We start from the raw sequence: 57,671 nt of genomic DNA, 5'->3' as shown, positions 1-57,671 counted from the left end.
GGGTTCGATGCGGTAGCCAGCCGGGTCGTAGCCGGGATCGGGCAGCGCGTCGATCATGAGCTCGGGAACGGCTTCGCCGCCCGCGTCGATGCCCAGCTTGTCGTAGAGCTCCGGGCCGTACAGGCTCGCCGGCACACCTGCCGCCAGGAGCCCCGCCTCGGCCGGGTGGGCGGCCCGGTCACCGAACTCGGGCGCCCCACCGACATGATCGAGGTGCGCGTGGGTGAGCACGACCAGCGGGTCCCGCTCGAACATGCCCGGAATCGCGTGCCGCAGGGCAACGACACCGAGACCGGCGTCGATCACGATGTCCCGGTCGGTGCCCCGCAGCCACCAGAAGTTCGCCGAGAGCAGCTCGTTGACGTGCGGTTCCGTGACCCGGATGACGTCGCGGTCCACGTCGGCCCGCGTATACCAGTCGACCATGTCCGAGAGTGTGCCAGCGCGGCGACGCCCCTCGACCCCTCGTGGTGCGGCGGCCGGCCGGAGCGCCGATCTGCCGGTGCGTTCGAGTACGGCGTGAAAGACTGTGGGCGCCCTCGGCCGTCGACACCAGTCCGCGAGCCCCCTCCACGTTCGGCCGTGACAAGCACCGCGCGTGGAAGGGACAGGGATGCACCCCACCTGGCTCCTGGCGCTCTCCTGGGCCTCACTCGCGGCCGGCGTCGTCAGCTTCACGATCGTCCTCGCCGACACCTATCTGCGCGGGCACCGTCAACCGGCCAAGGTCATGGAGATCGTCTGGCTGGTGACCGTCCTCTACGTCGGTCCGGCAGCCGTCCGTCTCTACTGGCGCTGGGGAAGACCCGAGGCGCTCTCGCGACGGCGGCCGGAGGGTCAGCCTCGACGACCCCGCCGGGGCCACATCGTCACCCAGCTGTGCCGTTGTGGCGCGCACTGCGCCCTCGGTTTCATCGTCGCCGAGGTCGCCCTGTACGTCGTCGGCTTCGACGCGGCCCACCACGCGCTCTGGGTCGCTTACGTCGGCGACTATCTGATGGCGGTGGCGATCGCCGTGCTCTTTCGGGTCTTCGACGAGCCTCGTCGCGGCGTCGCACAGATCGGGCCGGCACTGGCGACCGTCGTCAAGATCGAACTGCTGACCATCACCGTGTTCGAGGTGGTGCTGTTCGGGTGGCTGACGCTCGCGCACCACATGGTCTTTCCGGAGCCACCCCTGCGGCCCGACAGCACCACGTTCTGGTTTGCCGGCCAGATCGGGCTTATCGCCGGCTTCGTCGCGGCCGTGCCTGTCGCCGCCTGGCAGATCGGCCGAGGACTGAGAGCCCGAGAGGCGGGCGGCGCTGATGTCGCCGGCGGATGAACGGGGAGATCCACTCCCTGCCACTTCCAACGTATATCGCACCCGGGGGCTTGCCGCAAGACCCGGGTCCGGGCGCAGAATCAGCGGCCGGACCAGCGCAAACGAGGCAACGGGGGCGAGACGTGAGTGTGTTGTCGATGAACGAGGGCCACAGCGACCGGGCGTTGTTGTGCGATCTTCGAGATGTCGACGGGTCGCAGGTGCCAAACGTCGGCGGCAAGGCCGCGCACCTGGGCGACCTCACCCGAATCGACGGGGTCCGGGTGCCGCCCGGGTTCTGCCTGACGACCGCCGCCTTCCGGCGGGTCATGGCGCGGGTGCCGTCGATCGACGATCGGCTCGACCAACTGTCGCGACTGAGCCGGGATGACCGGGAGGCGATCAGCACGCTCAGCGCGCAGATCCGCCGGAGCATCGAGGAGACCGCGATCCCGGGTGACCTGACAGCCGCGATCACCGGAGCGCTCGCCCGCTTCGGGGAGCAGGCCGCCTACGCCGTGCGGTCCAGCGCGACGGCTGAGGACACGCCCACAGCCTCCTTCGCGGGCCAGCAGGACACCTACCTGAACGTGGTGGGGTCGGAGGCGATCCTGCGGCACGTCAGCCTCTGCTGGGCGTCGCTGTTCACCGAACGGGCCGTCAGCTACCGCCTGCGCAACGGGATCGACCACCGTGCCGTCCAGATGGCTGTCGTCGTACAGACAATGGTTGTTTCGGAGGCCGCCGGCATCCTGTTCACGGCCGACCCGGTCACGGGCAACCGGAAGGTCTCGACCGTGGACGCCAGCTTCGGCCTCGGCGAGGCTCTGGTCTCCGGCCTGGTGAACCCGGACGTCTTCACCGTGCGCGACGGGGAGGACGGGGAGGTCGTCGCCGGGGCGGTCGCCGCCAAGCAGCTTGCCGTCACCGCCCTGCCGGGTGGCGGCACCCGGGAGGTGACGATCGACCCGCAGCGGCAGGAGCAGCCGGCGCTGACGCAGGCGCAGGTGGTGCGGCTGGTCCGGCTGGGTCGACGGATCGAGGCGCACTTCGGCCGCCCGCAGGACATCGAATGGTGCCTGGTCGACGACGACTTCCACATTGTGCAGAGCCGCCCGATCACCACGCTCTTCCCCATTCCCGCCGCGGCTGACCAGGAGAACCACGTCTACCTGTCGGTCGGTCACCAGCAGATGATGACCGACGCCATGAGGCCACTGGGGCTGTCGATCTGGACGTTGACGGCCATCGCCTCGATGCGGGAGGCCGGCGGGAGGTTGTTCGTCGACGCCACCCGGCTACTGGCCGCACCCGCGAGCCGCGCCAGCTTCCTGGAGATGGCGGGCCGGACGGATCCGCTGACGAAGGACGCGCTGGAGAGCCTCCTCGACCGCGAGGGCTTCATCCCGACGCCGCCAGACGGCGGCGGTCCCGGCACGCCGGCAACCCGCGGTCCCGGCACGCCGACAACCGGCGGTACGGGCACGCCACTGGCCGGCGGTGCGCCGGCTCCGATCGAGAACGACCCGGCCATCGTGGCCGAGTTGATCGCGCGCAGCGAGGCGTCCATCGCCGCTCTGCGGCGCGACATCGCGACGGTGACCGGCCCGGCGTTGTTCGACTTCCTGCTGGCGGCCTTCGAGGAGCACAAGCGGGCCATCAGTGACCCGCTGAGCATGCAGGCGATCATGGCTGGCATGGAGGCCACCTGGTGGCTCAACGACCGGCTGCACGAGTGGCTGGGCGAACGCAACGCCGCGGACACCCTCACCCTCTCCGCCCCCGGCAACATCACGGCGGAGATGGGGCTGGCACTACTCGACGTCGCCGACGTGATCCGCCCGTATCCGGAGGTGGTGGCGTTCCTGGAGGGCGTCGAGGACGACGGCTTCCTCGACGAACTGCCGAAGGTCGCCGGCGGGGCTGAGGCGCACGCCGCCATCGAGGGGTACCTCGACCGGTACGGCATGCGGTGCGTCGGCGAAATCGACATCACCAGGCCACGGTGGAGCGAACGCCCCAGCACCCTCGTACCCGTGATCCTCGACAACGTCCGGCTCTTCGAGCCGGGCGCGGCCCGGCGACGCTTCGCGCAGGGACGGCAGCAGGCGCAGCAGAAGGCGCAGGAGGTGCTGTCGCGCCTGCGGGCCCTGCCCGACGGGCAGCGCAAGGCCGAGGAGACCGAGCGGATGATCGACCGGGTACGGACCTTCGTCGGCTATCGGGAGTACCCGAAGTACGGCATCGTCAGCCGCTACTTCATCTACAAGCAGGCCCTGCTGGCAGAGGCCGACCGCCTGGTGCGTGCCGGCGTGCTCGCCGAGACCGACGACGTCTTCTACCTGACGTTCGAGGAGTTCCACGAGGTGGCGCGCTCGCACCAGGTGGACCACGAGCTGATCCGGCAGCGCAGGGACGCGTTCCGCTGGCACCAGGCGCTCACGCCACCCCGGGTGCTGACCTCGGACGGGGAGGCCATCACCGGGGCGTACCGGCGCGACGACGTGCCGGTCGGCGCGCTGGTCGGTGTGCCGGTGTCCGCCGGAACTGTCGACGGACGCGCCCGCGTCATCCTGGACATCGCACAGGCCGATCTCGAAGCCGGTGACATCCTCGTCACCGCCCACACCGACCCCAGCTGGACGCCCCTGTTCGTCGGCATCGCCGGCCTGGTGACGGAGGTCGGCGGGGCGATGACGCACGGCGCGGTGATCGCCCGGGAGTACGGCCTGCCGGCGGTCGTCAGCGTGCTCGACGCCACCCGGCTGATTCAGGATGGGCAGCGGATCCGCGTGCACGGCAGCGACGGGTACGTCGAGATCCTGTCCTAGGTGGTGGCGTTGTCGTATTCCGTCTGGTGGCGGCGGATCTCGGCGTGGTGGTCGGCGGACCAGGCCGCCAGGGCCAGCACGGTGGAGAGCAGTGACCTGCCCAGGTCGGTGAGGGCGTATTCGACGCGGGGCGGCACCTCGGGGTACGAGGTCCGGGTGACGAGGCCGGTGCGCTGGAGGTGCTTCAAGGTCAGCGTGAGCATGCGCTGCGAGATGCCGGGGATGGCGTCGCGCAGGTTCGAGTAGCGGACCGGGCCGTCGGCGAGCGTGCCGATGATCAGCACGCTCCACTTGTCGCCGACGAGGTCCAGGACCTCGCGGATGAAGTCGGCGTCCTCGTCGTTCCAGTGCGCGCAGGGCCCCGGAGCGGCCCGGACGTTCGCCCGGACGTTGGTGCGCCTGCGTCGAAGGTCCTCGGAACCCATTCCGCCACCTCTCCCAGCCTCTTGGTACGCACATGAATGTACCTTTTGTGGCCCTCCAATTCTCATGCATGATGGCACTACGAACAAGGAGTGAGAATTGAGGAGGCACATCATGAAGATCGAGTTCTGGTCCGACATCGTCTGCCCGTACTGCGGGCTGATGGACCACCGACTCCACCAGGCCCTGGACCGGCTCCCGTACGGCGATCAGGTGCGGGTGATCCACCGGTCGTTCCAGCTGCACCCCGACCTGCCCCGCACGGGTGTCAGCCAACGGGAGCTGATCACGATGGCCGGGGCGCCCGCGACGACCGTCGAGCGGGTCCTGCGGCCCATCGAGCGGGCCGCCGAGGCGGAGGGCCTGACGCCGTACCACGCGGTGGACCGCACGCTCGGGCCGACAGATTTTGCCCACGAACTGCTCGCCTACGCGACCGACCAGGGTCGTGGCAACGAGGTCTGGACGGCGATGTTCCGCGCGCACTTCGGACAGGCCCGCAAGCTGTGGACCGCCGAGGATGTGCTCGATTTCGCCGCCGAAATGGGCCTGGACCGCGCCGGTTCCACCGAGGCCCTGCGAAGCCGCCGCTACCGGGCCCGGGTGGCGGCCGACCAGCGTGAGGCGCAGCGCCTCGGAGCACGGGGCGCGCCGTTCCTGGTGTTCGACGGCCGCTTCGCCGTGCCCGGGGCGATCGGCCTCGACGACCTGATCGCGGTCATCGACAAGGCGTGGGCCGAGAGCCACCCGACGCCACAGCCGCTCCCGATCGTCGGTGCCGCCGAGGGCGTGTGCAGCCCGGACGGGTGCGCGGTGCCCGACCGCACCACGTGAGCTCAGGTCTACCCTCCGGATGAAGCCGCCGTGCCACGATCGGCGGCGTCCTCCACCGGTCACGGCCAAAGAGGGAATCATGCGGTTCGAAGTCCTGGGGCCACTGCGAGCCGTCGACAGCTCCGGATCGGTGGTGCCCGTCGGCAGGCATCAGCACGAGGTCGTCCTCGCCTGCCTCCTGGCCGCCGGCGGGCAGACGGTCGCCGACAGCACGCTGATGGAGGCCCTGTGGGGTCGCGACCCGAGCGACAGCAAGCAGGTGGCACTGCGGGTCCTCGTCCACCACCTGCGCCGCACCCTGGGCACCGGATCGATCATTCGCGCGACCGGCGGCTACCGGATCAGCCTGGCCGGCCACCAGGTTGACGCCGACGAGTTCGTCGCGCTGGTCGACGCGGCCGCCCGCGACGAGGCGCAGGGCCGGCTCGCCGAGGCCCAGGGCCGCTACCGGGTGGCGCTGCGACTGTGGCGGGGTACGGACGCCTACCAGGGCACCGCCGACACCGATCAGGTGCGGGCGGTCTCCCACCACCTGGGCGAGCAGCGTCTGACCGCGTACGAGAGCTGCGTCGACATCGAACTCAGCCTTGGCCGGCACCGGGAACTGTGCGCCGAACTGGCGGCCGTGGCCACGGAGAACGCGCTGCGCGAGCGCCTCCAGGCGCAACTGATGCTGGCGCTCGTGCGCAGTGACCGTCGGGCGGAGGCGTTGCTCGTCTACGAGCGGACCAGGCGCATCCTCGCCGACGAGCTTGGGGCGGACCCGGGCACCCGCCTCCAGCAGCTGCACACCGCAATCCTGCGCGGCCCCGCCCCCGCGGTCGCACCCTCCGCCCCTTCCACCGTGGCGCGGCCGGCGCAGTTGCCCGCGCCACCCAGCGATTTCGTCGGGCGCGACGACGAGCTCGCGGCCCTCGACGCCCTGCTCGCGCTATCCGGACCCGGTCAACGTCCCAGTGGCGCGGTGGTCGTGACCGGGTCCGGTGGCATGGGCAAGACAGCCCTGGTCACGCACTGGGCGGACCAGCACCGACAGCGTTTCCCCGACGGGCAGCTCTATCTGGATCTCGACGATGACGTCCCGGCGACGGTGGCGCTGGCCAGGGCCCTGATCGATCTCGGCGTCGCCGCCGACGACGTGCCACAGCAGGCCGAGACACGCGCCGCGCAGCTGCGATCGCTGCTGTCGCGCAGCGCGGTGCTGGTGGTCCTGGACAACGTGAGCAGCGCCCAGCAGGCCCGTCCGTTCTTCCCTGGCACCGGCGACAGCCGCCTGGTGATCATCAGCCGGAATCGGTTGGACGGGCTCATCGCCCGCGAGGGCGCTCACCTGCTCGTCCTCAACCCGCTCCCCGTCGACTCGGCCACCCGTCTGCTCGGCGCGATCGCCGGGATGCCCGGCGGCGCGGACGACGACATTCGTACCCTCGTGACGTTGTGCCACGGGATGCCGTTGGCGATTCGGATCGTGGGCGCCCACCTGCGGCTGGGGGCCCGACCGGGCACCCTCGTCGTCGCCCTGCACGACGAGCGCACCCGCCTGGCCCGGCTCAGCACCACCGACGGCGATGTGAGCGTGCGCGCGGTGATCGCGGTGTCGTACCGGCGGCTGGCCGCGCCGGCACGTCGGCTGTTGCGCCGTCTCGGCCTGTCGGATGCCCACACGATCCCGCCCGGCGCCGCTGCCGCACTGGCCGGCATCGGCGCCGGCACCGTCCTGACGGACCTGGTCGACCGGCTCGCCGAGGTCAATGTTGTCACGATCGAGCCGGACAGCCGGATCAGCCTCCACCAGCTGACCCACCTGTTCGCCCACGAGCAGGGCCAGCTCGAAGACACCTCGGCCGACCGGCGGGCCGCCGAACGCCACCTGCTCCGCTGGTACGGGCACGTGGCCCGCCACGCGCAGCAGCGCATCAGGCCGACGGCCGACAGCGCCGACGTCCCGGACCCGGAGCATCTCTTCCTGCCTGACCTGCCCGGCACGCTCGCGGCGGTGGAGTGGGTCGACACCGAGGCGGACACGATCATCAGGTTGATCGCCCAGCACGGCGGGACCCACAGTGATCTCGTCTGGCCTCTTGCCGTCAACATCCGTGGCTGGTTGCAACGCCGCGCACCCCGCGACATCTGGATCGGCGTGGCCGAGCACGGCATCCGGGCCGCCGCCCTGGCCGGCAGCAGGACCGGCGAGGCCACCCTGCACGGGAGCCTGGGCGTGGCACACAGCCTGCTGCTGCAACGGGCCGAGGCCCGCGCGGCGTTCCAGCGCGCCAGCGCGCTCTTCGCCCAGGGCGGCGACCACGCCGGCAGGGCCGACGTGGAGGCGAGCCTGGGCGCGATGCTCGCCGACAGCGGGGCGCTTGACGAGGCGCTCCCACCACTGCTGCGGGCACGACACCTAGCGACCCAACTGGACGACCCCGACCTCACCTTCAAGGTCGAACTCAACCTCGGCTACCTGCATCGGCGGGCCGACCGTCACCAGGAGGCCCGGGACGCCTACACGGCGGCGTTGTCGGCCGCCCAACGGTCCAGCAACCGGGACTGGTTGTCGGCGAGCGTGCACACCAATCTCGGCCGGCTGCATCTCCTTCAGGGCGACCTCGATCAGGCCGGGCAGCACTACGACGAAGCGGTCCGGCTCGCGCGGAACACGGGTGACCGGATGCGGGAAGCCTGGGCGCTGCACGGATGCTCCGACGTCTTCGCGGCCCGACGGAACCTGCCGGCCGCCGTCGCGGCCCTGCACGAGGCGGTCACGATCCTCGAAACCCTGGGCGATCGTCGACTCCCCGAGATGCGTGCCCGGCTGTCCGAGCTGCTCTCGGACAGCCCCGCCGGGCAGCCGCTGCCGCAGACGTAGCCCACCCGTCGTCTCGACGGTGCTCGGCACTCCGCGTGGTGGCCCTCGATCCGCCAACCGCACGGTGGCGTCTCCACCTCGCCGCCAACATCGAGCCAACACGCCGTTGGGAGACTGCGCCCTGTTAGTCAGCCAGCGTCCGTACGAAACAGACGGGGGTTACCGGCGCGGTCGCACCGGTAACGGCGTAGGGCTCTGGTCGTGCTACCTACCGCCCGATTCGTGCGCGAAGTGGAAGGGATCCTGTCTTGTCTCTGTCGAAGAAGGTCGTCGGGGTGGGCGCGGCCCTGAGCACGGCCGCGGCGCTCGCCGTGGCTACCCCGGCCAGCGCGGCCTCCAACTACATCTACAACGCCACCAACCTCGGCCTGGGGGTCATCCACGTCCAGGACGGCAACTACACGCACGGCAACTACGACGTGATCCTCCCTGCGGGCCGCAAGACGACCGATTTCTGGCCGACCGCCGCCGGCTACTACATCGGCCCCGGCTACTGCGGGTACGAGTGGACCCTCACCGGCGGCAGCTGGCTCCTGACCAACGACAACGTGGCTCCCGGGAAGCACTTCATCCCCACCACCCGGACGATCCAGGTGCGCGTGGAGCGCTGCTGACCCCGGGCCCCGCCGCGTTCGCCGCGAAGATTCACTCGGGTTTCAGGAAGTTGGGGTGTCCCCGGCACCGGGACACCCCGACTTCCGTAAAGGCGAGTGGATCACGCGCGGCGGGGCCGTTCAGCCCTTGGCCTGGCTGCGACGGGGCCTCCGACGGGGCTTGTCGTGGCCGCCGGCAAGCCGGGTGAAGGTGAGCATGTTCGCCAGCGCCACGGCGATGATCGCGACGCCGACCTGGATCGCGAGCACGACCCAGTCCCAGCGCAGCACCCATACCCGTACGCCGGCTCCGTCGTCGATGTTGAGCGCCCTGGCGACCACTGTGCCCAGCACCGCCGAGCCGACGCCGATGACGAACGTGGCGAAGAAGCCGATCCGTTGCCTCCCCGGCAGGATGAGTCGGCCGAGCAGGCCGACGAGCGCGCCGATGAGCACCGCGCCGAGATAACCAGTTACCAGCATTGCCGTCTCCCCTCCAGCAGTGCCCAGATACATGCCCGAACCTCACGTTCCCGGAAACCCCGCCAGGGTCGCGGTCCGGTTCAGGGCTTGCGGGCTGCTGGTCGCTCGCGCGGAGCCAGCGCGCACAGCACGCCAGTGATCACCGCAGCGGGCATGTCACCCTGTTCCACTACGGTGGCGGAGCTTTCCCACCCGAACGTAAGGACGCAGATGGCCCACCCCTACACGCCCGGACCGAAGCAGTTCGTCTTCAGCGTCGGTGATGGCAACGACCAACACGTCTCGGTGGGCGACCCGCAGGAGGCGTACGAGGCGTTCTCCGCGTTTTTCCGGGGCCGAGAAGCTGACACCTACACCATCAGGGACGAGCCGGCGCGGCAGAGTGTGGTGCTCCTCCCCCACCTGGGGGTGATCTCCCGGATCACGGACGCGGACCACCCCCGGTCGGAACACCTCCAGGTCGACAGGCCCAACCGCTACCTGCCGAGCGCGATGCTGTTCTTCGAGAAGGGCTACGCCGGCCTCGACCACTTCGGCCAGTGGTTCTCGGACCTCGCCGACCTCGACGCGTCACCGGAGACCCGCGGTGCCGCCCGCGCCGCCGCGATCACGACGGAAGCAGCGGCGATCACCGAGGTGGGCCGGATCTGGGCCGATTCGGGCTACGTCGACCCGAGCGACACCTACTACATCTTCTTCGACTCGCATGATGTCGACGACGACCGCGCCGAGCGAGCCGCACTGCTCCAGTTGATCGCGTTCCTCGGTCTCGAACGAGTCGACGCCCCGGCCGAGGCCGCCGGGGGCGAAGTCTGGGTACGCACCGACCCACGCCTGGTGGTCGAATGTGCACGGTGGGCGTGAGCAGGTGACAGACACCGTCTCCGCGCGCAGCGGCCGGTCCCGGTCGGGTGATCATGAGGTTGACGGGCGCTTTGATCTCCATCCCACCCGCCAACCTCATGATCACCGGGGCGGGAGGAGGAAGGAGGGTCAGAGGAGGGACCTGGCGGCCAATCAGGGGGGCCGTCGTCAGCACGGGTAGGGACTGCGCGCTTGAACGTTCTGCAGCCAGGCCGGACGCACCCCCCATGAGTCCGACGACGCGCTTCCCCATTCGCACGCTGGTCCCGCAAGGCTATCGATTTCCAGAGGGGAGCTGTCAGGATCAGCCGCGAACAGTTCCAGATCCTCGGCGTAGCGGACGAGCAGCTGCGTCCAGGATGAAGCCAGCACGTCCCACGTGGCGCATTCGACATCAACCCGAACCACCTGGCCGGGCGTTCCCCCTGGTGCCGGATCGAAGTCGAGCAGCCACCGCACGTCGCCATTCATGTCGCCTACGACCACTGCGCCCGGCGAACCGATGATCGGTCGCACCGGTCCGTTCAGGCAGAGATGTTCGCCTTGGTCGACCAGGTATGCCCAGACCTGAGGATCGTCCCATTCCGGCTCCGGTTGATAGCCGTCGCGCCACATCCGGGTCATCTCGATGACCTCGTCGGTGTCGTAGAGGTAATCCAGCGGTACCGGGCTGGGCTGGAGCTGACCCGAGCCGTACCCCGGCATCGTTCCATTGTGGATGCGAAGGCTGGCGCGGAAATCCTGCGGCAGCGGCACGGCCAACGCGGCCTCCAACGCATCGATTTCCTGTGCCGAGGCTGGCGCCTTGAGCTGCCGTAGGGAATCCGGCAGAACGCGACTCAGGCCAGCCTCGATCCGCGCCCACGCCTCGGCAACGGCTCCAGTGTCTGTCACGACGCAGACTCTAGACATCGCACCGCAGGCGCGCCTGCCTCATCTGCCGCTGGCCCTGAGCGCCCTGCGGGCCCCGGCGCCGCACCCCTGCCCCCGCCCCAACCCCCGCCCCGTTGATCATGAGGTTGACGGGTAATTTGATCTTCAAACGGCCCGCCTACCTCATGATCACGTGGGTGGGCCGGGTTGGCGAGGAGGCGCTTGGCCGCAGACAGGGTCGCGGTTGGAGGCGCGTAGCGCCTGGGCTATCGAGATGGTCGCTGTCGCCGCGAGCAGCGGGTCGCAGAACCTAGGACCGGCAGACCTAGGGTGAAACCGGCCGCTTTTCGGCGGCATCGCACGTTGCTGTACTTGTGACATGACCTTCGGATTTCAGTTCGACCACGTCGGCATCACTACCACTACAGCGCACCTCGACCAGACCATCGCGTGGTATCGCGACCACCTCGACTTCTTGGTGATCCAGCAATTCGAAGTCGGCGAATCGGTGTTCACCTTCATCGGCACCGACAACATCACGATCGAGATCATCTCGGCTGGCGCCGCCAAGAACCCGGCCCCGGCCGCCGAAAGCCTACCGGCCAGCCACGACGTCGAGCGTCTGCACCACGTCTGCCTCCGGGTTCCCGACCTGGACGCGGCCATCACCGAACTCGACCGGCGCGGTGTGGCCCTGTTCGCTGGCCCCATGACGGTCGAGAAGAGCGGTCAGCGTTTCGCCTTCATCCGGGACAACATCGGCACCATCATCGAGATCACCGAGGCGGTGCCGGTGGCCGGCTGAGCGCATCGGCGACCACGTCTCGCAGCCGCTGCAGGGCCGCCTCGGCGTCGGTACCCGGGTCGGCCCAGTAAAGGTAGAGCCAGACGTCGTCGGGCAGTTGCGCGGCCACCTGCCGCAGCGCCAGCGAACCGATCAGCGGATGACGGTACACCTTGACACTGGACGCCGGGGTCGCGACGTCGTGCTCGTCCCACAGCGCGCGGAACTCGGGACTCGCCGCGTTCAGATTCTCGACCAGGCGGTGGAGACGGCGGTCCTCCGGGAACCGGGTGACGGCGGCCCGGAGGACACCGACGGTCTCGCGGGCGGAATGCTCCCACGTCACCATCACCTCACGAGCACCCGCATCGGCGAACAGCCAGTACGCGTAGTAGCGGCGCTCAAGCGGGAACGTCTCGAAGTCCGTCGTCAGTTCTCGATGCAGTGCGTTCGCGCCGATCACCTCGCTACCGCGCCCCACCACGATCGCCGGAACAGCGACGGCGCGCAGCAGCCCGGTGATATTCGGATGATTGTCCGGAACACGGTCGGCCTCGTGTTTCGAACGGCCCCGAACCAGCAGATACAGCTGTGCCCGTTGCGCCGGCGAAAGGCGCAACGCCGTGGCCAGAGAGTCGAGAACCGAATCGGACGGCGAGACGTTACGGCCCTGCTCCAGGCGCATGTAGTAGTCGACGCTCACACCGGCCAGGGCCGCCACCTCTTCGCGCCGCAGCCCGGGCACCCGGCGTCCGGAGCCGTCGATCAAACCGGCTTGCGCCGGGCTTACCTGTGCCCGTCGTGAGCGAAGGAAGTCACGCAGAGCGGTGTTTCGTTCCACCAGACGATCTTGTCAGACACGCATGAGTCAGGAGACGTTGAATTGCCCACCGAGCCCCTCCTCGTGCGGTGGGCGCCGGACCGCCCTCACCGGTCAACGGCTGAAACGGTGGCCGCCCGCTCAACGAACCTCGACACGCTGGACCAGCACAGGTGACCTCGCTGGATCAACGGGTGAGGCCAACGAGCGTCGCCAGTCGCGCCACGCCGGCGGGTGCCGGGTGGCCCCGGGCAACATCAGCGATCACGGTACGCGCCAACGGCCGGCACCGAACCTCAGCCGGCGCGACACAGTCCGCGTCCACGAGGGCGCGGGCGGCCCCGCGCAGGTCCCCCACCTGGAGGTACACCCGCGCGACGTCGACCAGATAGGCGCTCCGATACTCGGCCGGCAGTCGCCGCCACCCCTCCCGCCGCACGATCGTCGAATGCCTTTGTAGCGCCGCGTCGGCGTCACCCCGCTGGGCCGCCACCAGCACCCGCGCCAGCTCGACGACGACCGGCCCGAAGCTGGTGTGGTGCGTGTCGTCGTACCCTCGAAGGTTTGTGGCGACCCCCACGGCCCGGTCGATCAGCTCATCGGCGCGGCGGTGCTCACCGCAGCCGACGGCAGCAAGCGCAGCCTGCACCAGCAGCACCCCACCCACAGCCCTCCCCCAGCGATCGCCCTGACCCTCGTGATCAAGAGGTTTACGGGAAGTTTGATCTCCAAAAGTGACGCAAACTTCTTGATCACCGGAGTGGGTTGACTGTGGAAGGACGCGGTTGGCGGCGGGGAGCAGCGCGGCCAGGGCCAGGTGGTCGCGGCCCTGCGCGCGGAGCGCCTGGGCTATCGAGATGGTCGCGGTCGCCGCGAGCAGCGGGTCGTCGCTGGCGGTGGACATCGCGCGGTCGGCGGCCAGCCAGGCCAGGTCGGCCTCGCCGAGCTTCACCAGCAACGAGGAGGTGATCCGGTACGTCTGCACCAACAGCTCCGGCGACCGCGCGCCCTGGGCGGCGTCGAGCAGACCCGGCAACACCCGCACCAACTGCCCGTAGTGCGCGTGCTGGTAGGTCAACCAGGCGTGCCCGACCTGCCGTCTCAGCTCGTCGGTCCGCGGTGCAGCCTGCGGGATGTCGTAGCGGGCGAGGGCGGCCCGGATGTCGTCCACCCCGTCCGGCGTGCCCGCCGGGGTGCTCGGCGGCTGGCCGAGCAGCACCTCCGGGTCGACCCGCAGGACGTGGGCCACCTCCTGAATCACCGAGTACCGGTCCAGGGCGCGGGCACCCCGCTCGATCTTGTCCACCCAACTCTTCGACCTGCGCAACCGGTCGGCAAGCATTTGCTGCGTCATTGACCGCCGCACCCGCCAGCTCGCCACCCGGCGGCCGATAGGGATGTCATCGTTGGTCACGCCGCCACCGCCGGTCCGGGACCGCACGGGTCGTGTCCTCCACGGGTACGCGCTCCGCCTCAGCCTGAGCCAGAAGGCGCTGCTTGGCGGCCTCCCGCTCGGCCGCCTCACTGTTGTGCTCCGGAGCGTTGTCGTCCTGACCGCTCATCCCCGCCTCCTCCGATGGAGGCCCAGCAGCTCAGGATCGACCGTTGCCGCGTCGGGCCATCAGGACGTGCTCACGTCCCAAACCGGACAGTAGGGCGAATTGGTGATGCGGTGATTACTGGCAGTTATGCGGCCAGGTTAATGCCGATGCGGCCCGCGAGTAGGCGCAACTCGTCGGGGATGGCTCGGCGCTGGACGCGCTGGGCCAGGGTGACGACGGCATCGCGGGCGAGAGGGTTGATGGCGAACGGGATGGGCGCTGCCCGCTCAGCCTGCACGAACGCGGCGAGAGCTTCGGCGTCCCGACGACCGCCGTCCGCCATGGCACGACCGAGGTCGAGCCAGTAGGACTGCTGGCGGATCGACGCTGCGAGGACCTGCGGTCGGACCCTCCGGGAGAGTTCGATGACCCGGCCGGACTCGCCCTGCTCGGCGGCGATGGACATCTCCCACAGCCCGACATTGGTTGGTCCGAACCCACAGCCGTTGAAGCCCGCGCCGTCGACCGGATCCCCGAGGGTGGCCGCCTCGCGGGCCGCCTCGGCGAGGTGATCGCGGGTGACATCCAAGCGGCCGCTCACGGCCGAGGTCAGCGCAGCGGAGAGGTGGAGTTGCCCGAGCATCTGTCGGACTCGTTCGTCGGCAGCGTCGGCTTGAAGGTCGGCCAGGGACCGGTCCGCAGCGCGGGCCGCCACGGTGGCGGACTCGATCGGCAAGCTCTGCGCGTAGGCGAATCGGGAGGCTGCGATCCATGCCGGATCCTCGGCGTGCTCGGCAACCGTCCCCGAGAGCCGGGCAGCGTTGAGGGCCAAGTGGCGGTACCCGAGGTTCCGCAGGCAGGTGGCGGCCTGGTAGGCGACCTGAACGAGCACGGTGCCGCCCACGGCGGCGGCTTCGATCAGCAGGATGGGGAGCAGACGAGCCATGGCTGGGTAGTTGCAGGACGTGCGGAGCTGTTCGGCGCGCGAAATCTCCGCAGTCAGCCGGTCCGATGTGTAGGTCGACGGGCGGCGCTCGCCGTCCTCGATCTCGATCAGGGCTGACCAGATGGCGGGCACGCACTCGGCAGCGCTCTCACGGGCCGGATCGCCGGACTCGGTACCCTGGCCGAGCAGGTCTGCCACCGTGACCTGGAGTGCGGCGGCAAGAGCGACCAGAGTCGAACGGCGGTCGATGGTCTTTCGACCCGACTCGACCTGCGAGATGTAGGACTGGGTGACACCGGCGAGCCCGGCGAGGACGGCCTGCGTCATGCCGCCCCGACGCATCCGCCAGTACCGGATCCTGGCACCGATGGTGTCCGGCTTCCTCACCATGCTTTCGCCAACCCCCAGGTAGAGAACCAGGACACCGGCCGCGGCCTGCTGCCCCGCGCACGTTGGACGATACTCCGAGAAGCGGACAAGTGACGGCAGTCATTGCAGGGACTGACTTGGCTCGACTTGCGCATCGTTATCTGTCGAAGATCCGGCAGCACCGCCCTGTTGCCAGTTAAGTGAATTCCTGTGAGGGGGTGACCCTTCGAACCACGCCTCCTGCCGCTCGTTGCCATATATCGATTCATACTGCACGTGAATCCTGATCCGCTGGGTCACCGCCGCCCAAAATTCGGCATCTCTCGCCGGGTCGTACTCCTCCACCGCAAGGATGATCAGTTCCTGGCCGACCGGGATGGGCTTACCTGGGCGAAGGGACGAGAAATTTGGCCAGACCGCGAACGTGTCGCGCAGTGGATCGACCACCTGCTTCTCCCACGGCCCTAGTTCCTCGCCGTCGAGGTACAGCGTGGTCACCCGGATGATGGCCGGACCGAGGCCGGCATTTCGGATTCGAATGCCGGCCATGCCGCTGTTCATCCGAAAGCAGTCCAGGCTCAACAATGGACGAACCGATTGGAAGTTGTGTCTCCGGCTTGCTCTCGCCTCCGTGATCGAAACCGCGAGTGAAGCGACGGCGATCACCGTTGCGCAGATGGCAGTAACCGAGTTCGCGTCCACGGCTCTCCTCGTCACAGGGTGCGTCGAGCATGCCAGCGGTCAGCTGGCACCGTCGTCCACGCTACGTCGCTCGGCCAAGCTGAGACGATCGCGCTGCCAGTTCGCGGTCGGCCGGCTATCGGCTCCGGAGTCCGGTACGGCCTGCATACCCGTCACACGATTCGACTTGACTACTGGCGGCTATGTGACCAGGTTGATGCCGATGCGGCCGGCGAGAAGGCGCAACTCGTCGGAGATGGCGCGGCGCTGGGCGCGCTGGGCCAGGGTCACCACGGCATCGCGGGCGAGCGGGTTGATGGCGAACGGGATCGGTGCTGCCCGCTCAGCCTGCACGAACGCGGCGAGAGCTTCGGCGTCCCGACGGCCACCGTCCGCCAGCGCTCGTCCGATGTCGAGCCAGTAGGACAGTTGGCGATTCGATGCCTTGAGTACCTGCGGTCGGATCGTCCGGGACAGCTCAATCACCTTGCCGGACTCGCCCTGCTCTGCCGCGATGGACATCTTCCAAAGTCCGACGTTGGTCGGCCCGAAGCAGCAACCGTTGAAGCCGCCGCCGTCGGCTGGATCTCCCAGGCTCTCGGCCTCGCGAGCGGCCTCCGCAAGATGATCCCGGGCCGCATCGGAACGTCCATCCACGGTCGAGGCCAGCGCAGCCATGAGGTGGAGCTGGCCGAGCATCTGGCGCACCCGGATGTCGGAGGCATCTCCCTGTAGCTCCACTAGTGATCGGTCAGCGGATGCGGCCGCCAAGCGCGCGGACTCGATCGGCAGGCTCTGCGCGTACACGAACCGAGATGCGCCGAGCCACGCTCGATCTTCGACGTCCTCAGCAGCGGACACGGAAACCCGAGCGGCATTGAGGGCCAGGTGGCGGTAGCCGAGGTGTCGAATGCAGGTAGAGGCCAGGTAGGCAACCTGAGCGAGCGTCGTCCCGCCCACGGCGGCGGCTTCGAGCAGCAGGCCCGGAAGCTTCCGGGCCATAGCCGGGTAGTTGCACGAATTGCGGAGCCGATCTGCATGGGCGATCTCGGCGGCCAGCCGTTCCGTTGTGTAGGTCGACGGACGGCGCTCACCGTCCTCGATCTCGATCAGGGCCGACCAGATCGCCGGCACGCACTCGGCGGCGCTCTCACGGGCCGGGTCGCCGGATTCGGTGCCTTGGCCGAGCAGGTCAGCCACCGTGACCTGGAGCGCGGCAGCGAGAGCAACCAGAGTGGAACGCCGGTCAATGGTCTTCCGACCCGACTCGACCTGCGACACGTACGACTGGGTGACACCAGCAAGTCCAGCCAGGACCGCCTGAGTCATCCCGCCACGGCGCATCCGCCAGTACCGGATCCTGGCACCGATGGTGTCTGGCTTCTTCGCCATGCCACCGCTCCCGAGTAGAGGATCGAGGCCCCATACCGCAGCCGCCCATGGCCGACGGTACACGGCAGGCAAGACAACAGCGGCCGTGAGTGCACTGTGGCGTCAGTACCTGCAGGGCTATATCTGGATGACCGACCGCCCTGAACAGAGCGAGCGTGCCTCCCCGCAAATCACGAAGTGTTCATCCAGAGCCCTGACGAGGATCACCAACCCTGAGCAGAAATCTAATATGCACCATTGAGTGCGCAATGCCGCATCTAGAATAATTTGACGGTTTGTTCAACGCAACGAGCCCAACACAAAGAGTCGACCATCCGACACCAACGGACAGTTACCCCACGACAGCAGGGCGTGCTAAACCCATAGCACTAAGAGCGTGATGGATGGCCGCAGCGCCGCTGGCACAAGATGAGGCCTCATTGGGAACATTCGATTGGAAATCGTCAATACTAACAATAGTAGCCCTTCCAGTCGCCTACTTTTTGCTTAAACGTCTACGAGATTTCGCCAAACGAAACGTGACCCTCGTTACAGATGCAGCATTTTGGGTCGGTGATCGAATAGTCGCGGAATCTGTTGCCACTCGGATGAGTCTCAAACGATACTGCCGGATCCAGCTAGACAAAGAGCACAGTAGATACCTACCCGTGCCCGGTAGCCGTGGTGTCATGCTCCAAACTGATCTTGTGTACATACCGCTCCAGCTTGAAAGCGCGGAGCGTAGTCGCGTCGCAAACGCGACCGATATCTGGAAAAGCAATGTCAGGAGAGCAAGAATCGTTGGGGATCCCGGTTCAGGAAAGTCATCGTTGGCGAAACAGATGTTCCGGCAAGCGTGCCGCGTGCTTCTAACCGACGCCAGGAATCCCCTGCCCATCTTCATTGACCTTCGGTCACTCTGTCCACCAGACGACAAAAATGAGACTGAACTGGCCGACTGGACCCTTGAGTTTCTTCAGAAGGAGATTGAGTCCGTCCAAGGTTTCGACATGGGCCGACTTTACCGCACGTCTGCAGAGGGCAAAGGACGCGGCTTATTGGTCTTGCTGGATGGGCTTGATGAGGTTGCCAGCGAGCGCTACACCCTAGTCGCGAGTTGCATCAACTTCATGAGCGAAAGGCTCGGGGAGCTCAACCATAAAAGCCGAATAATATTGACAATGCGGACCCAATTTCACCATCAAGTTAAGTATATGTTCGACTCAACATTCCCTCCCACTTTTTATATTCAGTCCTTTACTCCAACCGAGATCTACTCATTTCTGAACCGCTGGCCCTTTCCCGCCGAGACAGATAGATCCGCGACGGTAAACCGGCTATTCGCAGAACTAACAGATAAGCCGACCCTGCGAGACATGTGCAGCAACCCCCTAGTCCTTGCCATGTACGTTGCCAGTGATCAAAGTGGTGAGTTAGCAAGCTCGCCCGACACTAGAACCCGATTTTATGCCTTGGTCACCGAAGAACTGCTGATCGCGCGCAGAAGCCGCCAACTAGGAATGGCAGCCAAAAGTGCCTTACTCCAGCAACGCGAGTCGCTCCTCGGGAAGCTTGCACTGGAAAACCTGCTCAATAAGGATCAGGCTGCCAATCAAATATCCTTCGCCCGCGCCTTGCATCTCACGCGTCTCATCTGTGGAGCGGAAACGGTTGAGACTGCAGCGGATCTTCTGCGTCAGATCTGCACCGAAACTGGAATTCTCACCGAAGAACGGGCGGGGGAAACTCTTCGATTTATCCACCTGACATTCTGCGAATTCCTCGCGGCCAAGGAGGCCGTAGAAGGACGCCGCGACGGCCTGCATGAAATAATCGACGCTCACCAACGCTTCTCAACATCGATAGCCGCCCACATCAGGACCAGGCTTGTGGAGGTTATTCCGTTTGCTTTGGGGCTGGCCCCGAGGGTGCAAAGCGAGGAGGTGCTGTCTGAGATTCACCGCTTAGACGATGCCTCTGTTTCAGGGCGCTGCTTCCTCGAGACGCAGGCTTACGACCATCCTTCGTGGGTCGACTACGTCGACAGTGAAACGAAGAGGCTTACACTTACTCATCCCGACGCGTGGGGTGATCCCTGGCTCCGCCGACTCCATTTATTAAGCGTTGTCGTCGCCGACGAGGGCGAATGGGCCAGCTTGCATAATCGAACCGCCGCTTATCCACTACAAAACCTATTCTCGAAGCTCGTCCGGGGCCACCGGGAAAGGTTAGATCTAATTTTCAGCTCGTACGCGTCATTCGATCCCCAAGCAGCCTTCCGGCTTGCCGGCGCCTACGGCATCGACTTTTTGAAGGAACGTCCAGATATAGTCGTCGCACATTTAGCAGATCCACCCTTCTTCGCGGCCATTATGGAGCGCATCCGAAGGGCTCGGCCGGAAGACCACGACCGCCTTCTCATGCTACTCGCAGAAGGCGCACTCAGCAGCGCTTACGTGGCGGAACGCCTAGCTTCCGAGCCCGCAGACTTGGTTCCAGGATCGATAAAGCCGAGCGCAATACCACACAAAGCGCGATGGTTTACCAAGGTAGCGCACACCTACAGCATTATAGACGGCGGAATGCTCCGACTTTCCCTCTTAACATACGCGCTCAGCCTGGCCCTAAAGGATCTCAGCCCATACGCTTATAGCGCGTTCCCTCGACTTTCGATCATTCGGTTAGCCAGACCGCCGGCTAGCCTATTCTTCGCCCGCCTTCTCGCAGTCAACTCGATGGCCAGAGCGACCACAGTTTGCATTTTGATGGGACTTGCAATTTATCTGACATTCGCTTTGGAACTCGCAATGCCCTGGAAAGCAGTGGCCCTGCCGGTGATCGGGCTATCCTTGTTACATTTCGCGCAATGGCCGAAAATGTCCGCTCGGTACTATACCGCAATGCTACTCCAGTCAGATTCAATAATTTCAAGCAGAACGATGAGCGTTCGCCGCAATGGCTGGCTAGCGCCAGGCGTCTTGCTGTCATATCTGACAATGCATCGCCAAACTCTTGCGACCGACCGAATCGTAAGCCTCCGCCATCTCCGGGTTACCCAACGCGGTGACCTCAGTCAAGCTCAGTTTGATGATTCGCCAACCGAGCTCAGGACGGCGAGTAGCGGCGTCGAGGGGCGTACTCATCGACTTTGACTCTGACGTGATCAGGCATTCAACAGCATGCCGAGCCTTTGCTTGCAGAACAGCCTAGTGGATCTTTACAGTGCCACGATCGCCGCAGTCTCCGCTGGCAGCTCGATCCGGTCCCGCATCACAGTGACCCCCTCCCCCGTAGCCAGGAGCACTCGCCGAGCCACCCCAGGCAGCGACACCCCCTGCCCCCGCCCAGCAAAGTTCGCCACCACCAACGTGTCCCCCCGCCGCATCACCAGAAACTGGTCCCCGTGCTGCACAGAAACAGCGTGCAGCCGAGGATCCGACAGGTCCGGAGAGGACCGACGCAGCGAGATCAACCGCTGGTAGAACGACAACATCGAAGCATGCTCAGGCTTGTCCAGCTCGGCCCAGTCCAACCGCGACCGCACGAAGGTCTCCGGGTCCTGCGGGTCGGGCACGTCCCCCTCAGCCCACCCGTGCGAAGCGAACTCCCGCCGCCGCCCGAGAGCCACCGCCGTAGCCAGCTCAGGCTCCGGATGCGAGGTGAAGAACTGCCACGGCGTAGAGGCAGCCCACTCCTCCCCCATGAACAGCATCGGAGTGAACGGCGCGGTCAGCAGCAGCACAGCCCCCACCCGCAGCAGCGCAGGCGACAGCGAAGCCGAGATCCGATCCCCGGTAGCCCGGTTCCCGATCTGGTCGTGGTTTTGCAGATAGGCCACGAACCGGTGTCCAGGGATCCGAGGATCAACAGGCCGCCCGTGGTGCCGGTTCCGGAAGCTCGACCAGGTCCCCGCGTGGAAGAACCCACCGGTCAGCACGTCCGACAGCGTCTCCAGGGAGCCGAAGTCTCCGTAATACCCCTGCCGCTCCCCCGTCAGCACCGTGTGCAGAGCGTGGTGCGCGTCGTCGTTCCACTGGGCGTGCAGCCCGAACCCACCCGCCTCCCGAGGGGTGATCAGCCGCGGATCGTTGAGGTCGGACTCCGCGATCAATGACAGCGGCCGTCCCAGGTGCGTCGACAGAGACTCGACGGAAACCGCCAGCTCCTCCAGCAGAGGCACAGCCCGCGAGTCGTGCAGCGCGTGCACCGCATCCAACCGCAGCCCGTCGACGTGGTAGTCACGCAGCCACATGAGCACGCTGTCGATGATGTAGCGGCGTACCTCGTCGGAGTGCGGGCCGTCCAGGTTGATCGAACGCCCCCAGGTGTTCGAGTGCTCGGCGAGGTAGGGCCCGAACTGCGGCGCGTAGGCCCCGGAGGGCCCGAAATGGTTGTAGACGACGTCGAGGATCACCCCCAACCCGCGCGAGTGGGCGGCGTCGACGAACCGTTTCAGGCCGTCGGGGCCGCCGTAGGGCTCGTGGGGGGCGTACCAGCAGACGCCGTCGTACCCCCAGTTGTGGTCGCCGTTGAAGGCGTTGACCGGGAGCAGTTCGATCAGGTCGACACCGAGGTTCACCAGGTGGTCGAGGCGCTCGATGGCCGCGTCGAAGGTGCCTTCCGGGGTGAAGGTGCCGATGTGCAGCTCGTAGAGGATGCTGCCGGGCAGCTGCCGACCCGTCCAGGACGAATCAGTCCACTGGAACGCAAGGTGGTCGTAGCGGCGGCTCGGCCCGTGCACTCCCGCAGGCTGCCACGGTGAGCGGGGGTCGGGCAGTGGGGTTTCGTCGTCGTTCAGCAGAAAGGAGTAGTCGAGGCCGGCGTCAGGCACGTCGACTCGCCACCAGCCGTCGGCGGCGGCGCGCATCTCGTGGTCGGTGTCACCGGTCAGGCGGAGCCGTACGCGGGCGGCGTCGGGTGCCCAGACGGAGAATTCGGTCATGAAGCAGCCTCCACGGAGGTGGTGGGAGGAGCCAGCAGAGCGACGGGATAGTCGGCCAGAAGATTGTCCAGCGGCGTCTCTCCGCCACTGTAGACCCGACCGGTGAACAGGTCCTTCATCTCGTGAACAGGAAGCGACAGAGCTGTGTCACACCAGCCGCCGGCACGGGCCAGGCCGAGCGGGAGCCGGGTCGCCACGGTGATCGCGCCGCCCCGGTCGAAGGCCACCACGTGCCGGCCCACCCGCCCGTGGGCGGGCACCGGCCGGTAGGAGGTGAACAGCTCCGGGTGCGCCCGCCGCAGGCGCAGCGTCCGCGACACGACGAGCAGCTTCGCCGCTCCGTCGGTGTCGAGCGGGGGACGCCAGCCGCCGTCGATGCGCGCCAGCATTTCCCGGCGTACGTCGAAGTCGACCGGGCGGCGGTTGTCCGGGTCGACCAGGGAGTTGTCCCACAGCTCGGTGCCCTGGTAGGTGTCCGGCACCCCGGGCATGGTGAGTTGGATGAGCTTCTGCCCCAGCGAGTTGCACCAGCCGGCCGGGGTGATCGCGGCGGCGAGTTCGGTCAACTCGTCGTGCAGGCTCGGGTCGTCGTACATCAGGTCGACCAGCGCGTGCAGGGCCTGCTCGAAGGCCGGGTCGGGGTCCGCCCAACTGGTCGAGGCCCCGGCCTCCCGGGCGGCCTTCTCGGCGTACGCGTGCAGCCGTTCCCGTTCGATCGGCCACGCGCCGACGGCGGTCTGCCACAGCAGGTGGGCGAGGGCCGGGTCGGGCAGCGGGGCGTACGCCATCCAGGCGGTGACCTGCTCCGCCCAGCGGCCCGGCAGCTCGCTGAGCACGGCGAGGCGGGCCCGCACGTCCTCGCCGCGTTTGGTGTCGTGGGTGGAGACGGTGGTCATGCTGGCCGGCCAGCGGACCTGCTGGGCGGCGGCGAAGCGGTGGAACTCCGCCGGTGGCACCCCGAAGCGGGTGGGGTTGTCGCCGACCTCGTTGAGCGCCACGAACCGGGTCCAGCGGTAGAACGCGGTGTCCTCCACGCCCTTGGCCATCACCGCACCGGTGAGCTGTGGGAACCGCAGGCCCAGCTCGTCGTCGGGGTCGCGCAGCCGGCGGGTGACCGCGTCCAGGGCGGCGGCCAGGTCGGGGCGGCGGCGACCGGCCTCGGAGCGGGCGGCGGCGAGGTGCCGGGCGCCGTGCGGCGGGTAGCCGCGGTAGACGGCGAACGCGGCGGCGAGCTCGGCGAGCGCCGCGCGGGCCTGCTCGGTGGGCACCTCGGGGGCGAGGGCGGCCAGCCGGGTCAGTTCGGCGGAGAGCAGCCGGGTGGCGGCGGCGAGTTTGGTGGTGTGGGTCAGGTCCTCCCAGGAGGTGTGCTGCCCGGTCAGCCGGTTGTCCAGCGCGGTGAAGTCGCCCTCGGCGTCGATGTCGATGAAGAGCCCACCGACCATGGCCAGGGCGTCGTAGCCGGTGATGCCGTCCACCGGCCAGTCCGGCAGCTCCTCGCCGTACTCCAGGATCTTCTCCACCACCAGCCAGGCGTCCGGCGCGGCCTCCCGCAGCCGGGTCAGGTAGCCGGCCGGGTCGCGTAGGCCGTCCGGGTGGTCGACGCGGATGCCGTCGACCTCCCCGGCGGCGGCCCAGCGCAGGACCAGCTCGTGGGTGGCGGCGAAGACCGCCGGGTCCTCCACCCGCAGGCCGGCCAGGCCCGCGATGGCGAAGAACCGGCGGTACGTCAGCTCGGCGTCACCGCGCCGCCAGGAGACCAGCTCGTAGTGCTGCCGGTCGTGCACCTGCCGCGCGTCGCCGTCGCCGGTGCCGTCGGCGACCGGGAAGCGGTGCTCGTGGTAGCGCAGCTCCCCGTCGACCAGCTTGAGATCGTCGAGGGCGGCCGGGGCGTCAGCGAGCACCGGCAGCAGGAGCCGGCCCCGGTCCCAGTCGATGTCGAACCAGTCGGCGTACGCCGAGTCGCGGCCCCGGCGCAGCACGTCCCACCAGGCGGGGTTGGCGGCGGGGACGGCGACCCCGGCGTGGTTGGGCACGATGTCGACGACCAGGCCGAGGTGCTGGTCGCGCAGGGCGCGCAGCAGCCGCTGCCGGGCGGCCTCTCCGCCCAGCTCGGGGCTGACCGCCCGGTGGTCCACCACGTCGTAGCCGTGCTGCGAGCCGGGCGTCGCGGTCAGCAGCGGGGCGGTGTAGAGGTGACTGACCCCGAGGTCGGCGAGGTAGTCGACGATCGCGGCGGTGGCGTCCAGGTCGAAGCCGGGACGAACCTGGATTCGGTAGGTGGACCGCACGGCCATCTCAGATCATCCTTTCCAGCACCACCAGGGAGCGGTCCGGCACCCGGATGCTGCCGCCCGCGCTGATCACCGTGACGTCGTCCGGCTCGGGTTCGGCCGTGCTGATCACCCGTTCCCACTTCTGGCCGTACTCGCTGCCCGGCATGGTGAAGTCCAGCGGCGCGTCGTGGGCGTTGAAGCAGAGCAGGAACGACGCGTCGTGGTGCTTCTGGCCGTACGGGCCGCGCTCGCGGATGCCCTCACCGTTGACGAAGAGCGCCACCGAGCGGCCGAAGTCGTTGCCCCAGTCCTCGCCGGTCATCTCCCGCCCGTCCGGGGTGTACCAGGCCAGGTCGGGCAGCGGCTCGTCGATGCCGCGCCCGTTCACCGGCAGCCCGGTGAAGAACCGGCGACGGCGGAACACCTGGTGACGTTTGCGGAAGTCGGTGAGCGTACGGACGAAGTCCAGCAGTTGTTCGTCGGCGTTGTCCCAGTCGACCCAGGACAGCTCGCTGTCCTGGCAGTAGACGTTGTTGTTGCCGCGCTGGGTGCGGCCCATCTCGTCGCCGTGCCCGATCATCGGCACGCCCTGCGACAGCATCAGGGTGGCCAGGAAGTTCCGCCGCTGCTTGGCCCGCAGGGCGAGCACCGCCTCGTCGTCGGTGTCGCCCTCGACCCCGCAGTTCCACGACCGGTTGTGGCTCTCGCCGTCGCGGTTCTCCTCGCCGTTGGCCTCGTTGTGCTTGTCGTTGTACGACACCAGGTCGTTGAGGGTGAACCCGTCGTGCACGGTGACGAAGTTGATGCTGTGGAACGGGCGGCGGCCGTCGTCCTGGTAGAGGTCGGCGGACCCCGAGATGCGCGACGCGAACTCGGCCAGGGTGGCCGGCTCACCGCGCCAGAAGTCCCGCACGGTGTCCCGGTACTTTCCGTTCCACTCCGTCCACAGCGGCGGGAAGTTGCCCACCTGGTAGCCGCCGGGGCCGACGTCCCACGGTTCGGCGATCAGCTTCACCCGGCTGACCACCGGGTCCTGCTGCACCACCTCGAAGAAGGTGGAGAGCCGGTCCACCTCGTAGAACTCGCGGGCCAGGGTGGCGGCCAGGTCGAACCGGAAACCGTCCACGTGCATCTCGGTCACCCAGTACCGCAACGAATCCATGATCAGTTGCAGGGAGTGGGGGCTGCGCACGTTGAGGCTGTTGCCGGTGCCGGTGTAGTCGACGAAGAAGCGGCGGTCCTCCTCGCTGAGCCGGTAGTAGCTCGGGGCGTCCACGCCCTTGAAGCTCAACGTCGGCCCGAGGTGGTTGCCCTCGGCGGTGTGGTTGTAGACCACGTCGAGGATGACCTCGATGCCGGCCGCGTGCAGCGCCTTGACCATGCCCCGGAACTCCTGCACCTGCTGCCCGAGGTGGCCCAGCGCGGAGTAGCCGTGGTGCGGGGCGAAGAAGCCGATCGTGTTGTAACCCCAGTAGTTGCGCAGCCCCAGATCGGCGAGGCGGTTGTCGTGGATGAACTGGTGCACCGGCATCAGCTCGATCGCCGTCACCCCGAGCCGGGTCAGATAGTCGATCATTGGCGGGGAGGCGATGCCCGCGTACGTGCCGCGCAGCTCCTCCGGGATGTCCGGGTGGCGCATGGTCAACCCGCGTACGTGCGCCTCGTAGATCACCGAGTGGTGGTACGGGGTGCGCGGCGGCTTGTCGTTGCCCCAGTCGCAGTACGGGTTGACCACCACCGACTTCGGCATGAACGGCGCCGAGTCGGTCTCCGACATCCGCTCCGGCTCGTTCAGGTCGTAGTCGTAGACCGCCGGATCCCACTCGACGTCACCGTCGATGGCCTTGGCGTACGGGTCGATCAGCAGCTTGTACGGGTTGCAGCGCAACCCGAACGCCTGGTCGTACGGGCCGTGCACCCGGTAGCCGTAGCGCTGGCCCGGCTCGATGCCCGGCAGGTACGCGTGCCACACGTACGCGTCCACCTCGCGCAACTCGACGCGGCGCTCCGCGCCGGTGTCCCACTCGTCGAACAGGCACAGCTCGATCCGCTCGGCCACCTCGGAGAAGATGGCGAAGTTGGTGCCCATCCCGTCGTAGGTGGCGCCCAGGGGGTACCGCTCGCCCGGCCAGACCTGCATGTCGCTCCTTCACCCCACGCTGATGTGCGCACCGGCCGACGGTGCCCCGCGCGCAGGCAGGTAGTGCCCCCGGCCCGGACTCGCCAATCCATCCTTCCAGCCACTGCCCGGAAACCACCTGTCTGATGCGCGCTACACCCATCGGGTGTCGTCCATCACGATGCCCCTTTTCGGGATGCGTTCTTCGCCGCTATGCACTTTCCTTGTTCGGGGGCGAGCGTCCGCGCGCGTCCCGCCAGGCCCTCAGCCACCCTTACACCTCTCGCTCCGCCGCCACTGACGCCGGCGCGCACCACCATGCATGGACGGAGATTGATGTGACGACCCTGCGGGTCGACGAGCAGCTCACCACCACCCAGGACCGGGCCCACCGGCCCACCCTGACCTCCCGGCCCCCGCTCCCGACCCAGCCCGGCCCCGCACAGTCCGGCCCGCCCGCGCAGCCCGGCGCGGTCGTGCCGACGCAGCCCGGCCCCGGGGTGCCCCCGCAGACCCGTCGCATCCTCATGCTGTCCTGGGAGTACCCGCCGGTGCTCGTCGGCGGCCTCGGCCGGCACGTGCACGCGTTGTCGGTGGCCCTCGCCGCCGCCGGCCGCGAGGTCACCGTCGTCACCCGCCACAGCGACGGCGCACCCCTGGAGGAGTACGCCGACGGCGTGCGCATCCTGCGCGCCCCCGAGGACCCGGTGACGTTCCCCCTCGCCACCGACTCCCTGCTCGCCTGGACCATGGCGTTCAACCACACCCTCACCCGCACCGCCCTGCGCGCCACCCAGGCCGGCGGTTACGACGTCATCCACGCCCACGACTGGCTCGTCGCCCACACCGCGATGACGCTGCGCGACCACCTGGACATCCCGCTGGTCAGCACCATCCACGCCACCGAGGCCGGCCGGCACCAGGGCTGGCTGCCGGAGGAGATGAACCGCACCATCCACGGCGTCGAACACTGGCTCAGCAGCGAATCCAACCGGGTGATCGTCTGCTCCGGATACATGCGCGACGAGGTGAACGCGCTGTTCGGCGTACCGGCCGGGCGGGTCGACGTGGTCGCCAACGGGGTGGAGCCGCACCGCTGGCGGGTCCCGGCGAGCGCGGTGGCCGCTGCCCGCGCCCGCTTCGCCGGGAACGGCCCACTGGTCACCTACGCTGGCCGCCTCGTCTACGAGAAGGGCGTGCAGCACCTGATCGCCGCACTGCCCCGGCTGCGGGAACGGCACCCCGGGCTGCGTGCCGTGATCGCCGGCGACGGCCCGTACCGCGCCGAACTGGAGGCCGAGGTGCACCGCCGCGGACTGGGCGGCACGGTCACCATGCCGGGCTTCCTGGGCGGCACCGACCTGCCGGCGCTGATGGCCGCGTCCGACTGCTTCGCCGTGCCCAGCATCTACGAGCCGTTCGGCATGGTCGCCCTGGAAGGCGCCGCGGCCGGCGCACCCCTGGCCGTCGCCGCCACCGGTGGCCTCGCCGAGATCGTCGAACCCGGCGTCACCGGCATGACCTTCCGCCCGCACGACCCGGCCGGCCTGACCGACGCCGTGGACGCCCTGCTGTCGGACCCCGACCGCGCCCGGGTGATGGCCCGCCACGCCCGCCGGATGGTCCACGACCAGTACGGCTGGGCCGCGATCGCCCAGCGCACCGCAGCCAGCTACGCCGCCGCCATCCGGCACGACGCCGCGTTCACCGCCGAGCGCGCCGAACGGCGGATGTCGCAGGGCCGTGCCCTGCCGGCGCTACCGGAGGGCAACCTGCTCGCCGCCGCCGGCCTGCGCTGACCCGCATTGGCTGCTTGCGTTTGATCGACTCGGTTTCCTTGAAGTCGGGGTGTCCCAGTGCTGGGGATGCCCCGACTTCCTGAAAGCCGAGTCGATCACGCTGGGCCCGCCGGGTGTGGTGCCCGTCGGCCTGGGCCGCGCGGGTGGGCCCGGCGGGTGTGGTGCCCGTCGGCCTGGGCCGCGCGGGTGGGCCCGGCGGGTGTGGTGCCCGTCGCGGCGGGCCGCCTCGCTCGGTGCCTGTCGGCCGGTCCTGCCAGGATGTGGGGATGTTTCGCGCTGTCGACGCCCTGGATGCTGCCTTTCCGACCGCCGCCGCCATCGCGTTGGACCTGATCCGACGCCCCGAGGTGACCGAGCGGTGGTCACACCCAAGTGCCCTGCCGCACCTGTCAGTGGGTGGCCTGGCGTGCCACCTGGGACGTCAGGCGGTCCGCGCGGCCGAGTTGCTGCCGATGCCGACCGACCTGCCGACGTTGGATTCGGCAGACAACCACTACGAGCAGGCCTCCTGGGTCAGCGAGGGCACCCCGGACGAGAAGTCGGTCGCCGAGAGCAACGACGAGGCGGACGCGGCCCGCGGGCCGGCCGACCTGCACGCCCGCTGCGCCCAGGCGGTGGAGGAGGTCGGCGACCTGCTCTCCCGGCGTGCCGCCGGTGAGGTCGTGCCGATCCCGTGGCAGGGCTGGTCGTTGCGGCGCGATGACTTCCTGCTCACCCGCCAGCTGGAGATCGTCGTGCACTCCGACGACCTCGCGGTGAGCGTCGGCGTACCCACGCCGGAGTTCCCGGCCGACGTCTTCGACCCCGTCCGGGACCTGCTGGTCCGACTGGCGGTGCGCCGCCGTGGTCAGTCGGCGCTGATCAGCGCCCTGAGCCGCAGCGAGCGGGCCCAGAACATCTCGGCCTTCTGACTCCCGGGTCTCGCGTTCGTGATCGACTCGGCTTGCTGAAAATCGGGGTGTCCCGGTCCGAGGAACACCGCGACTTTCAGGAAATCCGAGTCGATCACGGGCGATCGGGCACGGCCAGAGCGGAAACGCGGCAGGCCGCCGACCCGTGAGTGGGTCGACGGCCTGCGGTGACGCCGAAAAGCGGTGGTGCGACAAACGGTGCTGCGAGGACGCGGGTCAGCGCTCGCCGAAGGGGACGTAGTTCCGCTCGGCGGAGCCGACGTAGACCTGCCGCGGACGGCCGATCTTGGTCTCCGGGTCGTTGATCATCTCGCGCCACTGGGCGATCCAGCCGGGGAGCCGGCCGAGGGCGAAGAGGACCGTGAACATCTTGGTCGGGAAGCCCATGGCCTTGTAGATCAGGCCGGTGTAGAAGTCCACGTTCGGGTAGAGCCGACGGGAGACGAAGAAGTCGTCGGCGAGGGCGATCTCCTCCAGCTCCATGGCGATGTCCAGCAGCGGGTCCGGCTTGGCCATCCGGCCCAGCACGTCCTGCGCGGCCTTCTTGACGATCGCCGCCCGCGGGTCGTAGTTCTTGTAGACCCGGTGGCCGAAGCCCATCAGCTTGACGCCGTCCTGCTTGTCCTTGACCTTGCGGACGAAGGACCGGACGTCGTCGTCGCCGGTGTGGATCTGCTGGAGCATCTCCAGCACCGCCTGGTTGGCACCACCGTGCAGGGGGCCGAACAGCGCGTTCACGCCGGCCGAGACGGAGGCGAACAGGTTGGCGTTGCTGGAGCCGACCAGCCGTACGGTCGAGGTGGAGCAGTTCTGCTCGTGATCGGCGTGCAGGACGAAGAGCATGTCCAGCACCTTCGACATCACCGGGTCGACCTCGTACGGCTCCGCCGGCACGCCGAACGTCATCCGCAGCAGGTTGTCCACGTACCCCAGCGAGTTGTCCGGGTACAGCAGCGGCTGCCCGATGGACTTCTTGTAGGCGTACGAGGCGATGGTGGGCACCTTCGCCATCAGCCGGACCGTGGAGATCTCCACGTGCTCGGAGTCGAACGGGTCCAGGCTGTCCTGGTAGAAGGTGGACAGGGCGCTCACCGCGGAGGAGAGCACCGCCATCGGGTGGGCGTCCCGGGGGAAGCCGTCGAAGAAGCGACGCATCTCCTCGTGCAGCAGAGAGTGCCGCCGAATCCACTCGGTGAACTCGGTCAGCTGCTGCTCGGTCGGCAGCTCACCGTAGATGAGCAGGTAGGAGACCTCCAGGAAAGAGGACTTCTCGGCCAGCTGCTCGATCGGGTACCCCCGGTAACGCAGGATTCCCGCGTCGCCGTCGATGTAGGTGATCGCGGATGAGGCAGCGGCGGTGTTGACGAAACCGGGGTCGTACGTGGTCATCCCGGTTTCCTTCAGCAACTTGCTCACCCCGATACCGGCGGGGCCCTCGACTGCGGGATGCACCGGCATCGACAGCTGCCCACCGGGGTGATCGAGCTTGACTTCCGTCATGTGGTTCCTCGCTTCGCCGGCAGATCTACGTTGAATTGCCTTCGCTTCTACCGTAATTGCGGCTCGGGGGACAACGCCCGCCGTGGTTCTGCGGTGAGGTATGCGTCACCCGATTCCCGACCAGGCGACCGGGAAACCCGGCATCCCGCCAGCCGGGACCCGGCCGGACCGACCGCCGGGACCAGGCCGGAACAACCGCCGGGACCAGGCCGGACCGACCCCGGAAGCACCGTCAGGACAGGGCGAGGCGGCGCAGCGTACCGTCCGGGGCGACCTGGAGGACGTCGAGCGTGTTGGTGCCGGCGTGGAACAGCTTGTCGTCGGCGAGCAGTGCGGCGAACCGGCGTCCGCCGGGGTCGGCCGGCACCACCGGGACGACGGCGCCGATGCGGCCGTTGACCGCGACGGCCAGCAGGGTGCCGTCCGGGATCCGGTCCGGAACGTCTCCCCAGACGAGCGCCGGTAGGGTGCCGGTGTCCGGGTCCGCCGCGGTGAACGCGGCCAGGTCGGCGACTCGGGCGCTGCCGGCGACCGGGCCGGCGCGCACCTGCGTGCCGACCAGCGGGTGCGGTGTCGGCAGGGGTGGCGGGGTGGGCACGCCGCCGGGGAAGGTGACCGGTTCGCCGGGACGGTCGTAGAAGTGCTTCGTCGCGTCGGCGCGGGGGGCCTGCCGGGCGGAGCGCCCGTCGACCGGCCAGGGCAGCCGGATGCCGGCCACGTCGGCCACGGTCGGCAGCAGGTCGACGTGTTCCCAGTTGCGGTCGTCCACCCGGCCGGTCTGTTGCCGGGGCTCCTTGACGAACGTCGGCACCCAGGCGACCTCGCCGGCGGCGGCCTTGATGGCGTCCATCCCCCGCCCCTGGGCGCCGGGGCGGAAGCTGACCCCGTGGTCGGCGGTCACCACGACCAGGGCCTGGTCGTAGAGGCCGGTGGCGCGCAACGTCCGCAGCGTCTCGCCGATGAGCCGGTCGGTGTAGCCGAGCTGGGCGAGGTGCCGCTGCCGGGCCAGGTCGGCCCACCCGGCGCCGTCGTTGGGCAGGTCCTCGGGGGCGTCGTAGCGCGCCCCAGACGGCAGGAACGCCCACGGTGAGTGCGGCATCAGCAGGTGCAGGAAGTGCAGGGTGGGCCGGCTCGTCGGCGTCAGCCCGGCCAGGAAGGTGCTGAACCGGGCGGGTTGGTTGTCGTCCAGGCTGTCCCAGCGGAACTTCGGGTCCGACGGCACCGGTTCGGCGGCGTCGAGGCCGGCCTCGGCCCGGGTCGGTTCGCGGTACGAGTCCTCCGGGTCGACAGCGCTCTCCGTTGGCCCGGCGACCCGGCCGAGCAGCTTGCCGGTCTCGCGGATCAGCACGCCGAGCCCCTGCTCCGGGGTGGTCGGCTGTTCGCAGCGACTGGGTGGGCAGAGCCGGGTGATGCTCTCCTCGGCGCGGATGTCGTACAGGCCACCGAAGGCGGTGAAGATGTTGTCCGGGTACTGCGAGTAGTGCGGGGCGACCGACCGGGCCGGGTAGCGGCCGGTGAGCATCGCCGGCAACGCGTTGGGCGTCCACCCGCTGACCCCGGTGGAGTTGCGGTACCAGGTGGAGGCGCCGGCCAACTCGGCGAAGTGCGGGTACCGTCCGGCGTCGATCGTCCCGTCGGTGCCGAGCAGGCTGACCAGCGGCAGTTCGTCGAGGATCAGCATGACCACCGGTGGGTGCACGGCCGAGCCCTGGGCGGTGCCGGCCACACCGCCGTCGCCGCGCGGCAGGACCACCGCGGAGGTCGGTGAGACGAGCAGGAAGAGCGCCAGGAAGGCCACCGGGCCGGCGGCGGCCAGTCGCAGCACCCGGCCCGGGGCCCTCCACCGCCGGTGCGCAACCGCGCCGGCGGCTGCGGCCAGCAGGGCCACCAGCAGCAGCGGTACGCCCCGAAGCGGCGTCACGTGCCGGCCCACCTGCACGGCGAGCGCGGCGAACAGCAGCCCGAGCAGACCGGTGTGGGTGACGGCGCGGGCGGTTGGGCCGGCCAGTCGGCTCAGCGCGCCGAGCAGCGCGACCACGGCGGTGGGGACCACCGACACCAGGGCGACCAGCAGCAGGATCTGGGCCGGGTCGGCGCGGTGGAAGAGGAAGAAGTCGGGGCTGCGACCGAGGACGTCCAGCAGGGGTTGGGTGACCACGAGACCGACCAGCGCGGCGATCTCCAGCTGCCGGCCCAGCTCACCTCGCCAGCCCCGGTCCCACCGTCCGCTGCCGGCCGGCGGCCGGTCGGGCGGGGTCGGCGGGTCGACGACGGAGGCCGGTTCAGCCACTCATCACCGTCCGGTAGAGCGTGCGGGTGCCCGAGGGCAGTTCCAGCCGGTCGGTGATCCGCCCCCGGGCGGCGAGCAACGTCTCGAAGGCGTCGCGTCGGTAGTCGGGGAAGAGGCCGGCGGGCTTGTTGGCGAGCAGCCGGGTCGCCATCGGGTCCTGCGGGTGGACGAACTCCACCACCACCGCGCCGCCCGGCGCGGTCAGCCCGGCCAGCCAGTCGACGACCTCCGGCAGCGGCACGTTGCGTCCGATCGCCAGGTGGTGCACCACGGCCAGGGCGAGCACCACGTCGGCGGACGCCCGCTCGGCGAAGCCGGCCCGCTCGACGCCGCGCCAGCCGCCACCGGGCGAGGGATCGGCCAGGTCCAGCACCAGCGGCAGGATGCGGCGCTGCCCCTCGGAGCGCAGCTGCCGGTAGAGCTGGTCGACGACGGTCGGGTCCTGCTCGACGGCGACCACGTAGTCGGCGTGTCCGGCCGCCAGCCGGGAGTACCGGCCGTCGTTGGCGCCGAGGTCGAGCACCAGGCGGGGGCGGGTGCCGGCGGCCACCGAGGCGGCCACGAACTGTTCCTTCGCCACCCGGTCGCGGGCCGAGTAGCCGCAGGTGCGCTGGTAGTCCGACCAGTGGCTCTCGGGCGGGCGGCGGTCCAGCTTGCGGACCAGCTTGTCGATGCCCCGCACGGTGGCGAGCAGCAGCTCCCGGGAGAAGCCGGCGGCCCGCAGTTGGTCGCGCACGTCGGTGGTGCTGGTGGTGGCGTTGCTCTGCTGCATGGCCCGGTGCAGGTGCAGGTGGGTCAGCACGCCGGGGCGCAGCCGGCGGGCCCCGGTGAACAGCGGCCGCAGCTCGTCGGCCTCGATGCCGTCGACCCGGGCGCGCAGCCACGGCTGGAAGTCCACGCCCAGGTGGGCGGTGAGCATCAGCGGGTAGAGCACGGTCTGGCAGAACTGCCGGTAGCCGGCCCACGGTTCGCCGTCGCGGACCGGCTCGAAGGAGCCGATGTCGATGAAGACCGGTTGAGCGCCGCGCCACTGGAGGTTGTACGCCGAGCCGTCCTTGGTGGTGAAGCCCTCGCCGAGCGCGGCCTTGAGGATCTCCAGGTGCAGCAGGGCGGCGTCGCGCAGCATGCTGAACGACCACTCGTACGGGTGGGAGACGAACGGGATGCGCTCGTGGCGCAGCACGGCCGCCCATGGTGAGCCGGTCGCGGCGGGCACCAGGGTGGGCGGGGCGTCCTCGGTGGCGCAGACCTTGCCGGCGGCGACGAGGGCCGGGAAGAACGTGCTGCCGGTCAGTGCCCGCCAGTGCGCGGCGGCCTGGGTGTCCAGCCCGCGCAGCACCTCGCCGCCGACGTGGAAGACCCGGTTGGCCGGGTCGCGGAAGGAGGCCGGCTCAGGCCGTACCTCGGTGGGTGAGATCGCCATCGTCGGGACTGGCCTGCTCAGTGCTGGTCGGTGGGTTGCCGGCGGAACCGGTCGACCAGTCGTCGCCAGTAGAGCTTCGCGGCGACCGCGGCGCCAGCCACCCCGCCGACGACCGCCTGCACGATCAGGCTGCCGGACCCCGCGTCCAGGTAGGCCAGATGTTCCACCGATTGCTCCTTGCCCTCGCTGCCTCGACATCCGGCGTCCCGGCCGTACACCTGTGAGGCTTTTGATCTAAATCGCCGGACTTGTCCCTTACCGTACGCTGGACGCTGTCGCCGTCGCGGGCACATCGGCGTACTCCCAGCCTCCGCACAGACTGTGGCCGGGAGGGCGGACCGCGCCGGTACGCTGCGAACGTGCGCTGGATGATCGTGGACGGCGCTGAACGGCTGACCGGTCAGCCGCCGGCCGTCCCCGGTCGCACCGTTCGTTCCGCCCAGGCGTGCAGGGCGTCGCGGTCGCCGGCGCCGTCGAGGTTCAGCGCCGCCTCGATCAACGCGAGGTGGGTGAAGGCCTGGGGGTAGTTGCCCAACGCGGTGCCGTCGGCGTCGAGCTGCTCGGCGTACAGGCCGAGCGGCCCGGCGTACCCGCGCAACTGGTCGAACAGCTCGGCGGCCTGCTCGCGTCGCCCCGCCAGCACCAGCGCCGAGACCAGCTCGAAGGAGCAGAGCAGGAACGCGCCCTCCTCCCCGGGCAACCCGTCGTCGGTCGTGTACCGGCGGATGAGCGCCGGGGCGACGGCGAGATCCCGCCGAATGCGATCGATGGTGGCCACCACCCGCGGGTCGTCACCGGCGAGAAACCCGACAAGTGGCATCCGCAGCAACGACGCGTCGAGTTCGGTCGAGTCGTACGCCAGCACGAAGCTGCCGACGCCGGGGTCGAAGCCACGCTCGACGACCTCGGCGTGAATGGCATCGCGCTCCCCACGCCACCGCTCGACGGGGGCGTCGTGGTCGCCGACCAGGTCGGCGAGGCGGATGCCCCGGTCGAGGCAGACCCAGGCCATCATCTTCGAGTTGACGTAGTGCCGCAGCGGCCCGCGGATCTCCCAGATGCCGTGGTCCGGCTCCCGCCACCGGGTGGCCATGGTGTCCACGTGCCGGCGCAGCACCTGCCACTGCGCCCCCGTCAACTCACCGGTGAGCTGCTGGTAGGACAGCGTGGCGTCGAGCACGTGCCCGTACGTGTCGAACTGGAGCTGGTGGGCGGCCTCGTTGCCGATGCGCACCGGTCGTGAGCCGGCGTACCCGTCGAGGTGCTCAAGCATCGCCTCCTCGCGGGTCACCCCGTGGATCCCGACGAGGGGGGTGAGGACCTCGCCGGCACAACCGCACATGGTGAGCAGGAAGTGCAAGTAGCGGCGGCCCTCCTCGGCGTGGCCCAGCCGGAAGAGCGCGAGCAGCAGCAGCGCGGCGTCGCGGTGCCAGGTGAAGCGGTAGTCCCAGTTACGCACCCCGCCGATCTCCTCCGGCAGTGAGGCGGTCGGCGCGGCGAGCAACGCCCCGGTCTCGTCGAACGACAGGCCCCGCAGGACGGCCGCGCTGTGCCGCACCTCGGCGCTGCCCTGCCCGGTGTAGTCGGCACGGTCCGACCATTCTCGCCAGGTCCCGCAGGTCCGCTCCAGCAGCTCGGCCGGGTCGACCTCGTCGATGCGACCCGGGCCGTAACCGAGCAGCACGTCGATCGTCTGCCCCGCGACCAGCACCGCCTCAGCGCGCAGTGTCGCGCCGTCGACCCGCAACGGCAGCGCGGAGCACAGCCGCAGCCCCGCCTCGCCGGCCACCCACTGGCCGTGGTCCCAACGCCAGTCCACCGGGCGGGAACCGTACCCGGGGCGGGGTGTCACCTCGGCACGTACCCGCACCGACCCGGCAAGCACGTGCAGGCGGCGCACCAGCAGCATCTCCGCGCGGAACGGCTGTGCGGCGTCCCCGGCTCGTACGGCGAGGAAGTCCTGACCGATCACGCTGCCACCGGCGGCCCGGTACGCGCTCTCCACCACCAGAGTGCCGGGCAGGTACCGACGGACCGGCGGGGCGTCAGCGGCGACGCTGAGCGTGAAGGCGCCACCGACGCGTCGGTCCAGCAGCCGGGCGAAGACCGCGTCGCCCTCGAAGTGGGGCACACACAACCAGTCGAGCGCGCCGTCCGCGCCGATCAGCGCCCCGGTGTGGGTGTCGGAGAGGAACGCGTACGAGTCAATCGGCGGCGTGTTCGCGAAGCCGAAGGCCGGCACGCGACTGCTTACCCGGCGGGTCGGTGCGGAAACTCGACTACCGGTGGTGCCGGTGGGTACACCGCCGCATGCGACAGTTCGTCAACTGGTCCGGCAGCCTGTCGTTCACCCCGAGGGAGTTCGCCGAGCCGGCCGACGAGGACGCGGTACGGGAGCTGGTCGTGCGGGCCCGTGAGTCCGGGCGGACGATCCGCCCGGTGGGCTCCGGCCACTCGTCGAGCCCGCTGACCCGCACCGACGACATCCTGCTCAGCGTGGACCGGCTCGCCGGTGTCATCACCGAGGACGCCGATCGGGCACGGGCCTGGGCGGGCACCAAGCTCAAGGCCCTGGGTGAGGGGTTGTACGACGCCGGGCTGGCCATGGACAACCTCGGCGACGTGGACTACCAGTCGATCGCCGGCGCGACCGCCACCGGCACGCACGGCACCGGCATCGGTTTCGGCAACCTGTGCACCCAGCTGGCCGGCGTTCGCCTGGTCACCGGCACCGGCGAGATGCTGGACATCTCCGCCGCCGACAACGCGGACATGCTGCCGGCGGCCCGGCTGTCGCTGGGCGCTCTCGGGGTGGTCACCCAGGTCACCCTGGACGTGCAACCGCACTACGAGCTGCACCGCCGGGCGTGGTGCGCGCACGTCGACTGGACCCTCGACCACCTCGCCGAGTTGCAGCACACCAACCGCAACATGGACTTCTACTGGTACCCGCGCAGTGACCAGACCCAGATCCGCACGCTCAACCGGCCGGACGAGACGTCCGACGTGCGGGTGTGGGCCGCGCCGCGGGTGCCGGACTCCGGCCCGTGGGGCGCACCGCACGAGATCCGGTCCGGTCCGATCCACCGCACCATCCCCCAGGAACGGGAGCTGCGGTTCGAGGAGATCGAGTACATGCTGCCGTCGGAGGCGTTCCCGGCCTGCTTCGCCGAGGTCCGACGCCGGATCCTGCAACGGCACCGCACGGTTGTCGGCTGGCGGGTTCTGGTACGCAGCATCGCCGCCGACGACATCTGGTTGAGCAACGCGTACGGCCGGCCGACCACCACCATCGCCTGTCTGCAGAACACGTCGCTGCCGTACGAGGACTACTTCCGGGACATGGAGGCGGTCTTCCGTCAGTACGGGGGCCGACCGCACTGGGGCAAGAAGCACTGGTTGACCGCCCGCGACCTGCGGCCCCTCTACCCGCGGTGGGACGACTTCCAGGAGGTCCGCCGCCGGCTCGACCCGGACGGGGTGTTCCTCAGCCCCGACCTCGCCCGGCTGCTGGAGGAGAGCCGATGACCGAGGTCGGCGCCCGCCTGTGGGTCGTGCCGGGCGGGCACATCCCGTTCCCCAGCACCGGCCCGGAGCCGGCGTTCACCAGCTTCGATCAGCTCTGCGTCCTGAACACCACGGACACCCGCGCCGACACCGAGCTGCACCTCTACTACGAGGACGCCGAGCCGGTCGGCCCGTACGCCATCACCGTCGACGCCCGTCGGGTGCGACATGTCCGGCTCAACGACCTGATCGACCCGGAGGCGGTGCGGCTCGACCGGCCGTACGGCTGTCTGCTGCGCTCCCCGGTGCCGGTGGTGGTGCAGTTCCTGCGCCAGGACACCCGGCTGCCCGGGGTGGTCGCCCTCACCGCGGCCATGGCGTACCCGGCGTAGCCGTTCGGCGCAGGTTCGGCCGTGGGCCGCGCCGGGTACCCCCCGCCATGAGATTCACGGCCGGGGCGACCGGGGCCCGGGCGGCGAGCAAGCTGCGGACCCGCGCCGCGCGGGCCGTTCGGGAGAGTCGTCAGCGGGCCCGGCTCTACCTGATCGTGGCGCTCCAGGCCGGCGTGGCCGCCGCCCTGGCCTGGTTGGTCGCCCGGGAACTGCTCGGCAACCCGGAGCCGACCTTCGCGCCGGCCGCGGCGGTCGGCGTCATCGCGGCGTCGCTGGGCAAACGTGCTCACCGCGCGCTGGAACTGGTCGCCGGGGTGGTGCTCGGCATCGGCGTGGGTGACCTGCTGATCAGCCTGTTCGGCACCGGCCCCTGGCAGACCGGTGTGATCGTCTTCCTGGCGATCGCGGCGTCGGTGCTGGTACGCGGCGCCGGCGCGCTGATGACCCAGGCCGGTGGTACCGCGGTGCTCATCGCCACCCTCACCCCGACCGCGCCGGACCTGGAGCTGCCTCGAACGGTGAACGCGCTGGTCGGCGGGGCGGCGGGGCTGTTCGTCATGCTCGTGTTGCTGCCCCTCAACCCGATGCGGATGGTGCGCCGCTCCGCCGAGCCCGCCCTGGACCTGTTCGCCCGGGAGATGACCGCCTCGGCGCAGGCGCTGGCCGAGGCGGACTGGGGCCGCGCGCGGGCGGTGCTGGACCGGATGCGCGCGGCCGACTCGCAACTGCGTCAGCTCGTCGCCGTGACGACCGCCGCCGACGAGGTGGTCCGACTCTCCCCGGTGCGGTGGCGACGACGCCCGGCGATCGCCGCGTACCGCGCCGGGGTGACGCACATGGAGCGGGCCTTCCGCAACAGTCGCGGTCTGGTCCGCCGGATCGGCACCACCCTGCGCGACGAGGAACCGGTGCCGGCCGCCCTGCCCGCGGCGGTGGAGCACCTCGGCGAGGCGGTCCGGCTGTTGCACCGGGAGTTCGGGGCCGCGCAGGAGCCGGTGCAGGCCCGGGAGCGGGTGCTGCACGCCGTCCGGGAGGCGGGCATGGCCTGCCGGCAGGGCCTGGGCTTCTCCGGGACGATCGTGGTCTCCCAGCTGCGTACCGCCGCCAACGACCTCCTCCGCGCCACCGGCGTGCCCCGGGACGAGGCACGCCGGCTGGTCCGCGAGGCCGCCGCCGGCTGACCGGCGACCCGGTGATGCCGGCTATGCGTCAGCTGTGGGATTCGGCAACCGGACGGTGAACACGGTCCGACCCGGACGGCTGTCCACGTCGACGGTGCCGTGGTGGGCCTCCACCACCGCAGCGACGATCGCGAGGCCGAGGCCGGTGCTGCCGTGCGTCCGGGACCGGGAGCTGTCGCCCCGGGCGAACCGCTCGAACATCTCCGGTTGCAGCTGCGCCGGCACCCCCGGCCCGTCGTCGGCGACGGTGAGCACGGCGCTGCCGGCGTCGACGGCCAGCGCGGTGGTGACCGTGCTGCCCGGCGGGGTGTGCACCCGGGCGTTGGTGAGCAGGTTCGCCACCACCTGGTGCAGCCGGGCGGCGTCGCCGGGCACCCGGGTCGCCACCTCGGGCAGTTCGAGCCGCCAACGGTGGTCGGGGCCGGCGACGTGCGCGTCGCCGACCGCGTCCACCAGCAGGGCGGTCAGGTCGACCGGTTCGACCGCGAGCGGCCGACCGGTGTCGAGGCGGGCCAGCAGCAGCAGGTCGTCGACGAGGCTGGTCATCCGGACGCTCTCCGACTCCACCCGGCGCAGCGCATGCGCCACGTCGGCGGGAACCTCGTCGCGGCCACGCCGGGCCACCTCGGCGTAGCCGCGGATCGCCGCGAGGGGCGTCCGCAGTTCGTGGCTGGCGTCGGCGACGAACTGGCGTACCCGGGTCTCGCTGGCCTGCCGGGCGGAGAGCGCGTCGGCGACGTGGCCCAACATCCGGTTCAGCGCCGCGCCGACCTGACCGACCTCGGTGCGCGGGTCGGTGTCGGCGGCCGGGACCCGGACGGCGAGCGCCACCTCCCCACGGTCCAGGGGCAGTTCGGTGACGCGGGTGGCGGTGGCCGCCACCCGGTGCAGCGGTCGCAGGGTGGCCCGCACGATCAACGCCCCGGCGGCACCGGCGATGACCAACCCGACGGCGGCGACCCCGAGCTGCGCCGCGATCATCCCCCAGACGATCTCCTGGACACCGGCGAGCGGGACCGCGACGACGCGTACCCGGCCGTCCCAGTACTGCCGGGCCACGGCCCGGTAGTCACCGCGATCACCGAGGTCGACGGTGCGCGGTGCGGTGTCGACCGGCAGGTCCGCCAGCGCGGCGACCTCCGCCACCGGCACGGACTGCGGGTCCGGGAAGGCGTCGGAGACGGTCTTGGTCAGGGTCCGGGCACTGGTCACCCGGCCGTCGGTGATCTCGGCGACCACGGTGCCGGACGGCAACCCGGGTGGGATGCCCGGTCCGTTGCCGGGGAAGGCCGGCCGGCCCGGACGGTCAGCCCGCAGGCCCGTCGCGGGGGCCAGTTGGGCATCCAGCCGGTCGATCAGGAAGTGCCGCAGCGCCACCGTGGTCAGCGCACCGATGGCGACGCTGACCACCGCCAGCAGCGCGAGCAGGGCAAACACCAGTCGGGTACGCAGGGAGCGCCCGGCCAGCCACCGGCGGGCGGCACGCAGCGGGTGGCGGCTACTCGGCGGGCTTGAGGACATAGCCCGCGCCGCGCAGCGTGTGGATCATCGGCGCCCGACCGGCGTCGATCTTCTTGCGCAGGTACGAGATGTACAGCTCCACCACGTTGGCCTGGCCGCCGAAGTCGTAGTTCCACACCCGGTCGAGGATCTGCGCCTTGCTGAGCACCCGGCGCGGATTGCGCATCAGGTAGCGCAGCAGCTCGAACTCGGTGGCGGTGAGGGTGACGAGCTGCCCGGCCCGGCGGACCTCGTGGCTGTCCTCGTCGAGGCTGAGGTCACCGACGGTCAGCACCGCCTCCTCACGGGCGGCGATCGCCAGCCCGGATCGGCGCAGCAGCGCGCGCAGCCGGGCGATCACCTCCTCCAGGCTGAACGGTTTGGTGACGTAGTCGTCGCCGCCCACGGTCAGCCCGGCGATGCGTTCCTCGACCGCGTCGCGGGCGGTCAGGAAGAGCACCGGCACGGCGGGGGCGTGCTCGCGTAGCCGGCGCAGCACCTGGAAGCCGTCCAGGTCGGGCAGCATCACGTCGAGCACCACGGCGTCCGGCTGGAACCCTCGGGCGGTGCTCAACGCCGTCATGCCGTCGCCGGCGGTGCGGACCTGCCAGCCCTCGTAGCGCAGGGCCATCGACAGCAGGTCGGTGAGCGTCGGCTCGTCGTCGACCACCAGCACCCGGACGGGTTCGCCGTCGGGGCGACGCAGCTCGATCCGGCTCGGCGCGGCCTGCCCGTTCATGACCATGCCCCCCATCGTGGCCACGATGTCTGTGCCGCGCCCCTGCGGACGCTGTGCGTCAGCTGTGCGGCCGGGCCGACGCGACGCCACCGGTCAGCCCCGCCTTGAGGTCACTCGGACACCCCGTACGCGTCGGTGCGCACGAAGCGCATGCTCCAGCCGCCCGCCTCGTCGGGCCGGTCACGTTCGTAGAGGTGGTCCGGGCCGGGCTGCACCGGCCCCGTGCCGTCCGGATGCCGCAGGATCCACCGCATCGGTGGGGCGCCGTCCGACCCGGCCGGCAGCAGCCGGACCAGGCCGTCCGCGGGCCCGCCGACGAAGCGTACGGTGACCTCGCTCATCGCGGCGTCCCCTCGGTGACCGTGCCGGCACAATCGGTGACACCGGCCCTGGCTCGCAAGCTACCGCACCCGCCGCCGTGGCGCGGCGTCGTCCGCCCCGGAATCGGCCTCCGGTTTGCCCAGCTCGCAGGTCGGGTACCGCGATCGGAGCACCCGCCGTCGGCGGGGCGAGGCGAGGAGTGGTCGATGCGCACGCTGGACGGGCGGTACCGGCTCGACGGGCGCATCGGTGTGGGCGGGATGTCCGAGGTGTGGCGCGGGCACGACCAGGTGCTGGACCGGCCGGTCGCGGTGAAGCTCATCTCGCCCGGTCGCGACGATCAGGACGGCCTGGTGGACCGGATCCGCGCCGAAGCCCGCTCGGCGGCCCGCCTCGTGCACCCCAACGTGGCGAGCGTGCATGACTTCGGCACCTGCTCGACGTGGCCGGGCCGACCGGCGCCCTACATCGTGATGGAGCTGGCCGAGGGTGAGACGCTCGCCGTGCACCTGCGCAACGGGCCGTTGTACTGGCAGATCGCCGTACGGGTCTGCGCGGAGGTCGCCGCCGCGCTGGCCGCCGCACACGGCGAGGGCATCGTGCACCGCGACGTCAAGCCGGCCAACGTGATGCTCACCCCGTCGGGGGTGAAGGTGCTCGACTTCGGCATCGCCATCGCCGCCGGAGCGCTCGACCCGATGCCGACCGGGATGGTGCTCGGCACCCCGGCGTACCTGGCACCCGAACAGCTGGACGAGGCGCCGGCCACCCCCGCCGCCGACATGTACGCCCTCGGCGTGCTGCTCTACTACAGCCTCACCGGCCGGCTGCCGTACCAGGCGACGACCGCCAGCGAACTGCTCGACGTCCGCCGCTGTCAGCCACCGGAGCCGCTGCCCGACATCGCCGGGCTCCCGCCGGAGGTCGCCGAGCTGTGTCACTCCTGCCTCGCCGACGACCCCGAGCGGCGTCCGACCAGCCTGGTCGCCGCGCTGCTGCTGGCCGAGGCGGTGGACGCCCGGGTGTACGTGCCGATGACGATCCCGACGCCCCGACGGCAGGCCCCGATCTCGGCGTGGACCGAACGGGCCGCCGCGCAGGCCACCGAGGCGGTGGCGTTTCGCGGAGCGGCGGAGGGGTAGCCGACCCGGTGAGCGACGGGAGAAACGCGATGCCGGATCAGAGTTCCTGGCTGCGTGAGGCCACAGCGACCGCCGAGGGCGGTCACGTACGCACCGACGATGGCGGGCTCTCCTCCGCGCTGGCGTCACCGCTGGCGCCGCACTGCACCGGGCTGACCCCGGAGCAGTTGCTGGCCGCGGCCTTCGCCTCCTGCCTGCACCACGCGGCGGTGGAGGTGGCCGGGGAGATCACCGACGAGGCGCACACCGTGCAGGTCCGGGCGGAGGCGAAGCTGGGGCGCGACACCGACGGCCGCTACCGGGCCGACGTGCACGCGCAGATTTCCTCAGCCGGGCTGAGCCGGGATCAACTGGCTGATCTGGTCGAGTACGCCGACCAGCTCTGGCCGTTCTCCAGCGGCGATGCCAGCCGGCACCGATTGACCGTCACCCCGGCCGAGAACGGCCGACACTGACCCGCTCGGGCGGCCCCGGGTCGAGCACGATCTTGCGGAGGGCCTCGGCGACTTTGTCTACGACGCCGACGGGCACTGCGGCCATCACCCGCTGATCAACTCGGGTTGCTGAAAGTCGCGGTGTCCGGGTGGCGGGGTTACCCCGACTTCATGAAAGCCGAGTGGATCCTGACGCGGCACCCGCCGGAGGATCGGCCGAGGAGTCGGTGCACCTTTGGTGGCCTGACATCGGCCGTTCGGTGGAACCTGGAGCACGGCCGGACGTCGGACCGACAGCCCCTCGCCGCGAGCGCATTCACCCGCCAAGTCGGGAATAACCGTCTGGTGGAGTCCGCGAGGTTGATCAGGTTAGCTGGTATTTTGCCGGTTAAAGTCACCATGATCAGGGCAAATTGTGGCGCATGCCACCGTACGGGCCGGTGGCATCGACCAGTCAGCTCTTTAGCCTCGGCAGGTGCATCCCGACGACCCCCGTGCCCAGAAGCTGACCGACGCGCGCCCGACCACCCCTTCGGACCACGCCGTATCAACCGAACGGACGATCGGCCGTCACCGCGCCCCCGAACCGCCTCGCCGCACCCTGCTCGGCTCGACCCCGCTGCGGGTGGCGCTGGCCACCGGTGTCACCTGCTGCCTCAGCCTCGCCGCGGTCGCCGCCGTGCGCGGCAGCGACGACACACCCCGTACGGTCGAGCCGCTCGCCGAGGCGGTGGCCGACCGGGCCGCCATCGCCGATGAGCGCGCCTCCCGATCGCTGGACCGCGACATCGCCCCCGCCCGGATCCTGCCCAGCCCGACGGCGACGGCGACGGCCACGCCCACCCCCAAGCGCAAGGCGCCCAAGAAGCCGGCCAAGCCCCGCCGCCCCCGCCCGGTCGCCGGACTCGACCAGGCACAGATGGACAACGCGAAGATCATCGTGGACGTCGGTCTGGAGATGAAGATGCCGCGCCGCGCCCTGGTGGTGGCGCTGGCCACCGCCATGCAGGAGAGCAACCTCTACAACCTGGCCAGCGACGTCCTGCCGGAGTCGGCGCAGTACCCGAACCAGGGCAGCGGGTCCGACCACGACTCGGTCGGGCTGTTCCAGCAGCGGCCCAGCAGCGGCTGGGGCACGGTGGCCCAGCTGATGCGCCCGGCGTACGCCGCTCGGGCCTTCTACACCGCCCTCAAGGAGATCCCCGGCTGGCAGGACATGAGCATCACCGCCGCCGCCCAGTCGGTGCAGATCTCCGCCTACCCCGACGCGTACGCCCAGCACGAGGACCGGGCGACCACCGTCGCGGCGGCGCTGACCGCCTGAGCCGGGCACCCGCTCCCGCGCTGCTCAGCGACGACCCGGCGGCGGCTGCGCGTCCCGGCCGCCGACTCCGACCCGCCTCCCCGGTACGCCGGCAGCCGCGGTCGGGGTGTCGGGGGGCACCTGCTCGGCCGTCACCTGGCCGAGGATCTCGTCCACCCGCGCCTCGCGCCGCCCCGGGTCACCGACGCGTCGGCCGACGGCGGCATCGCCCAGGTCCAGCCGGTGCAGGAGGCCGCTGAGCCAGGCCGCCTCCTGGCGGATCTCGTCCCACTCCCGGGCCTCCCCGGCCGCCCTCTCGGCCCGCGCCGCGAGCCGGGACAACCGAATCGCCAACTCGTCCAGGCAGTCATCCACCTGCCGCTGGTCGTAACCGGTCTCAACGACGGAGAACCTCATACTGTCGCCCCCAGGCAGCTGCTGTTACTTCCCCACCTGGATCCTCGGCCGCGACCGCTCACGGCGAGGGGGTTCGGGGAAAATATTCAGCATGCGCGCGGGTGGCGCGGGCGTCAGCTGCGCTTGGGCAGCACGACCACCCGGCCGAAGAACTCGTCGATGCGGCGGACCACGTCGTTGAAGTCGTCCAGGTCGATCGGCTTGGTGACGTACGCGTTGGCCTGCAACGTGTAACTGCCCACGATGTCGGTGTCGGCGTTGGAGGTGGTCAGCACGACGATCGGGATGGTGCGCAGATCATCGTCCTGCTTGACCGCCCCGAGCACCTGGCGACCGTCCATCCGCGGCATGTTCAGATCCAGCAGGATGACGTCCGGTCGGCGGGCCTGCGGGTGCCGGCCCTCGGCGCGGAGGAACTCCATCGCCTCCTCGCCGTCGCTGACCACGTCGATGACCTTGTCGACGTCGGAGTCCGCCAGCGCCTCCTCGATCATCAGCACGTCACCCGGGTCGTCGTCGACCACCAGGATGCGTACCGGTTGCGGGCTGTCTGCGCCCATCACTACCTGCCTCGGGTTCGGCGGAGACGGGACCCTGACGGTCACCGCGCTGGCGGGGAATTGCTGGCGGGGAAATCTAGCCCATCAGGAAGCACTGCGGGCCGCGGGGTCAACGGACTCCGTCTGGTAGCGCAACACGTCGGCGAGGCCGGTCACCCGCAGCACCCGCTCGACCCGCCCGGTGGCACCGGTGATCCGGAGCCATCCCCCGTCGGCCGCCGCCTGGTTGTCGCCCCGGACGAACACGGCCATCCCCGTCGAGTCGCAGAACGTGAGGTCGGTGAGGTCGAGCAGCACCCGGGTCTCGCCGGCGGCGGTGAGCCGGTCGATCGCGGCGGTCAACTCGCCGGCGGTGCTCAGATCCAGCTCACCCGCGAGGCGCAGGCGGGCACCACCGCCGTCGCGCCCCACGTAGCTGACGCTGAACGTCACCGTTGTCCCCCTTCGCTCCACCCTCGCGTGGACGTTTGCAGTCCGGCAAGTATACGCACGGCAGGCTCCCGCGCCGCCGGGCGCGGTGATCGACCCGGGTGCCACCGGCGGTCGGTCAGCGGGCCGCGCCGGGCAGCGCGGCGCCTCCCTGCGCCAGCGCCCGCCCCGCCCGCGGGAAGTCCCGCAACACGGCGGCGAGGTGCGCCAACGGCAGGGCGATCGCCCCGGCGGGCACCCCACGACTGCCCAGGATCTCGGCCAGCCATTGGACGAACTCGGCGAACAACGAGGAGTCGTCGACATACACCGCTGCGGCCAGGAAATCCACGACGTGGCCCAGGTCGCTCACCGTCGCGTCGAGCTGCGCGGCGGTGTACGCGCGGGCCGACGGCACCCGCTCCCGCAGGTCCGCCAACGCGCTGTCGATCAGCTCACCGCGACGGCGCACCAGGCTCGCGTACTCGTCGTCGGCCAGGTGGGTCAGCCGCGCCGGCGGCACCCCGCGCAGCGCCCGCTCGTCGGCGATCAGGTCGGCCGCCGACGGCGCGTCCGGTGCCCAGGCCACCCCGAGGCGGCGCGCCCACCGGCCATCCGCGCCGAAGCCGCGCCCACCGACCACCACCGGCACGTCCGAGCGGCGGCAGGCCTCGATCATCCGGTGGGCGTACGGCAGGCGCATCGGCAGCGCGCACGCCAACGCGACCGCGTGCGCGTCGTAGCGGTGCAGGTACGCCACGAGGTGCGCGGCCGGCACGCTGGCACCCAGGAAGGTCACCTGCCAGCCGCGTAACCGCAGCACCTCGGCGACCAGCCGGGGCGGCAGTGCGTGCCACTCGCCGTCCATGCAGGCGACCACCACCCGGCCGCCGGTCGGCCGTGGTCTGACGTGCCCGGACACCGCCGCCACCACCTGCTCGCTGATGTGGGTGGCCGCGTGTTCCTGGGCGACGCTCCACTCGTTGCGCGCCCACCGCTCGCCCACCTCGGTCTGGGCCGGCGCGACCAGGTCGAGCAGCACCCGCTCCGCCGGCACGCCCGCGTCGAGCAGGCCGATCGCCAGCTCGGTGGCGGCGTACTCGTCGGCGTCGGCGAGATGGGCCAGATAACCGGAGTACGCCGCACCCAGGTCGGCAGCGGCCATGGCGGCGGTCACGCGTCAGTCCCCTCTGTCTGGTCCACGCCGGCCGGCACCGAGTGCAGGTGCCGCGCCCCGCGCACACCCGGACCGGACGCCCGTAGCGCCAGCACGGCGATGTCGTCGTGGTCGCCCTGCGCCAGCCAGTCGCAGGTGATCTGCTCGACCCGTTCGGCCAGGGCGGGTGCGGGCATCCGCTGGCAGCCGGTCAGCGCGGTGACCAGCCGCTCGGGGCCGAACTGCTCGTCGCCGCGCCGCCCGCCTCGGGCCTCGGTCACCCCGTCGCTGTAGAGCAGGCAGGTCTCGCCCGGCGCCAGCCGCACGGTCACCTCCCCGACCCGCGGGTCCGGCACCACCCCGATCAGCATGCCCCGCAACGGCACCACCTCCACCTCACCGGAGGCGCGCAGCACCAGCGGTGGCAGGTGCCCGCCGCCGGCCATGGTCAGGGTGAGGCCACCGTCGCGCTCCGGGCGGGCCACGCCGAGCACGATCGTGGCGAAGCGGCCCTGGCCGTGCGCCTGGGTGGTCTCCAACAGCGCGTCGTTGAGCAGCCGCAGCAACCGCGCGGGGTGCGACTCCAACCGGTGCAGCGCCTGGAGGCACTGACGCAGCTGGCCGGTGAAGACTGCCGCCTCGACCCCCTTGCCCGACACGTCCCCGAGGAAGAACACCGACGCGCCGTCCGCAAGCCGGTGCGAACCGTAGAAGTCGCCGCCGATGCGCAGCCCCGCCTGCGCGGGCCGGTACGCGGTGCCCCACTGCACGCCGGCGGCCTCGACCGGCTCGACCGGCAGCAGGCTGGCCTGGAGGGTGTCGGCCACCTCCGCCTGGTCTCGGTAGAGCAGCGCGGTGGTCAACGCCGCGCCGGCGCGGGCCGCGAACGCGCGGATCAGCTCCACGTCGTCCTCGTCGTACCAGCGGGTCGCGCGACGGGCCACCAGCAGCACACCGACCGGTGCGTCACGGCCCGGCAGCGGGACGACCCGGGCGGCGCTCTCGGCACCGACGAGCCCGGGCAGCCAACCGGCGTCGACCGCCTGCTCGACCAGCCAGTCCACCGCGTGCGGCTCGGCCCCGGTCAACCCGTCGGCGATGGCGGCCGGCAGGTCACCGCCGGCCAGCACACCGCTGCCCACCGTCGGCGTCTCGTCGTCGGTACGCGAGGCCCGCCACCAGCGGGTGCGACCGGCGCGCGGGGCGAGCACCAGCACCGCCACCTCGGCCAGGGTCGGTACGGCGAGTCGGACGATCGCGGCGGCGGCCCGGTCGGGGTGCAGCGGGTTGCCCAGCTTGTCGCCGACGACCGCCAGGAACGCCGAGCGCGGCCGTTCGGCGAGCAGCGCGTCGGCGCGGCTGACACTGTCGGTGACGTCCTCGACGTACCAGCAGCAGCGGGCGCCGGAGAGCGGCACCTGCCGCGCGGTGAGCCGCCGCCCCCGGTGGGTGAAGTCGCCCGGGGCGTTCTCGCGCAGGCCGGGCACGCCGGCCGCGCTGAGCAGCTCGCCGGGTGTCACCTCGGGCAGCAACCGCTCGGCCACCGGGCTGACGTGTCGCACGACGCCATCGGCGTCGCAGACCACCAGGCCCTCCCGGAAGTGCTCGACGACCTCGAACCAGTCGGACGCGGCCTGGCCACGGTCCGGGGACAGCGGCGGCAGAGCCACGGCGGGGCGGTGGCCGTCGGCCGAGCGCGCCGAGGGTCGGGCCGTGCTCGGCGTGGGGAGCGCTCCGTCGCCCGGGTCCCAGTCCCTGACGTCGGATGCAGTCACCAGCTGAGCCTCACTCCTTCTCGTTCACCGAACCCGTGCCGGAACCGGCGTCTAGCGTCACAAGTCTCCAGCCCACCCTACGCCCGAACCCGGACAGCGGCATCTCACGAACAGTGACGGGCAGACGACGACATCCGCGCGCCATCGGCTGATCCGCAGGCCATCCCCGGGTGCGAACGGGGATGGCCCCCGACCCTGGGACCTGGGGTCGGGGGCCGGAGGAATGTCTAGGGTGCCGTCATCGGCTGGAGCCGTGGGCCGTCCGTACGCAGCTCGCCGATCGGGGCCGAGTCGACGTCCTCGGGCTCCCCCGAATCGGGCGTCTGGTACAGGTAACGGACGAACTGCCCACCCGCCTCGTTGTCGTCCGCGCCGGGCCACTGGCCGATGCAGTCCATGCCGATCACCTCACGGCCGGTCCCGTCGGCCTCCTCCAGCAGCGCCCACAGGCTCACCGGATAACACCTGGTGACCTCGGGCGTGAGCTGCCAGCGCGCGTACCAGCCGGGTCGGGCGGGGACGATCTCGACAATCTCCTTCATGACGACCTTCCTTCCGCGTACCTCGGAAGAACTCCGGTCCTGACCCGATCGTGCGGGCGCTGCGGGTGAGCACCCCTCACCCCCGGCGGATGAAGCATGCCGCCGGCCGGGCCGACCCGGCCGGCGGGCCCTGTTTCCTTCTCCGGGCCGGCGGGAAGGCGACGGGCGCAGCCACGATCCCCAGCGGAAGGGGTGCACCATGCGCAAGCAGATGGAGGGCGACAACCAGCGGCGTCGGGCGTTGGCCCGGCAGGCCCGCGAACAGAGTCGCCAGCCCAGCGAGATCGGTGCCAGCCTGAGCGCCTCCAAGCAGCTCACGAGCCTGGACGCGGGCAAGCGCGCGGGCCCACCAGCGGCCGGGCCGCACAAACCGGACACCACGCGCGGCGGGCCGGCACCGCCGCCGGTCGGTAGCGCCGACAACCCGCGCCCTCAGCCGTCCCCGCCGAGCGGCGCGGCCGAGGTGCGCAGCATGGGCTACCACGAGCTGGTCGACGAGGTCCGGCGTCGCGCCGGCGTCGACTTCAAGACGGCCAAGGTGGGCACCGAGGCGACCGTGCTGGTCCTCGCGTTCGCCCTGGAGGCCGCCGAGCGGCAGCGGCTGCTCGCCGCGGTGCCGGCGTCGCTGCACGACGTGCTGCCGGTCGACGGCGTCGAGCGGCACCAGGAGCTGCCCGGCTTCCTGGCCGAGGTGGGCCGGATCAGCGGCAACACCCCGGAGCAGGCCCGCTACCAGGCGGAGGCGACGATCGCCGCGCTCGCCGAGCAGGACGGTGACCTGGTCGAGTCGCTGCACGTACCCGACGGGCTGCGTGACCTGCTGAACCCGCCGGAGGCCGGCGGCGGCCTGGTGGGCGCCTCCACCACCACACCCACCCTGAACGCCGACGAGATCAACGCGGCGTTGGACGACCTGCCCTACTGGACCGGCGACAGTCAGGGCCTCTACCGGGTGGTCGCGCTGCCACCCGACAACCTGGACCGCGTGCTCGCCCGCCTCGACCGGCTGCGCCGGGACAACGGACGCGGCCCGAGCATCGGACGTCCGGGAGACACCGCCGCCGTGTTGACCGTACGGACCAACCAGGCCAACGGGGTGACCGCACTCGACGTGGACCTCGCCCGCCAGGTCGACGACGCGATCGACGAGGTGGGGGCCGGGATGGCCGGCGGCTGACCGACCACCGCGACATCGGCGGGCCGGCGGGACGGGGGTAACCCCGCCGCGCCGGCCCGTCGGCCGCACCGGGCCCCCGGGCGCGGGCACCGGGGCCTCGGTTAGCGTGCCGGATATGAACCGCGCCGCCGACCGGCTGGAACTGGTCGCCGACCCGGTCCGCCGGACCGGGCGGACACTGCTGTCCGCCGGGGTCGAGCAGTCGTACGTGGATGTCGAGGATCCCCGCCACCTGCACTTCGAGTACGTCCGGCGGATCGCCTCGGCGGTGCAGGCGGCGGCCCGCGCCGGGGTGCCGCTGAGCGTCCTGCACCTGGGCGGCGGCGCGTTGACGTTGCCCCGCTGGCTGGCCGCCACCCGGCCCGGCTCCGCCCAACGGGTCGTCGAGCGGGACGCGGCGGTGGTCGAGCTGGTGGCCCGGGAGCTGCCCCCGTTGCCGCCGCAGGTGCAGGTGGAGGTCGCCGACGCCCGCGACGCCCTCACCGCCACCGGAGACAACCGGTACGACGTGGTGATCGCCGACATCTACCGGGCGGCCCGGATGCCCCGGCACGTCCGCACCGTCGAGTTCGCCGCCGAGGTGGCCCGCGTCCTGCGCCCCGACGGGTTGTACCTGGTCAACGTCACGGACCTGCCGCCACTGGTCGGCACCCGGGTGCAGGTGGCCACGTTGCGGGCGGTCTTCGCCGACGTGTGCGTGGTCGGTGACCGGCGGATGTTGCGGGGCCGCCGGTACGGCAACCTGGTGCTGGCCGCGACGTCACGCCCCGGCGGGCTGCCGGTGGCCCGGCTGGCGGTGGCCGCCCTGCGCGACCCGGTGCCCGGGGGCCTGCTGCACGCCGCCGCGCTCGACACGTTCGTCGCCGGGGCCCACCCGGTCACCGACGCGGACGGCACCTCCGGGCGCTGATCGCCGTTGCGCCCGCCGTGCCGGGTTTCCGACGGTCTGCGCGGGGAAGGCCCGCCGGATGAGCAACACCGACGACCGGGGCACCGCGCGTCGCACCCTGGTCGTGATCGGTCTGGTGCTGGCGACCGCCCTCGCGCTGGGCTTCGTGTACGCGACCCGCCGGGTGCTGGTCTGGATGGTGGTCGCCGCGTTCTTCGCGGTCGCGCTCAAACCCCTCGTCGACCGGTTGCAACGTCGCCTGGTCCGCCGTCGGGCGCTGGCCACGCTGCTGGTGTTCCTCGCCGCGTTCGTGCTGCTGGCGATCCTGGCCGCGCTCATCCTGGTGCCGCTGTTCGGGGAGTTGAGCCGCTTCGCCGACCGGGCCCCCGAGCTGCTGCGCGACGCCCGCGCCGGACGGGGCCCGGTGGGGCAACTGCTGGAGCGCACCGGGGCGCGGCGCTACCTCAGCGAACACTCCGAGCAGCTGCGCGGCTTCGGCGGGCAGCTGCGCCAACCGGCGGTCGGCGTGCTGCGCGGCGTCGTCGAGTCGATCGCCGGGCTGGTCACTGTCGTCGTGCTCGCGTACCTCATGGTGTTGGAGGCGCCGCGGATCACCCGCGGCCTGCTCGCGGCGGCCGGGGACGGTCAGGGCGAGCGGCTGCGTCGGGTGGGCCGCGAGGTGTCGCGCACCGTCACCGGCTACCTCACCGGGAACCTGCTGATCAGCGTGATCTGCGGGGCGCTGACCTACGCGGTGCTGGCCCTCACCGGGGTGCCCTTCGCGGCCGTGATCGCCCTGCTGGTGGCGGTCGCCGACCTGATACCGCTGGTCGGGGCGACGCTCGGCGCGGTGATCGCGGCCGGTGCCGGTTTCCTGCACTCCCCCACCGCCGGAGTGGTGGTGCTGGTCTTCTTCGTGGTCTACCAGCAGCTGGAGAACCACCTGCTCCAACCGCTCATCCTGTCCCGCGCGGTCCGGCTGAACCCGTTGACCGTGCTGGTCAGCGTGCTGCTCGCGGCGGAACTGGCCGGTCTGCTCGGCGCGCTGCTGGCCATCCCCGCCGCCGGCATCATCCAGACCCTGCTGCGCGAGTACGGCCCGCGCCGGCTGCGGCCAGCCCCGCCGGCCGGTCCGGCCGCACGGCCGGGACGACCGGCCGGCACCACCGACTGACCGGCGCGGGTACGACGCTCTCCTCCCCGGCGACCGGCCGGGTGCCCGCTCAGCGGGCCCGGGTCGTGACCTCGGGTGTGGTGCTCTCCAACGGCACCGCGTTGGCCGGCACCAACCCCAACTGGACCGCGGACCGGGTCAACGCGGCATCCAGGGCCCAGTCGGCAGTGACCCGGGTGCGGTTTCCCGGCATCGCCATCAGGTGGTACGCCCGGGTGACCGCCTTGGCCGGCAGCCCGCCCAGGTTGACCTGCAACGGGTTCGCCGCCGCGTCCTTGCCACCCAGGTCGACGACCCATCCCAGGTCGTGGTGCTTGTACGGCTTGCGCCGGCCGAAACCGTACGACGCGGCGATGTTGTGGGCCACGCGCTTGCCCTGTCGCTGGGCGTGCTGCGCCGTCATCCCGCAGACCTTCCCCGGGTTGACCAGGTCTGGCACGGCGGCGGCGTCACCGATGGCGTACACCTCCGGGTAGCCGGGAACGTTGAGGAACTCGTCGGTCACCAGTCGACCCCGGTCGGTCCGCAGGCCCAGCTCGTTGACGAACGGGTCGGGTCGCACCCCTACACACCAGACCAGGGTGCAGGTCGGCACGTACTCACCGTCGGTGAGCTTCACCCCGTCGCAGGTCGCCTCGGCCACCGAGGTGCCCATCCGCACGTCCACCCCACGCCGGTTGAGGACCTTGTGCGAGGTGTCCGACATCCGCTTGTCCAACTCCGGCAACACCCGCGACGCCACGTCGAGCAGCATCCAGCGGGGGCGGACGCCGAGCCGGGGCCGCTGGGCGTGCAGCGCGTCGGTGAACAGCTGCCCGTGCGCGGCGACCTCGGTGCCGGTGTAGCCCGCCCCGACCACCACGAAGGTGGCCCGGGCCTGCTGCTCGGCCGGGTCCTCGGCCTGCTCGGCCAACTCGATCTGGCGGACGATGTGATCGTGCAGGTAGACGGCCTCGGGCAGGCCGCGGAAGCCGTGCGCGTACTCGGTCACCCCGGGGATGGGCAGCAGTTTGTTGACGCTGCCCACGGCGAGCACCAGCCGGTCGTACGCCAGCCGGTTCTTCTCCCCCTCCGGCTGGGTGAAGCCGACCCAGCGGTTCTGCAGGTCGACGTGGTCCGCCTCCCCGATCACCACCCGTACGCCCTTGAGCGTCCCCGTCAGCGGCACGGCGATCCGCTTGGGTTCGACCACCCCGGCCGCCACCTCGGGCAGCAGCGGCAGGTAGAGGAAGTAGTCGGTCGAGTTCAGCACCACGATCTCGGCCCGGTCCCGGGCGATCCGGCTCAACGTCTTCGCCGCGTGGTAACCGGCGAACCCGGCCCCCACGATCACCACACGAGGTTTCGTCATTGCGGGCCGTTTCCCGTCGAAGCCCCGAACAAACGTCCGGCGCGTCAGCCCTGGTCGACTCGGCGGACGGCGGATGCGCCCGGTGCGCAGGAACTTTCGGGACATCTGAGGAACGAATTAACGGGACCGAAACGTCGGAAGCGACAACCCAGCGGCGGGGCGAAGGCGTTTGAGGTCGCGTACACGTCCCCGACCTCCGGAGCTCACAGGTGCGTACCCGATCCACCGTCGCCGTGCTGGCGTCCCTGACGCTGCTCACCGGCTGCACAGCCGACCCACCGGCCGCACCTACCTCAGGTGGCACCTTCGCGACCCCGGCCGGCGCGCCGGCGCTCTCCGGCCCGTACGCGGCCTGGGCGGCGGGTGTCTCGAAGCCGGTCGTCGACCCGCTCTACCCCGAGCGCGGCACCGACGCGGTGGACGTGCTGCACTACGGACTGGATCTGACCTGGTCGCCCACCACACGCACCCTCACCGGCACCGCGACCGTGCACCTGCGCCCGACCCGCGACGCCCAGTCGGTGAGCCTGGACTTCAAGCCGTACACCATCGACACCCTGACCGTCGACGGCACGAACGCCGAGGGCGCGGTCTCCCACGAGAAGCTCGTGGTCGAGACGCCGGTCCGGGCGGACGTCCCGATCACCCTCGTCGTCGGCTACCACGGCAAGCCGTCCACCACCCCGATGCCCTCCAAGCGGGGCGACGCGCACCCGCTCGGGCTGACCGTCGACGGCGACGGTGGGATCTGGACGATGCAGGAGCCGTTCGGGGCCTTCACCTGGTACCCGGCCAACGACCACCCCTCCGACGAGGCGCTCTACGACATCGCGATCACCGCGCCGAAGGGGTGGACGGGCGTGGCCAGCGGCACCCCGGTCGGGCAGAGCGGCACCACGTTCACCTACCGCAGCACCGTCCCGGTGGCGTCGTACGCGACGACCCTGGCGGTCGGCAAGTACAAGAAGCTCTCCGCCAAGGGCCCCCACGGCATCCCGGTGACCACCTGGTACCGCGCCAAGGACGCCCAGTACCTGCCGATGCTCAAGCGGTCCCCGGGCTTCCTGACCTGGCTGGAGAAGCGCTTCGGCCCGTACCCGTTCGACTCCGCCGGCCTCGTCATGGTCGAGTCCGCCTCGGCCATGGAAACCCAGCAGATGGTCACCATGGGTGAGGTCCAGCCGGCCCGCGGTGATCAGATGTTCGACCTGACCGCCGTGCACGAGTACGCCCACCACTGGTTCGGCGACGCGGTCACGCTCACCGACTGGCGCGACATGTGGCTCAACGAGAGCTGGGGCCTCTACGCGCAGAAGCTCTACGAGAAGGACAAGTACGGGCTCACCGACGCCGAGTTGGTGGCGTCGAGCCGGCAACGCGACGGCGAACTGCGCAAGGAGTACGGCCCACCGAGCAAGCCGGACCCCGCCGAGTTCGGCGCGACGAACGTCTACACCTGCGGTGCCGCGATGCTGCGCCAACTGCACCAGGCGCTGGGCGACGAACGGTTCTTCGCGCTGGCCCGCGGTTGGGTGCAGGAGAACCTGCACACCCAGCAGACCCGGGCGTCGTTCACCGCGTACGTCAACAAGCAGACCGGCCACGACTTCACCGCGCTCATCGACACGTGGCTGGACTCCCCCACCACGCCGCCGGAGACCGGCCCACTCCCGCAGTGACGTCGTGACCGTCGGCCCGGCGCGGCCGGGCCGGCGGTCAGGCGGCGGTTGGCGCGGTGATCGCCCAGCGTTCGTGGTCGCGCCAGGCGCCGTCGATGAACAGGTAGTCCGGGGAGAATCCCTCCAACCGGAAACCGAGCTTGCGGGCCACCCGCCGGGACGGCTCGTTGCCCGGCTGGATGTTCGCCTCCAGCCGGTGCAACCCGGCCGAGGTGAACGCGTGGTCGATCACCAGGGCGACGCCCGCCGAGGCGTGCCCGGTGCCGCTGTACGGCAGGAACGCCGCATACCCGAGGTAGCCACCACGCAGCGCGCCGAGCACGATCCCGCTGATGTTCACGTAGCCGGCGATAGCGCCGCTGGCCCGGTCGCAGATCAGGTAACCGGCGCTGTCGCGGCGACGGATCCGACGCAGGTACAGCTCGTACTCCTCGGGGCTGGCCGGCGCGGCCAACCACGGGTGGTGCAGGTCCCGACTGCGTTGCGCGGCGGCGATGAACTCGTCGGAGTCGGTGGGCCGGGGTCGCCGGATCGCGGCGGGACCACCGGTACGCAGGTATCTCACGGCGGATCACTCTGACGGGCCGGTGCCGCCGTTGTCCAACGGGCCGCGCTAGCGGTGCGTCAGGAGGCTGAACTCCTGACCATCGGGGTCGGCCAACACCAACCGGCCCGGCCCGTCCTGGCCGGTGTCGACGCGGGTCGCACCGAGCGAGAGCAGCCGGTCAACCTCGACCTGCCAATCTGTGTCGACAGCTGGGGCGAGGTCGAACCGCACCCGGTCCCGGCCGCCGTTCGGCGCGTGCGGCGGACCGCCCCAGGTAATCTTCGTGCCGCCATCCGGTGATTGGATAGCGGTCTCCTCGTCCTGGTCCCAGACCAGCGGCCACCCCAGCGCCCGGCTCCAGAAGTACCCCACCGCCTGCGATCCGTCGCAGGCCAGCGCCCCGACAAAGCCGCAGCCGGCGAGGAAGTTGTTGCCCGGTGCGATGACGTCGAACTCGTTGCCCTCGGGGTCGGCGAGCACCACATGATCGATCTCCGGGCCCTGCCCGATGTCAGCGTGCCGCGCGCCCAGCTCCAACGCCCTGGCCACCGTCTGCCGCTGGTCCTCCAGCGAACTGCTGGTCAGGTCGAAGTGCATCCGGTTCTGGACGACCTTCGGCTGCTGGTTCGGTGCGAAGC

At 70.4% G+C, this 57,671-nt stretch carries 50 protein-coding genes (2 of these 50 cut by a window edge); 20 read left to right on the top strand and 30 right to left on the bottom strand.

All coding sequences use genetic code 11. The features are described from left to right. Positions 1-426: the 5' portion of an MBL fold metallo-hydrolase gene (locus EV382_RS07100; protein WP_130400795.1), read on the bottom strand. The gene continues 345 nt to the left of window position 1, outside the view; the window shows 426 of its 771 coding nt (coding positions 1-426); its start codon is at positions 424-426; its stop codon lies off the left edge, out of view. Between the two features lie 187 nt (positions 427-613). On the opposite strand from EV382_RS07100, the gene EV382_RS07095 reads away from it, so the two are divergent. Beyond that, positions 614-1,324, top strand: coding sequence for a DUF4396 domain-containing protein (locus EV382_RS07095; RefSeq protein ID WP_130400794.1), 711 nt, complete (start codon positions 614-616; stop codon positions 1,322-1,324). Positions 1,325-1,461: 137 nt separating this feature from the next. Continuing rightward, on the top strand, positions 1,462-4,134 hold the full coding sequence (rph, locus tag EV382_RS07090) for a rifamycin-inactivating phosphotransferase (protein ID WP_130400793.1): 2,673 nt from the start codon (positions 1,462-1,464) through the stop codon (positions 4,132-4,134). On the opposite strand, the gene EV382_RS07085 is transcribed toward rph, so the two are convergent. Then, positions 4,131-4,559: a winged helix-turn-helix transcriptional regulator gene (locus EV382_RS07085; protein ID WP_130400792.1), complete on the bottom strand. Its 429-nt coding sequence runs from the start codon at positions 4,557-4,559 to the stop codon at positions 4,131-4,133. The genes rph and EV382_RS07085 overlap by 4 nt on opposite strands. Positions 4,560-4,671: 112 nt before the next feature. On the opposite strand from EV382_RS07085, the gene EV382_RS07080 reads away from it, so the two are divergent. From EV382_RS07080 to EV382_RS07070, 3 genes are all read left to right on the top strand, one after another. Next, on the top strand, positions 4,672-5,391 hold the full coding sequence (locus EV382_RS07080) for a DsbA family oxidoreductase (RefSeq protein ID WP_130400791.1): 720 nt from the start codon (positions 4,672-4,674) through the stop codon (positions 5,389-5,391). Positions 5,392-5,470: 79 nt separating this feature from the next. Then, positions 5,471-8,257 (top strand): AfsR/SARP family transcriptional regulator, encoded by a 2,787-nt coding sequence (locus EV382_RS07075; RefSeq protein WP_165435740.1) that lies wholly within the window; start codon positions 5,471-5,473, stop codon positions 8,255-8,257. Between the two features lie 248 nt (positions 8,258-8,505). After that, positions 8,506-8,871, top strand: a complete 366-nt coding sequence (locus tag EV382_RS07070) for a hypothetical protein (protein WP_130400789.1) — start codon at positions 8,506-8,508, stop codon at positions 8,869-8,871. Positions 8,872-8,991: 120 nt separating this feature from the next. Here the strand turns inward: EV382_RS07070 and EV382_RS07065 are convergent, their stop codons facing one another. Beyond that, entirely contained in the window at positions 8,992-9,333 is a 342-nt protein-coding gene (locus EV382_RS07065; protein WP_208758331.1) for a GlsB/YeaQ/YmgE family stress response membrane protein, read from the bottom strand. A 210-nt stretch (positions 9,334-9,543) separates the two neighbouring features. Between EV382_RS07065 and EV382_RS07060 the strand changes: the two genes are divergently transcribed. Continuing rightward, on the top strand, positions 9,544-10,197 hold the full coding sequence (locus EV382_RS07060; RefSeq protein ID WP_130400788.1) for a hypothetical protein: 654 nt from the start codon (positions 9,544-9,546) through the stop codon (positions 10,195-10,197). A 168-nt stretch (positions 10,198-10,365) separates the two neighbouring features. Here EV382_RS07060 and EV382_RS07055 read toward each other — a convergent pair whose 3' ends face one another. Then, a complete protein-coding gene (locus EV382_RS07055) occupies positions 10,366-11,091 on the bottom strand; it encodes an SMI1/KNR4 family protein (RefSeq protein WP_165435739.1) in 726 nt (241 codons plus the stop codon). Positions 11,092-11,449: 358 nt separating this feature from the next. Here EV382_RS07055 and EV382_RS07050 point away from each other — a divergent pair, with 358 nt between their 5' ends. Then, a complete protein-coding gene (locus tag EV382_RS07050; RefSeq protein WP_130400786.1) occupies positions 11,450-11,875 on the top strand; it encodes a VOC family protein in 426 nt (141 codons plus the stop codon). On the opposite strand, the gene EV382_RS07045 is transcribed toward EV382_RS07050, so the two are convergent. The 6 genes from EV382_RS07045 to EV382_RS07025 form a co-directional block, all read right to left on the bottom strand. Beyond that, a complete protein-coding gene (locus EV382_RS07045) occupies positions 11,847-12,695 on the bottom strand; it encodes a helix-turn-helix domain-containing protein (protein WP_165435738.1) in 849 nt (282 codons plus the stop codon). The genes EV382_RS07050 and EV382_RS07045 overlap by 29 nt on opposite strands. Before the next feature lie 166 nt (positions 12,696-12,861). Continuing rightward, entirely contained in the window at positions 12,862-14,028 is a 1,167-nt protein-coding gene (locus EV382_RS07040; protein ID WP_244236579.1) for a helix-turn-helix domain-containing protein, read from the bottom strand. A gap of 46 nt (positions 14,029-14,074) precedes the next feature. After that, complete coding sequence (locus EV382_RS32640) at positions 14,075-14,236, bottom strand: hypothetical protein (protein WP_165435737.1); 162 nt, start codon at positions 14,234-14,236, stop codon at positions 14,075-14,077. A 124-nt stretch (positions 14,237-14,360) separates the two neighbouring features. Further along, positions 14,361-15,551, bottom strand: coding sequence for a helix-turn-helix domain-containing protein (locus EV382_RS07035; RefSeq protein WP_130400783.1), 1,191 nt, complete (start codon positions 15,549-15,551; stop codon positions 14,361-14,363). Between the two features lie 99 nt (positions 15,552-15,650). Next, the gene (locus tag EV382_RS07030; RefSeq protein WP_130400782.1) at positions 15,651-16,232 is read right to left on the bottom strand and encodes a hypothetical protein; all 582 of its coding nucleotides are present in this window, start codon (positions 16,230-16,232) and stop codon (positions 15,651-15,653) included. Between the two features lie 180 nt (positions 16,233-16,412). After that, on the bottom strand, positions 16,413-17,603 hold the full coding sequence (locus EV382_RS07025) for a helix-turn-helix domain-containing protein (RefSeq protein WP_130400781.1): 1,191 nt from the start codon (positions 17,601-17,603) through the stop codon (positions 16,413-16,415). Positions 17,604-17,986: 383 nt separating this feature from the next. Between EV382_RS07025 and EV382_RS07020 the strand changes: the two genes are divergently transcribed. Then, the gene (locus EV382_RS07020) at positions 17,987-20,734 is read left to right on the top strand and encodes an NACHT domain-containing protein (RefSeq protein WP_130400780.1); all 2,748 of its coding nucleotides are present in this window, start codon (positions 17,987-17,989) and stop codon (positions 20,732-20,734) included. Between the two features lie 65 nt (positions 20,735-20,799). On the opposite strand, the gene treZ is transcribed toward EV382_RS07020, so the two are convergent. The 3 genes from treZ to glgX are packed head-to-tail and all read right to left on the bottom strand — an operon-like array spanning position 20,800 to position 26,937. Further along, complete coding sequence (treZ, locus tag EV382_RS07015; RefSeq protein WP_130400779.1) at positions 20,800-22,524, bottom strand: malto-oligosyltrehalose trehalohydrolase; 1,725 nt, start codon at positions 22,522-22,524, stop codon at positions 20,800-20,802. After that, positions 22,521-24,818 carry a malto-oligosyltrehalose synthase gene (gene treY / locus EV382_RS07010; RefSeq protein WP_130400778.1) on the bottom strand — a complete coding sequence of 766 codons (2,298 nt, stop codon included), beginning with the start codon at positions 24,816-24,818 and terminating at the stop codon, positions 22,521-22,523. The genes treZ and treY overlap by 4 nt, the downstream gene beginning before the upstream one ends. 1 nt (position 24,819) lies before the next feature. After that, a complete protein-coding gene (gene glgX / locus EV382_RS07005) occupies positions 24,820-26,937 on the bottom strand; it encodes a glycogen debranching protein GlgX (protein ID WP_130400777.1) in 2,118 nt (705 codons plus the stop codon). 317 nt (positions 26,938-27,254) lie between these two features. Here glgX and EV382_RS07000 point away from each other — a divergent pair, with 317 nt between their 5' ends. Together EV382_RS07000 and EV382_RS06995 are read left to right on the top strand one after the other, a co-directional pair. Further along, positions 27,255-28,715: a glycosyltransferase family 4 protein gene (locus EV382_RS07000; RefSeq protein WP_130400776.1), complete on the top strand. Its 1,461-nt coding sequence runs from the start codon at positions 27,255-27,257 to the stop codon at positions 28,713-28,715. A 266-nt stretch (positions 28,716-28,981) separates the two neighbouring features. Beyond that, a complete protein-coding gene (locus tag EV382_RS06995) occupies positions 28,982-29,626 on the top strand; it encodes a maleylpyruvate isomerase N-terminal domain-containing protein (protein ID WP_130400775.1) in 645 nt (214 codons plus the stop codon). Positions 29,627-29,842: 216 nt separating this feature from the next. On the opposite strand, the gene EV382_RS06990 is transcribed toward EV382_RS06995, so the two are convergent. The 5 genes from EV382_RS06990 to EV382_RS06975 form a co-directional block, all read right to left on the bottom strand. Beyond that, positions 29,843-31,126: a citrate synthase gene (locus tag EV382_RS06990; protein WP_130400774.1), complete on the bottom strand. Its 1,284-nt coding sequence runs from the start codon at positions 31,124-31,126 to the stop codon at positions 29,843-29,845. Positions 31,127-31,358: 232 nt separating this feature from the next. Next, positions 31,359-33,416: a sulfatase-like hydrolase/transferase gene (locus EV382_RS06985; protein ID WP_130400773.1), complete on the bottom strand. Its 2,058-nt coding sequence runs from the start codon at positions 33,414-33,416 to the stop codon at positions 31,359-31,361. Next, positions 33,409-34,839 (bottom strand): class I SAM-dependent methyltransferase, encoded by a 1,431-nt coding sequence (locus EV382_RS06980; protein WP_130400772.1) that lies wholly within the window; start codon positions 34,837-34,839, stop codon positions 33,409-33,411. Before EV382_RS06980 ends, EV382_RS06985 begins: the two co-directional genes overlap by 8 nt. Before the next feature lie 17 nt (positions 34,840-34,856). Beyond that, a complete protein-coding gene (locus EV382_RS32635) occupies positions 34,857-35,006 on the bottom strand; it encodes a hypothetical protein (protein WP_165435736.1) in 150 nt (49 codons plus the stop codon). A 233-nt stretch (positions 35,007-35,239) separates the two neighbouring features. Further along, positions 35,240-37,081 (bottom strand): glycoside hydrolase family 15 protein, encoded by a 1,842-nt coding sequence (locus tag EV382_RS06975; RefSeq protein ID WP_208758330.1) that lies wholly within the window; start codon positions 37,079-37,081, stop codon positions 35,240-35,242. A gap of 68 nt (positions 37,082-37,149) precedes the next feature. Here EV382_RS06975 and EV382_RS06970 point away from each other — a divergent pair, with 68 nt between their 5' ends. From EV382_RS06970 to EV382_RS06960, 3 genes are read left to right on the top strand one after another with little or no spacing between them, the layout of a single operon-like run. Continuing rightward, on the top strand, positions 37,150-38,367 hold the full coding sequence (locus EV382_RS06970; protein WP_130400771.1) for a D-arabinono-1,4-lactone oxidase: 1,218 nt from the start codon (positions 37,150-37,152) through the stop codon (positions 38,365-38,367). Next, positions 38,364-38,738, top strand: coding sequence for a sensory rhodopsin transducer (locus EV382_RS06965; RefSeq protein WP_130400770.1), 375 nt, complete (start codon positions 38,364-38,366; stop codon positions 38,736-38,738). The genes EV382_RS06970 and EV382_RS06965 overlap by 4 nt, the downstream gene beginning before the upstream one ends. 47 nt (positions 38,739-38,785) lie before the next feature. Next, on the top strand, positions 38,786-39,919 hold the full coding sequence (locus EV382_RS06960) for an FUSC family protein (protein ID WP_130400769.1): 1,134 nt from the start codon (positions 38,786-38,788) through the stop codon (positions 39,917-39,919). A gap of 21 nt (positions 39,920-39,940) precedes the next feature. Here EV382_RS06960 and EV382_RS06955 read toward each other — a convergent pair whose 3' ends face one another. From EV382_RS06955 to EV382_RS06945, 3 genes are all read right to left on the bottom strand, one after another. Next, a complete protein-coding gene (locus EV382_RS06955) occupies positions 39,941-41,440 on the bottom strand; it encodes a sensor histidine kinase (RefSeq protein WP_130400768.1) in 1,500 nt (499 codons plus the stop codon). Then, on the bottom strand, positions 41,418-42,158 hold the full coding sequence (locus tag EV382_RS06950) for a response regulator transcription factor (protein WP_425271975.1): 741 nt from the start codon (positions 42,156-42,158) through the stop codon (positions 41,418-41,420). Before EV382_RS06950 ends, EV382_RS06955 begins: the two co-directional genes overlap by 23 nt. A gap of 110 nt (positions 42,159-42,268) precedes the next feature. Then, entirely contained in the window at positions 42,269-42,499 is a 231-nt protein-coding gene (locus EV382_RS06945; protein ID WP_130400766.1) for a hypothetical protein, read from the bottom strand. Between the two features lie 186 nt (positions 42,500-42,685). Here EV382_RS06945 and EV382_RS06940 point away from each other — a divergent pair, with 186 nt between their 5' ends. From EV382_RS06940 to EV382_RS06930, 3 genes are all read left to right on the top strand, one after another. Further along, positions 42,686-43,621 (top strand): serine/threonine-protein kinase, encoded by a 936-nt coding sequence (locus EV382_RS06940; RefSeq protein WP_130400765.1) that lies wholly within the window; start codon positions 42,686-42,688, stop codon positions 43,619-43,621. 29 nt (positions 43,622-43,650) lie between these two features. Beyond that, positions 43,651-44,076 carry an OsmC family protein gene (locus tag EV382_RS06935; RefSeq protein WP_130400764.1) on the top strand — a complete coding sequence of 142 codons (426 nt, stop codon included), beginning with the start codon at positions 43,651-43,653 and terminating at the stop codon, positions 44,074-44,076. Positions 44,077-44,530: 454 nt separating this feature from the next. Then, complete coding sequence (locus EV382_RS06930) at positions 44,531-45,379, top strand: hypothetical protein (protein ID WP_208758329.1); 849 nt, start codon at positions 44,531-44,533, stop codon at positions 45,377-45,379. Positions 45,380-45,403: 24 nt separating this feature from the next. Here EV382_RS06930 and EV382_RS06925 read toward each other — a convergent pair whose 3' ends face one another. From EV382_RS06925 to EV382_RS06900, 6 genes are all read right to left on the bottom strand, one after another. Then, the gene (locus EV382_RS06925; protein WP_130400763.1) at positions 45,404-45,775 is read right to left on the bottom strand and encodes an ATPase; all 372 of its coding nucleotides are present in this window, start codon (positions 45,773-45,775) and stop codon (positions 45,404-45,406) included. A 113-nt stretch (positions 45,776-45,888) separates the two neighbouring features. After that, a complete protein-coding gene (locus tag EV382_RS06920) occupies positions 45,889-46,335 on the bottom strand; it encodes a response regulator (protein ID WP_130400762.1) in 447 nt (148 codons plus the stop codon). Between the two features lie 84 nt (positions 46,336-46,419). Beyond that, positions 46,420-46,767, bottom strand: a complete 348-nt coding sequence (locus EV382_RS06915) for an STAS domain-containing protein (RefSeq protein WP_130400761.1) — start codon at positions 46,765-46,767, stop codon at positions 46,420-46,422. Between the two features lie 115 nt (positions 46,768-46,882). Continuing rightward, positions 46,883-47,920, bottom strand: a complete 1,038-nt coding sequence (locus EV382_RS06910; protein WP_244236578.1) for a cobalamin B12-binding domain-containing protein — start codon at positions 47,918-47,920, stop codon at positions 46,883-46,885. After that, a complete protein-coding gene (locus tag EV382_RS06905; RefSeq protein WP_130400760.1) occupies positions 47,917-49,674 on the bottom strand; it encodes a PP2C family protein-serine/threonine phosphatase in 1,758 nt (585 codons plus the stop codon). Before EV382_RS06905 ends, EV382_RS06910 begins: the two co-directional genes overlap by 4 nt. A 227-nt stretch (positions 49,675-49,901) precedes the next feature. Beyond that, positions 49,902-50,216 carry a hypothetical protein gene (locus EV382_RS06900; RefSeq protein WP_130400759.1) on the bottom strand — a complete coding sequence of 105 codons (315 nt, stop codon included), beginning with the start codon at positions 50,214-50,216 and terminating at the stop codon, positions 49,902-49,904. A 199-nt stretch (positions 50,217-50,415) separates the two neighbouring features. Here EV382_RS06900 and EV382_RS06895 point away from each other — a divergent pair, with 199 nt between their 5' ends. The 3 genes from EV382_RS06895 to EV382_RS06885 all read left to right on the top strand — a co-directional run bounded on the left by EV382_RS06895 (position 50,416) and on the right by EV382_RS06885 (position 53,456). Further along, positions 50,416-51,393, top strand: coding sequence for a DUF2267 domain-containing protein (locus tag EV382_RS06895; RefSeq protein WP_130400758.1), 978 nt, complete (start codon positions 50,416-50,418; stop codon positions 51,391-51,393). 115 nt (positions 51,394-51,508) lie between these two features. Beyond that, positions 51,509-52,303, top strand: coding sequence for a spermidine synthase (locus EV382_RS06890; RefSeq protein ID WP_130400757.1), 795 nt, complete (start codon positions 51,509-51,511; stop codon positions 52,301-52,303). 58 nt (positions 52,304-52,361) lie between these two features. After that, the gene (locus tag EV382_RS06885) at positions 52,362-53,456 is read left to right on the top strand and encodes an AI-2E family transporter (protein ID WP_130400756.1); all 1,095 of its coding nucleotides are present in this window, start codon (positions 52,362-52,364) and stop codon (positions 53,454-53,456) included. A 49-nt stretch (positions 53,457-53,505) separates the two neighbouring features. On the opposite strand, the gene EV382_RS06880 is transcribed toward EV382_RS06885, so the two are convergent. Next, complete coding sequence (locus tag EV382_RS06880) at positions 53,506-54,807, bottom strand: NAD(P)/FAD-dependent oxidoreductase (RefSeq protein WP_130400755.1); 1,302 nt, start codon at positions 54,805-54,807, stop codon at positions 53,506-53,508. A gap of 209 nt (positions 54,808-55,016) precedes the next feature. Here EV382_RS06880 and EV382_RS06875 point away from each other — a divergent pair, with 209 nt between their 5' ends. Beyond that, positions 55,017-56,486, top strand: coding sequence for a M1 family metallopeptidase (locus EV382_RS06875; protein WP_130400754.1), 1,470 nt, complete (start codon positions 55,017-55,019; stop codon positions 56,484-56,486). A gap of 37 nt (positions 56,487-56,523) precedes the next feature. Here EV382_RS06875 and EV382_RS06870 read toward each other — a convergent pair whose 3' ends face one another. Together EV382_RS06870 and EV382_RS06865 are read right to left on the bottom strand one after the other, a co-directional pair. Continuing rightward, a complete protein-coding gene (locus tag EV382_RS06870) occupies positions 56,524-57,051 on the bottom strand; it encodes a GNAT family N-acetyltransferase (RefSeq protein ID WP_130400753.1) in 528 nt (175 codons plus the stop codon). 48 nt (positions 57,052-57,099) lie between these two features. Next, positions 57,100-57,671, bottom strand: partial view of a VOC family protein gene (locus tag EV382_RS06865; protein WP_130400752.1) — the 3' portion only. Its footprint extends 151 nt past the window's final position; the window shows 572 of its 723 coding nt (coding positions 152-723); the start codon falls outside the window, past its right edge; it ends in the stop codon at positions 57,100-57,102.

It is taken from the genome of Micromonospora violae (assembly GCF_004217135.1).
GTDB lineage: Bacteria > Actinomycetota > Actinomycetes > Mycobacteriales > Micromonosporaceae > Micromonospora > Micromonospora violae.
This window is presented reverse-complemented; position numbering and strand designations above follow the sequence as displayed.

What these genes read in the sequence shown, in the direction of transcription:
- EV382_RS07095 (WP_130400794.1), top strand. Translation starts at nt 614, where the DNA reads ATGCACCCCACCTGGCTCCTGGCGCTCTCCTGGGCCTCACTCGCGGCC.
- rph (WP_130400793.1), top strand. Translation starts at nt 1,462, where the DNA reads ATGAACGAGGGCCACAGCGACCGGGCGTTGTTGTGCGATCTTCGAGAT.
- EV382_RS07085 (WP_130400792.1), bottom strand. Translation starts at nt 4,559, where the DNA reads ATGGGTTCCGAGGACCTTCGACGCAGGCGCACCAACGTCCGGGCGAAC.
- EV382_RS07080 (WP_130400791.1), top strand. Translation starts at nt 4,672, where the DNA reads ATGAAGATCGAGTTCTGGTCCGACATCGTCTGCCCGTACTGCGGGCTG.
- EV382_RS07075 (WP_165435740.1), top strand. Translation starts at nt 5,471, where the DNA reads ATGCGGTTCGAAGTCCTGGGGCCACTGCGAGCCGTCGACAGCTCCGGA.
- EV382_RS07065 (WP_208758331.1), bottom strand. Translation starts at nt 9,333, where the DNA reads ATGCTGGTAACTGGTTATCTCGGCGCGGTGCTCATCGGCGCGCTCGTC.
- EV382_RS07060 (WP_130400788.1), top strand. Translation starts at nt 9,544, where the DNA reads ATGGCCCACCCCTACACGCCCGGACCGAAGCAGTTCGTCTTCAGCGTC.
- EV382_RS07050 (WP_130400786.1), top strand. Translation starts at nt 11,450, where the DNA reads ATGACCTTCGGATTTCAGTTCGACCACGTCGGCATCACTACCACTACA.
- EV382_RS07040 (WP_244236579.1), bottom strand. Translation starts at nt 14,028, where the DNA reads ATGACGCAGCAAATGCTTGCCGACCGGTTGCGCAGGTCGAAGAGTTGG.
- EV382_RS32640 (WP_165435737.1), bottom strand. Translation starts at nt 14,236, where the DNA reads ATGAGCGGTCAGGACGACAACGCTCCGGAGCACAACAGTGAGGCGGCC.
- EV382_RS07035 (WP_130400783.1), bottom strand. Translation starts at nt 15,551, where the DNA reads ATGGTGAGGAAGCCGGACACCATCGGTGCCAGGATCCGGTACTGGCGG.
- EV382_RS07025 (WP_130400781.1), bottom strand. Translation starts at nt 17,603, where the DNA reads ATGGCGAAGAAGCCAGACACCATCGGTGCCAGGATCCGGTACTGGCGG.
- EV382_RS07020 (WP_130400780.1), top strand. Translation starts at nt 17,987, where the DNA reads ATGGCCGCAGCGCCGCTGGCACAAGATGAGGCCTCATTGGGAACATTC.
- treZ (WP_130400779.1), bottom strand. Translation starts at nt 22,524, where the DNA reads ATGACCGAATTCTCCGTCTGGGCACCCGACGCCGCCCGCGTACGGCTC.
- treY (WP_130400778.1), bottom strand. Translation starts at nt 24,818, where the DNA reads ATGGCCGTGCGGTCCACCTACCGAATCCAGGTTCGTCCCGGCTTCGAC.
- glgX (WP_130400777.1), bottom strand. Translation starts at nt 26,937, where the DNA reads ATGCAGGTCTGGCCGGGCGAGCGGTACCCCCTGGGCGCCACCTACGAC.
- EV382_RS06995 (WP_130400775.1), top strand. Translation starts at nt 28,982, where the DNA reads ATGTTTCGCGCTGTCGACGCCCTGGATGCTGCCTTTCCGACCGCCGCC.
- EV382_RS06990 (WP_130400774.1), bottom strand. Translation starts at nt 31,126, where the DNA reads ATGACGGAAGTCAAGCTCGATCACCCCGGTGGGCAGCTGTCGATGCCG.
- EV382_RS06980 (WP_130400772.1), bottom strand. Translation starts at nt 34,839, where the DNA reads ATGGCGATCTCACCCACCGAGGTACGGCCTGAGCCGGCCTCCTTCCGC.
- EV382_RS06970 (WP_130400771.1), top strand. Translation starts at nt 37,150, where the DNA reads ATGCGACAGTTCGTCAACTGGTCCGGCAGCCTGTCGTTCACCCCGAGG.
- EV382_RS06965 (WP_130400770.1), top strand. Translation starts at nt 38,364, where the DNA reads ATGACCGAGGTCGGCGCCCGCCTGTGGGTCGTGCCGGGCGGGCACATC.
- EV382_RS06960 (WP_130400769.1), top strand. Translation starts at nt 38,786, where the DNA reads ATGAGATTCACGGCCGGGGCGACCGGGGCCCGGGCGGCGAGCAAGCTG.
- EV382_RS06955 (WP_130400768.1), bottom strand. Translation starts at nt 41,440, where the DNA reads ATGTCCTCAAGCCCGCCGAGTAGCCGCCACCCGCTGCGTGCCGCCCGC.
- EV382_RS06950 (WP_425271975.1), bottom strand. Translation starts at nt 42,158, where the DNA reads ATGAACGGGCAGGCCGCGCCGAGCCGGATCGAGCTGCGTCGCCCCGAC.
- EV382_RS06945 (WP_130400766.1), bottom strand. Translation starts at nt 42,499, where the DNA reads ATGAGCGAGGTCACCGTACGCTTCGTCGGCGGGCCCGCGGACGGCCTG.
- EV382_RS06940 (WP_130400765.1), top strand. Translation starts at nt 42,686, where the DNA reads ATGCGCACGCTGGACGGGCGGTACCGGCTCGACGGGCGCATCGGTGTG.
- EV382_RS06935 (WP_130400764.1), top strand. Translation starts at nt 43,651, where the DNA reads ATGCCGGATCAGAGTTCCTGGCTGCGTGAGGCCACAGCGACCGCCGAG.
- EV382_RS06925 (WP_130400763.1), bottom strand. Translation starts at nt 45,775, where the DNA reads ATGAGGTTCTCCGTCGTTGAGACCGGTTACGACCAGCGGCAGGTGGAT.
- EV382_RS06920 (WP_130400762.1), bottom strand. Translation starts at nt 46,335, where the DNA reads ATGGGCGCAGACAGCCCGCAACCGGTACGCATCCTGGTGGTCGACGAC.
- EV382_RS06900 (WP_130400759.1), bottom strand. Translation starts at nt 50,216, where the DNA reads ATGAAGGAGATTGTCGAGATCGTCCCCGCCCGACCCGGCTGGTACGCG.
- EV382_RS06895 (WP_130400758.1), top strand. Translation starts at nt 50,416, where the DNA reads ATGCGCAAGCAGATGGAGGGCGACAACCAGCGGCGTCGGGCGTTGGCC.
- EV382_RS06890 (WP_130400757.1), top strand. Translation starts at nt 51,509, where the DNA reads ATGAACCGCGCCGCCGACCGGCTGGAACTGGTCGCCGACCCGGTCCGC.
- EV382_RS06885 (WP_130400756.1), top strand. Translation starts at nt 52,362, where the DNA reads ATGAGCAACACCGACGACCGGGGCACCGCGCGTCGCACCCTGGTCGTG.
- EV382_RS06880 (WP_130400755.1), bottom strand. Translation starts at nt 54,807, where the DNA reads ATGACGAAACCTCGTGTGGTGATCGTGGGGGCCGGGTTCGCCGGTTAC.